General features: G+C 67.2%; 81 protein-coding genes and 1 tRNA gene (1 of these 82 only partly in view). 74 read left to right on the top strand and 8 right to left on the bottom strand.

The window, feature by feature from the left end; translation table 11 throughout:
• Nucleotides 1-216: hypothetical protein (locus YWW_RS36950; RefSeq protein WP_211228614.1), on the bottom strand; the 216-nt coding region annotated here is incomplete at its 3' end.
• A 320-nt stretch (nucleotides 217-536) separates the two neighbouring features.
• Entirely contained in the window at nucleotides 537-2,000 is a 1,464-nt protein-coding gene (obgE, locus tag YWW_RS0117810; protein WP_026931166.1) for a GTPase ObgE, read from the bottom strand.
• A 114-nt stretch (nucleotides 2,001-2,114) separates the two neighbouring features.
• On the opposite strand from obgE, the gene YWW_RS0117815 reads away from it, so the two are divergent.
• Nucleotides 2,115-2,187: transfer RNA gene (locus YWW_RS0117815), tRNA-Lys, on the top strand.
• 43 nt (nucleotides 2,188-2,230) lie between these two features.
• Here YWW_RS0117815 and YWW_RS34245 read toward each other — a convergent pair.
• From YWW_RS34245 to YWW_RS0117830, 3 genes are all read right to left on the bottom strand, one after another.
• Nucleotides 2,231-3,790, bottom strand: coding sequence for a tyrosine-type recombinase/integrase (locus YWW_RS34245; protein ID WP_026931167.1), 1,560 nt, complete (start codon nucleotides 3,788-3,790; stop codon nucleotides 2,231-2,233).
• A 43-nt stretch (nucleotides 3,791-3,833) separates the two neighbouring features.
• Nucleotides 3,834-4,142, bottom strand: a complete 309-nt coding sequence (locus YWW_RS0117825) for a hypothetical protein (RefSeq protein WP_155830235.1) — start codon at nucleotides 4,140-4,142, stop codon at nucleotides 3,834-3,836.
• A 124-nt stretch (nucleotides 4,143-4,266) separates the two neighbouring features.
• Nucleotides 4,267-4,752, bottom strand: a complete 486-nt coding sequence (locus YWW_RS0117830) for a helix-turn-helix domain-containing protein (protein WP_026931169.1) — start codon at nucleotides 4,750-4,752, stop codon at nucleotides 4,267-4,269.
• 251 nt (nucleotides 4,753-5,003) lie between these two features.
• Here YWW_RS0117830 and YWW_RS36060 point away from each other — a divergent pair, with 251 nt between their 5' ends.
• The 24 genes from YWW_RS36060 to YWW_RS31360 all read left to right on the top strand — a co-directional run bounded on the left by YWW_RS36060 (nucleotide 5,004) and on the right by YWW_RS31360 (nucleotide 14,377).
• A complete protein-coding gene (locus YWW_RS36060; RefSeq protein WP_155830237.1) occupies nucleotides 5,004-5,249 on the top strand; it encodes a helix-turn-helix domain-containing protein in 246 nt (81 codons plus the stop codon).
• Nucleotides 5,246-5,455, top strand: coding sequence for a helix-turn-helix domain-containing protein (locus YWW_RS36065; protein ID WP_026931171.1), 210 nt, complete (start codon nucleotides 5,246-5,248; stop codon nucleotides 5,453-5,455). The genes YWW_RS36060 and YWW_RS36065 overlap by 4 nt, the downstream gene beginning before the upstream one ends.
• 524 nt (nucleotides 5,456-5,979) lie before the next feature.
• The gene (locus tag YWW_RS0117845) at nucleotides 5,980-6,351 is read left to right on the top strand and encodes a hypothetical protein (RefSeq protein WP_026931172.1); all 372 of its coding nucleotides are present in this window, start codon (nucleotides 5,980-5,982) and stop codon (nucleotides 6,349-6,351) included.
• Complete coding sequence (locus YWW_RS0117850) at nucleotides 6,348-6,575, top strand: hypothetical protein (protein WP_026931173.1); 228 nt, start codon at nucleotides 6,348-6,350, stop codon at nucleotides 6,573-6,575. Before YWW_RS0117845 ends, YWW_RS0117850 begins: the two co-directional genes overlap by 4 nt.
• Nucleotides 6,572-6,793: a hypothetical protein gene (locus tag YWW_RS0117855; RefSeq protein WP_026931174.1), complete on the top strand. Its 222-nt coding sequence runs from the start codon at nucleotides 6,572-6,574 to the stop codon at nucleotides 6,791-6,793. The genes YWW_RS0117850 and YWW_RS0117855 overlap by 4 nt, the downstream gene beginning before the upstream one ends.
• Entirely contained in the window at nucleotides 6,790-7,095 is a 306-nt protein-coding gene (locus tag YWW_RS0117860) for a hypothetical protein (RefSeq protein ID WP_155830238.1), read from the top strand. The genes YWW_RS0117855 and YWW_RS0117860 overlap by 4 nt, the downstream gene beginning before the upstream one ends.
• Nucleotides 7,092-7,274: a hypothetical protein gene (locus tag YWW_RS0117865; RefSeq protein WP_026931176.1), complete on the top strand. Its 183-nt coding sequence runs from the start codon at nucleotides 7,092-7,094 to the stop codon at nucleotides 7,272-7,274. The genes YWW_RS0117860 and YWW_RS0117865 overlap by 4 nt, the downstream gene beginning before the upstream one ends.
• Nucleotides 7,274-7,414, top strand: a complete 141-nt coding sequence (locus YWW_RS36070; RefSeq protein WP_155830239.1) for a hypothetical protein — start codon at nucleotides 7,274-7,276, stop codon at nucleotides 7,412-7,414. Before YWW_RS0117865 ends, YWW_RS36070 begins: the two co-directional genes overlap by 1 nt.
• Nucleotides 7,411-7,668 (top strand): hypothetical protein, encoded by a 258-nt coding sequence (locus tag YWW_RS0117875; protein ID WP_026931177.1) that lies wholly within the window; start codon nucleotides 7,411-7,413, stop codon nucleotides 7,666-7,668. The genes YWW_RS36070 and YWW_RS0117875 overlap by 4 nt, the downstream gene beginning before the upstream one ends.
• 161 nt (nucleotides 7,669-7,829) lie before the next feature.
• Nucleotides 7,830-8,399: a hypothetical protein gene (locus YWW_RS34250; RefSeq protein ID WP_051325994.1), complete on the top strand. Its 570-nt coding sequence runs from the start codon at nucleotides 7,830-7,832 to the stop codon at nucleotides 8,397-8,399.
• A gap of 2 nt (nucleotides 8,400-8,401) precedes the next feature.
• The gene (locus tag YWW_RS0117885; protein WP_026931178.1) at nucleotides 8,402-8,839 is read left to right on the top strand and encodes a hypothetical protein; all 438 of its coding nucleotides are present in this window, start codon (nucleotides 8,402-8,404) and stop codon (nucleotides 8,837-8,839) included.
• Nucleotides 8,836-9,702: a PD-(D/E)XK nuclease-like domain-containing protein gene (locus YWW_RS31345; protein WP_035696901.1), complete on the top strand. Its 867-nt coding sequence runs from the start codon at nucleotides 8,836-8,838 to the stop codon at nucleotides 9,700-9,702. Before YWW_RS0117885 ends, YWW_RS31345 begins: the two co-directional genes overlap by 4 nt.
• A complete protein-coding gene (locus YWW_RS31350) occupies nucleotides 9,699-10,556 on the top strand; it encodes a hypothetical protein (RefSeq protein ID WP_051325995.1) in 858 nt (285 codons plus the stop codon). The genes YWW_RS31345 and YWW_RS31350 overlap by 4 nt, the downstream gene beginning before the upstream one ends.
• Nucleotides 10,553-10,858: a hypothetical protein gene (locus YWW_RS36490; protein ID WP_026931179.1), complete on the top strand. Its 306-nt coding sequence runs from the start codon at nucleotides 10,553-10,555 to the stop codon at nucleotides 10,856-10,858. The genes YWW_RS31350 and YWW_RS36490 overlap by 4 nt, the downstream gene beginning before the upstream one ends.
• On the top strand, nucleotides 10,848-11,285 hold the full coding sequence (locus YWW_RS36495) for a WhiB family transcriptional regulator (RefSeq protein WP_051325996.1): 438 nt from the start codon (nucleotides 10,848-10,850) through the stop codon (nucleotides 11,283-11,285). The genes YWW_RS36490 and YWW_RS36495 overlap by 11 nt, the downstream gene beginning before the upstream one ends.
• Entirely contained in the window at nucleotides 11,282-11,455 is a 174-nt protein-coding gene (locus YWW_RS36075) for a hypothetical protein (protein WP_155830240.1), read from the top strand. Before YWW_RS36495 ends, YWW_RS36075 begins: the two co-directional genes overlap by 4 nt.
• Entirely contained in the window at nucleotides 11,452-11,817 is a 366-nt protein-coding gene (locus tag YWW_RS0117915) for a hypothetical protein (protein WP_026931180.1), read from the top strand. The genes YWW_RS36075 and YWW_RS0117915 overlap by 4 nt, the downstream gene beginning before the upstream one ends.
• Entirely contained in the window at nucleotides 11,814-12,224 is a 411-nt protein-coding gene (locus YWW_RS0117920) for a hypothetical protein (RefSeq protein ID WP_026931181.1), read from the top strand. Before YWW_RS0117915 ends, YWW_RS0117920 begins: the two co-directional genes overlap by 4 nt.
• Nucleotides 12,221-12,535, top strand: a complete 315-nt coding sequence (locus YWW_RS36500) for a hypothetical protein (protein WP_026931182.1) — start codon at nucleotides 12,221-12,223, stop codon at nucleotides 12,533-12,535. Before YWW_RS0117920 ends, YWW_RS36500 begins: the two co-directional genes overlap by 4 nt.
• On the top strand, nucleotides 12,519-12,989 hold the full coding sequence (locus tag YWW_RS38285; protein ID WP_026931183.1) for an HNH endonuclease signature motif containing protein: 471 nt from the start codon (nucleotides 12,519-12,521) through the stop codon (nucleotides 12,987-12,989). Before YWW_RS36500 ends, YWW_RS38285 begins: the two co-directional genes overlap by 17 nt.
• Entirely contained in the window at nucleotides 12,980-13,351 is a 372-nt protein-coding gene (locus YWW_RS0117935) for a hypothetical protein (RefSeq protein WP_026931184.1), read from the top strand. The genes YWW_RS38285 and YWW_RS0117935 overlap by 10 nt, the downstream gene beginning before the upstream one ends.
• Before the next feature lie 16 nt (nucleotides 13,352-13,367).
• Nucleotides 13,368-13,763, top strand: coding sequence for a DUF4326 domain-containing protein (locus YWW_RS0117940; RefSeq protein ID WP_051325997.1), 396 nt, complete (start codon nucleotides 13,368-13,370; stop codon nucleotides 13,761-13,763).
• Nucleotides 13,753-13,989 carry a hypothetical protein gene (locus tag YWW_RS0117945; RefSeq protein ID WP_026931186.1) on the top strand — a complete coding sequence of 79 codons (237 nt, stop codon included), beginning with the start codon at nucleotides 13,753-13,755 and terminating at the stop codon, nucleotides 13,987-13,989. Before YWW_RS0117940 ends, YWW_RS0117945 begins: the two co-directional genes overlap by 11 nt.
• Nucleotides 13,982-14,377, top strand: a complete 396-nt coding sequence (locus YWW_RS31360) for a hypothetical protein (RefSeq protein WP_155830241.1) — start codon at nucleotides 13,982-13,984, stop codon at nucleotides 14,375-14,377. The genes YWW_RS0117945 and YWW_RS31360 overlap by 8 nt, the downstream gene beginning before the upstream one ends.
• Nucleotides 14,378-14,484: 107 nt before the next feature.
• Here the strand turns inward: YWW_RS31360 and YWW_RS0117955 are convergent, their stop codons facing one another.
• Nucleotides 14,485-14,664: a hypothetical protein gene (locus YWW_RS0117955; protein ID WP_026931187.1), complete on the bottom strand. Its 180-nt coding sequence runs from the start codon at nucleotides 14,662-14,664 to the stop codon at nucleotides 14,485-14,487.
• A gap of 146 nt (nucleotides 14,665-14,810) precedes the next feature.
• Here YWW_RS0117955 and YWW_RS0117960 point away from each other — a divergent pair, with 146 nt between their 5' ends.
• The 34 genes from YWW_RS0117960 (at nucleotide 14,811) to YWW_RS0118135 (ending at nucleotide 37,164) form a co-directional block, all read left to right on the top strand.
• On the top strand, nucleotides 14,811-15,404 hold the full coding sequence (locus tag YWW_RS0117960) for a PDDEXK family nuclease (RefSeq protein WP_026931188.1): 594 nt from the start codon (nucleotides 14,811-14,813) through the stop codon (nucleotides 15,402-15,404).
• Nucleotides 15,404-16,369: a hypothetical protein gene (locus tag YWW_RS0117965; RefSeq protein ID WP_155830242.1), complete on the top strand. Its 966-nt coding sequence runs from the start codon at nucleotides 15,404-15,406 to the stop codon at nucleotides 16,367-16,369. Before YWW_RS0117960 ends, YWW_RS0117965 begins: the two co-directional genes overlap by 1 nt.
• Nucleotides 16,360-17,985 (top strand): ATP-binding protein, encoded by a 1,626-nt coding sequence (locus YWW_RS34260; RefSeq protein ID WP_051325999.1) that lies wholly within the window; start codon nucleotides 16,360-16,362, stop codon nucleotides 17,983-17,985. The genes YWW_RS0117965 and YWW_RS34260 overlap by 10 nt, the downstream gene beginning before the upstream one ends.
• 63 nt (nucleotides 17,986-18,048) lie before the next feature.
• On the top strand, nucleotides 18,049-18,267 hold the full coding sequence (locus YWW_RS0117975; RefSeq protein ID WP_026931190.1) for a hypothetical protein: 219 nt from the start codon (nucleotides 18,049-18,051) through the stop codon (nucleotides 18,265-18,267).
• Nucleotides 18,268-18,330: 63 nt separating this feature from the next.
• Entirely contained in the window at nucleotides 18,331-18,549 is a 219-nt protein-coding gene (locus YWW_RS0117980; RefSeq protein WP_026931191.1) for a hypothetical protein, read from the top strand.
• The gene (locus YWW_RS0117985; protein ID WP_026931192.1) at nucleotides 18,546-18,752 is read left to right on the top strand and encodes a hypothetical protein; all 207 of its coding nucleotides are present in this window, start codon (nucleotides 18,546-18,548) and stop codon (nucleotides 18,750-18,752) included. The genes YWW_RS0117980 and YWW_RS0117985 overlap by 4 nt, the downstream gene beginning before the upstream one ends.
• Nucleotides 18,749-19,177, top strand: a complete 429-nt coding sequence (locus YWW_RS0117990; protein ID WP_026931193.1) for a DUF6011 domain-containing protein — start codon at nucleotides 18,749-18,751, stop codon at nucleotides 19,175-19,177. The genes YWW_RS0117985 and YWW_RS0117990 overlap by 4 nt, the downstream gene beginning before the upstream one ends.
• Nucleotides 19,174-19,737, top strand: a complete 564-nt coding sequence (locus tag YWW_RS0117995; RefSeq protein ID WP_026931194.1) for a hypothetical protein — start codon at nucleotides 19,174-19,176, stop codon at nucleotides 19,735-19,737. Before YWW_RS0117990 ends, YWW_RS0117995 begins: the two co-directional genes overlap by 4 nt.
• Nucleotides 19,734-20,048 (top strand): hypothetical protein, encoded by a 315-nt coding sequence (locus YWW_RS0118000; RefSeq protein ID WP_026931195.1) that lies wholly within the window; start codon nucleotides 19,734-19,736, stop codon nucleotides 20,046-20,048. The genes YWW_RS0117995 and YWW_RS0118000 overlap by 4 nt, the downstream gene beginning before the upstream one ends.
• Before the next feature lie 11 nt (nucleotides 20,049-20,059).
• Nucleotides 20,060-20,890, top strand: a complete 831-nt coding sequence (locus YWW_RS0118005) for a hypothetical protein (protein WP_026931196.1) — start codon at nucleotides 20,060-20,062, stop codon at nucleotides 20,888-20,890.
• Entirely contained in the window at nucleotides 20,880-21,236 is a 357-nt protein-coding gene (locus YWW_RS0118010) for a hypothetical protein (protein WP_026931197.1), read from the top strand. Before YWW_RS0118005 ends, YWW_RS0118010 begins: the two co-directional genes overlap by 11 nt.
• Nucleotides 21,226-21,567: a hypothetical protein gene (locus tag YWW_RS0118015; protein ID WP_026931198.1), complete on the top strand. Its 342-nt coding sequence runs from the start codon at nucleotides 21,226-21,228 to the stop codon at nucleotides 21,565-21,567. Before YWW_RS0118010 ends, YWW_RS0118015 begins: the two co-directional genes overlap by 11 nt.
• The gene (locus YWW_RS0118020) at nucleotides 21,564-21,827 is read left to right on the top strand and encodes a hypothetical protein (protein ID WP_026931199.1); all 264 of its coding nucleotides are present in this window, start codon (nucleotides 21,564-21,566) and stop codon (nucleotides 21,825-21,827) included. Before YWW_RS0118015 ends, YWW_RS0118020 begins: the two co-directional genes overlap by 4 nt.
• 99 nt (nucleotides 21,828-21,926) lie before the next feature.
• Complete coding sequence (locus YWW_RS0118030; RefSeq protein ID WP_026931200.1) at nucleotides 21,927-22,199, top strand: hypothetical protein; 273 nt, start codon at nucleotides 21,927-21,929, stop codon at nucleotides 22,197-22,199.
• Complete coding sequence (locus YWW_RS0118035; RefSeq protein WP_026931201.1) at nucleotides 22,196-22,591, top strand: hypothetical protein; 396 nt, start codon at nucleotides 22,196-22,198, stop codon at nucleotides 22,589-22,591. Before YWW_RS0118030 ends, YWW_RS0118035 begins: the two co-directional genes overlap by 4 nt.
• A complete protein-coding gene (locus YWW_RS0118040) occupies nucleotides 22,588-22,896 on the top strand; it encodes a hypothetical protein (RefSeq protein ID WP_155830243.1) in 309 nt (102 codons plus the stop codon). Before YWW_RS0118035 ends, YWW_RS0118040 begins: the two co-directional genes overlap by 4 nt.
• The gene (locus YWW_RS0118045; protein WP_035696907.1) at nucleotides 22,889-23,383 is read left to right on the top strand and encodes a DNA N-6-adenine-methyltransferase; all 495 of its coding nucleotides are present in this window, start codon (nucleotides 22,889-22,891) and stop codon (nucleotides 23,381-23,383) included. The genes YWW_RS0118040 and YWW_RS0118045 overlap by 8 nt, the downstream gene beginning before the upstream one ends.
• Nucleotides 23,380-23,712 carry a hypothetical protein gene (locus tag YWW_RS0118050; RefSeq protein WP_026931204.1) on the top strand — a complete coding sequence of 111 codons (333 nt, stop codon included), beginning with the start codon at nucleotides 23,380-23,382 and terminating at the stop codon, nucleotides 23,710-23,712. The genes YWW_RS0118045 and YWW_RS0118050 overlap by 4 nt, the downstream gene beginning before the upstream one ends.
• Entirely contained in the window at nucleotides 23,709-24,041 is a 333-nt protein-coding gene (locus tag YWW_RS0118055) for a hypothetical protein (RefSeq protein WP_026931205.1), read from the top strand. The genes YWW_RS0118050 and YWW_RS0118055 overlap by 4 nt, the downstream gene beginning before the upstream one ends.
• A gap of 175 nt (nucleotides 24,042-24,216) precedes the next feature.
• Nucleotides 24,217-24,969 (top strand): hypothetical protein, encoded by a 753-nt coding sequence (locus YWW_RS0118060; RefSeq protein ID WP_026931206.1) that lies wholly within the window; start codon nucleotides 24,217-24,219, stop codon nucleotides 24,967-24,969.
• Nucleotides 24,966-25,394 (top strand): hypothetical protein, encoded by a 429-nt coding sequence (locus YWW_RS0118065; RefSeq protein WP_026931207.1) that lies wholly within the window; start codon nucleotides 24,966-24,968, stop codon nucleotides 25,392-25,394. Before YWW_RS0118060 ends, YWW_RS0118065 begins: the two co-directional genes overlap by 4 nt.
• 219 nt (nucleotides 25,395-25,613) lie before the next feature.
• On the top strand, nucleotides 25,614-26,357 hold the full coding sequence (locus tag YWW_RS0118070) for a hypothetical protein (protein WP_035696909.1): 744 nt from the start codon (nucleotides 25,614-25,616) through the stop codon (nucleotides 26,355-26,357).
• Between the two features lie 57 nt (nucleotides 26,358-26,414).
• Entirely contained in the window at nucleotides 26,415-26,735 is a 321-nt protein-coding gene (locus YWW_RS0118075; RefSeq protein ID WP_026931209.1) for a hypothetical protein, read from the top strand.
• A gap of 3 nt (nucleotides 26,736-26,738) precedes the next feature.
• Entirely contained in the window at nucleotides 26,739-27,032 is a 294-nt protein-coding gene (locus tag YWW_RS0118080; protein WP_026931210.1) for a hypothetical protein, read from the top strand.
• A gap of 43 nt (nucleotides 27,033-27,075) precedes the next feature.
• On the top strand, nucleotides 27,076-27,699 hold the full coding sequence (locus YWW_RS0118085; protein WP_026931211.1) for a hypothetical protein: 624 nt from the start codon (nucleotides 27,076-27,078) through the stop codon (nucleotides 27,697-27,699).
• Nucleotides 27,700-27,706: 7 nt separating this feature from the next.
• Nucleotides 27,707-28,219, top strand: a complete 513-nt coding sequence (locus tag YWW_RS0118090) for a hypothetical protein (RefSeq protein WP_026931212.1) — start codon at nucleotides 27,707-27,709, stop codon at nucleotides 28,217-28,219.
• 229 nt (nucleotides 28,220-28,448) lie between these two features.
• Nucleotides 28,449-28,727 carry a hypothetical protein gene (locus YWW_RS0118100; RefSeq protein ID WP_026931213.1) on the top strand — a complete coding sequence of 93 codons (279 nt, stop codon included), beginning with the start codon at nucleotides 28,449-28,451 and terminating at the stop codon, nucleotides 28,725-28,727.
• 12 nt (nucleotides 28,728-28,739) lie between these two features.
• The gene (locus YWW_RS0118105; protein WP_026931214.1) at nucleotides 28,740-29,369 is read left to right on the top strand and encodes a hypothetical protein; all 630 of its coding nucleotides are present in this window, start codon (nucleotides 28,740-28,742) and stop codon (nucleotides 29,367-29,369) included.
• 17 nt (nucleotides 29,370-29,386) lie between these two features.
• The gene (gene terL, locus YWW_RS0118110) at nucleotides 29,387-30,877 is read left to right on the top strand and encodes a phage terminase large subunit (protein ID WP_026931215.1); all 1,491 of its coding nucleotides are present in this window, start codon (nucleotides 29,387-29,389) and stop codon (nucleotides 30,875-30,877) included.
• Nucleotides 30,878-30,895: 18 nt separating this feature from the next.
• Entirely contained in the window at nucleotides 30,896-32,614 is a 1,719-nt protein-coding gene (locus tag YWW_RS0118115; protein WP_026931216.1) for a hypothetical protein, read from the top strand.
• Nucleotides 32,615-33,799, top strand: a complete 1,185-nt coding sequence (locus YWW_RS0118120; RefSeq protein WP_026931217.1) for a minor capsid protein — start codon at nucleotides 32,615-32,617, stop codon at nucleotides 33,797-33,799. It abuts the gene before it with no gap.
• Nucleotides 33,789-35,606: a hypothetical protein gene (locus YWW_RS0118125; RefSeq protein WP_155830244.1), complete on the top strand. Its 1,818-nt coding sequence runs from the start codon at nucleotides 33,789-33,791 to the stop codon at nucleotides 35,604-35,606. The genes YWW_RS0118120 and YWW_RS0118125 overlap by 11 nt, the downstream gene beginning before the upstream one ends.
• Before the next feature lie 3 nt (nucleotides 35,607-35,609).
• A complete protein-coding gene (locus tag YWW_RS0118130) occupies nucleotides 35,610-35,972 on the top strand; it encodes a DUF2190 family protein (RefSeq protein ID WP_026931219.1) in 363 nt (120 codons plus the stop codon).
• 10 nt (nucleotides 35,973-35,982) lie between these two features.
• Entirely contained in the window at nucleotides 35,983-37,164 is a 1,182-nt protein-coding gene (locus tag YWW_RS0118135; RefSeq protein WP_026931220.1) for a phage major capsid protein, read from the top strand.
• Here YWW_RS0118135 and YWW_RS38290 read toward each other — a convergent pair.
• Nucleotides 37,121-37,732, bottom strand: a complete 612-nt coding sequence (locus YWW_RS38290) for an HNH endonuclease (protein WP_425402704.1) — start codon at nucleotides 37,730-37,732, stop codon at nucleotides 37,121-37,123. The two genes, YWW_RS0118135 and YWW_RS38290, sit on opposite strands and share 44 nt — an antisense overlap.
• Before the next feature lie 216 nt (nucleotides 37,733-37,948).
• On the opposite strand from YWW_RS38290, the gene YWW_RS37830 reads away from it, so the two are divergent.
• From YWW_RS37830 to YWW_RS0118175, 8 genes are read left to right on the top strand one after another with little or no spacing between them, the layout of a single operon-like run.
• Nucleotides 37,949-38,074 (top strand): hypothetical protein, encoded by a 126-nt coding sequence (locus YWW_RS37830; protein ID WP_281171014.1) that lies wholly within the window; start codon nucleotides 37,949-37,951, stop codon nucleotides 38,072-38,074.
• On the top strand, nucleotides 38,071-38,724 hold the full coding sequence (locus YWW_RS0118145; RefSeq protein WP_026931221.1) for a glycosyltransferase family 32 protein: 654 nt from the start codon (nucleotides 38,071-38,073) through the stop codon (nucleotides 38,722-38,724). Before YWW_RS37830 ends, YWW_RS0118145 begins: the two co-directional genes overlap by 4 nt.
• Complete coding sequence (locus YWW_RS0118150; protein ID WP_026931222.1) at nucleotides 38,721-39,422, top strand: FkbM family methyltransferase; 702 nt, start codon at nucleotides 38,721-38,723, stop codon at nucleotides 39,420-39,422. Before YWW_RS0118145 ends, YWW_RS0118150 begins: the two co-directional genes overlap by 4 nt.
• A complete protein-coding gene (locus YWW_RS34265; RefSeq protein WP_051326000.1) occupies nucleotides 39,419-40,507 on the top strand; it encodes a hypothetical protein in 1,089 nt (362 codons plus the stop codon). Before YWW_RS0118150 ends, YWW_RS34265 begins: the two co-directional genes overlap by 4 nt.
• A gap of 6 nt (nucleotides 40,508-40,513) precedes the next feature.
• Nucleotides 40,514-40,867, top strand: a complete 354-nt coding sequence (locus YWW_RS0118160; RefSeq protein ID WP_026931223.1) for a hypothetical protein — start codon at nucleotides 40,514-40,516, stop codon at nucleotides 40,865-40,867.
• Nucleotides 40,868-40,870: 3 nt separating this feature from the next.
• A complete protein-coding gene (locus YWW_RS0118165; RefSeq protein ID WP_026931224.1) occupies nucleotides 40,871-41,308 on the top strand; it encodes a DUF6093 family protein in 438 nt (145 codons plus the stop codon).
• A 9-nt stretch (nucleotides 41,309-41,317) separates the two neighbouring features.
• Complete coding sequence (locus YWW_RS31380; protein ID WP_051326001.1) at nucleotides 41,318-41,686, top strand: HK97-gp10 family putative phage morphogenesis protein; 369 nt, start codon at nucleotides 41,318-41,320, stop codon at nucleotides 41,684-41,686.
• Nucleotides 41,686-42,123, top strand: a complete 438-nt coding sequence (locus tag YWW_RS0118175) for a hypothetical protein (RefSeq protein ID WP_026931225.1) — start codon at nucleotides 41,686-41,688, stop codon at nucleotides 42,121-42,123. Before YWW_RS31380 ends, YWW_RS0118175 begins: the two co-directional genes overlap by 1 nt.
• Here YWW_RS0118175 and YWW_RS0118180 read toward each other — a convergent pair.
• On the bottom strand, nucleotides 42,110-42,316 hold the full coding sequence (locus YWW_RS0118180) for a hypothetical protein (protein ID WP_155830246.1): 207 nt from the start codon (nucleotides 42,314-42,316) through the stop codon (nucleotides 42,110-42,112). The two genes, YWW_RS0118175 and YWW_RS0118180, sit on opposite strands and share 14 nt — an antisense overlap.
• 245 nt (nucleotides 42,317-42,561) lie before the next feature.
• Here YWW_RS0118180 and YWW_RS0118185 point away from each other — a divergent pair, with 245 nt between their 5' ends.
• The 7 genes from YWW_RS0118185 to YWW_RS0118215 all read left to right on the top strand — a co-directional run.
• Entirely contained in the window at nucleotides 42,562-43,077 is a 516-nt protein-coding gene (locus YWW_RS0118185) for a phage tail tube protein (protein ID WP_026931227.1), read from the top strand.
• Between the two features lie 83 nt (nucleotides 43,078-43,160).
• A complete protein-coding gene (locus tag YWW_RS0118190) occupies nucleotides 43,161-43,769 on the top strand; it encodes a hypothetical protein (RefSeq protein ID WP_026931228.1) in 609 nt (202 codons plus the stop codon).
• Between the two features lie 131 nt (nucleotides 43,770-43,900).
• On the top strand, nucleotides 43,901-44,143 hold the full coding sequence (locus YWW_RS0118195) for a hypothetical protein (protein WP_026931229.1): 243 nt from the start codon (nucleotides 43,901-43,903) through the stop codon (nucleotides 44,141-44,143).
• A gap of 15 nt (nucleotides 44,144-44,158) precedes the next feature.
• Nucleotides 44,159-46,954, top strand: coding sequence for a phage tail tape measure protein (locus YWW_RS34270; protein WP_155830247.1), 2,796 nt, complete (start codon nucleotides 44,159-44,161; stop codon nucleotides 46,952-46,954).
• Nucleotides 46,954-50,790: a hypothetical protein gene (locus YWW_RS0118205; protein ID WP_026931230.1), complete on the top strand. Its 3,837-nt coding sequence runs from the start codon at nucleotides 46,954-46,956 to the stop codon at nucleotides 50,788-50,790. Before YWW_RS34270 ends, YWW_RS0118205 begins: the two co-directional genes overlap by 1 nt.
• Nucleotides 50,791-50,792: 2 nt before the next feature.
• Entirely contained in the window at nucleotides 50,793-51,242 is a 450-nt protein-coding gene (locus YWW_RS0118210) for a hypothetical protein (RefSeq protein ID WP_026931231.1), read from the top strand.
• Between the two features lie 11 nt (nucleotides 51,243-51,253).
• Nucleotides 51,254-51,312, top strand: the start of a protein-coding gene (locus YWW_RS0118215) for a hypothetical protein (protein ID WP_035696914.1). The gene runs 439 nt beyond the window's last position; only the first 59 of its 498 coding nucleotides appear in the window; its start codon is at nucleotides 51,254-51,256; its stop codon lies beyond the right edge, outside the window.

Consider the following 51,312-nt stretch of genomic DNA (forward strand, 5'->3'; position numbering starts at 1 on the left):
ACGCCGCCAGCGTTCGTCCTGAGCCAGGATCAAACTCTCCAACCAAAACCAAACACACCAACACCCGAAACCGAGCATCAGCGCGAAGCAATGTGCCGAAGCATGCCCTGACCGATCATCCGAGACCCACCAGTTCAGCAAACCAGTACGCCCCAAGGAAAAGACAGTCAAAAACAGTACCAACCATGAACCCCGAAAGATCCACAGCCAGCCCACACGCTGACCATCCAAACACCCTGTTGAGTTCTCAAACAACACGCCACAATCAGCCTGAAAACATCTTGGATGTCCCAGCTCCGATCGGAGCGGCTCCAGAAACTTACCAGATCGATTTTCGGCCGCTGTGGGCCCCGACCTGTTCGCTCGGAGTTTTGCCCTTTGCGGTTCGACCAGGGCCTTTCGGCTTTCCTGTCCGTTTCCCCCGCGGGCAAGAACTAATTTACGCGACCCGGAACAGAGGTTTACAAGGGGGGTGCGTGTTCGGCGCCACACCCTTGCAAACCTCGTGTTTCCGCAGTTCAATACCGGTGATGAGGCTAGCCGCGGCGTCGTTTGCCGCGGGCTTCCTCTTCCTTGGCGACACGTTCGAGCAACTCTGCCCGTCGTGCTTTGCGCTCGGCGAGCCGCTCGTCCGCACCCTTGCGGTCGCTCCGCTCGAACCTCGCGTCCGTGCCGCGCGGCCCGACCGTGGCGATGACCGTCGGGTCGGTCGGCTCCCACTCGAACTCGCTCTCGCCGATCCGGACCACCGAGCCCGGCACGGCCCCCTGCTTCGCGAGCTCCTCCTCGATGCCGAGGTTGGCCAAACGGTCGGCCAGGTATCCCACGGCCTCCTCGTTCTCGAAGTTCGTCTGGCCGACCCACCGCTCGGGTTTCTGCCCGCTGACGGCGAATTCGACATCGCCCTCGTAGGCGGGCGTCAGCTTGTGGACCTCGAAACCGGAGTCGTCGACGGCGGCCGGCCGGATGACGACTCGCGTCGCCTCGATCGGCGGCTGCTCGGCTCGGTAGTCCTCCACCGCTCGCGCGAAGGCGAAGGACAGTTCGCGCAGTCCCTCACGGCTGACGGCGCTGACCTCGTAGACCGGCCAGCCGTACTTCTCGAGGTCGGGGCGGACGAACGCGGCGAGCTCGCGGCCGTCGGGAATGTCGATCTTGTTGAGCGCGATGATGCGCGGCCGGTCGGCCAGGCCGCCGTACTCGGCGAGTTCGTGTTCGAGCGCGTCGATGTCGGATGCCGGATCGCGGTCGGTCTCGAGGTTGGCGCAGTCGACGACGTGCGCCAGTACCGCGCAGCGCTCGATGTGCCGGAGGAACTCCAGCCCGAGGCCCTTGCCTTGGGCGGCTCCGGGGATCAGGCCGGGGACGTCGGCGATCGTGTAGGTGGTCTCTCCGGCGGACACGACGCCGAGGTTCGGGGTCAGGGTCGTGAACGGGTAGTCGGCGATCTTCGGGCGCGCGGCCGACATCGCGGCGATGAGCGAGGACTTGCCCGCCGAAGGGAAGCCGACGAGTCCGACGTCGGCGACGCTCTTGAGTTCGAGGGTGATGTCGAACTCACCGCCGGGTTCGCCGAGTTCGGCGAAGCCGGGGACGCGCCGTTTGGAGCTGACGAGCGAGGCGTTGCCGCGGCCGCCGCGGCCGCCGCTCGCGACCGTCACCTCGGTGCCGGCGCCGGTGAGGTCGGCGAGTTGCTCGCCGTTCGCGTACACCACTGTGCCGTTGGGCACTGAGACGCGCAGGGTCTCGCCTGCGGCGCCGTCTCGGTTCGATCCCTTCCCGTGCTTGCCGTTGCCGGCCTGCAGGCGGCTTTGGAAGTGGAAGTCGAGCAGCGTGTGGACGTTCGGGTCGACGACGAACACGACATCACCGCCGTGTCCGCCATTGCCACCGTCGGGGCCGCCCAGCGGCTTGAACTTCTCACGGTGGACCGACACACAGCCGTTTCCACCTTTACCGGCAATGACCTGCAGGTTCACCCGGTCAACGAAACTTGTCACCGCTCAAGCGTAACCACCGGTCGGCCCCCTGGAGCGGGAGCCCGTAGGACGTGCTAAAGTTTCTCCTCGTGCGAGCGACACGGGCCGGACGGCCCACAGCAGCTCAATCATCAAGCGCCGCTAGCTCAACTGGCAGAGCAGCTGACTCTTAATCAGCGGGTTCGGGGTTCGAGTCCCTGGCGGCGCACATATAACCGCAGGTAGGGCCGGTCACGCACCGGCCTTTTTGCTTACTCGAAACCGGGCTCATGGACGCTCGTAGCACGGCCCGTAGCAGTACGCCGGAACGCGGCCTCCCCGAGCCGGTCGGCGGCGGCGATCAGGTGCGTGTCCGGCACATGCTGGTAGCGTTTCGCCATCTCCGGGGAGGCCCATCCGAGCATCGCCATCGCGATCACCGAGTCCACCCCGAGCCCGCCGAGGAACGTCGCCGCCGAATGCCTCGCTCCATGGAGGGGGAGGTATTCCACGCCGGCGGCGTCGAGGATCTCCTCCCAGTCCTCCCAGTCCTGCCTGGGATCGATCGGTGCCCCGAGCCGGGTGGTGAAGATCAGATCGTGCCCGGCCCACATCGACCCGGCTTCGGCCTGCTCCAGCTCCTGCCTGGCCTGGTGGATGCGGAGCTCGTCGCGGACGATCTGCGGCAGCGGGAGCCTGCGGTTCCCCGCCTGGGACTTGGGGCGCAGGTCGCGCCTGCTCTTGCGGCGCCCGCCCACGCGACCGGCCGACACCTCGGCGCTGCCGGTGGCGGCCTCGATCTCGGTGAAGACCAGACCGCCGATCTTCTCCGGGCAGTGACGAGCATGACCGGTGCAGTCGGGTGGGCAGGCGATGGCGTGGGACTTGATGGTGCACGCCGACCGTTGCCGGTCGGGACACGCCCGGCCGTGGCCCGTACAGCGGGGCGGGCACGATTTGCGTTTGGCGCCGCGGGCAGCGTCGCTGGGGTAGAGCGGCCGGAGGCAATGCGGGAGGGCGCACATCTCCGGGTCGTCGCACCCGTGCGCCCACTTCCGGCCCCGGCACGTCGCCTCGCAGCCCTCGGCGGTGGTGCAGTTCGCCTCCGCGCATTTATGCGGATCGTCGCACCCGTGCTCGTAGGTCTGGCGTTGCAGCTGCCGACGGATAGTAAGGATCCCGGTGTCCCAGTCGATGTCCGACCACCGCATACCGAGCACCTCGCCCTGGCGGGCGCCCATGAACGCCAGCCACCAGCGGGCATGGTTGCGTTCCTCGGCGACCGCTTCGGTGATGCGGGCGACCTCGTCGGCGTCGAGCGGGACGACCGACTCACTGCGGATCGGTGGCAGAGCGTTCCTGGCCGCGGCGGCGGGGTTCGCCCGGATGCCGACCTCCTCGAAATCGATGGCTCGGTTAAGCGCGACGGAGGCGGTTCGGTGCACGAGATGCACCGATGCCGGGGCGAGCCCTTCAGTCTGGAGGTCGCGGTAGAGCGTCGCGAAGTGCCGCTTGTTGAGTTCGGACAGCCGCCACTCCCCCAACCTGGGGGCGAGGTAGTTGCGGATCTGCGACTGGTAGCAGCGCAGGGTGGTGTGCCGGACCTGAAGCGGCGCATAGGTGCCGATCCATTCATCGAGCCACGCCGAGAACTTCTTGGAGCGTCCGACCTTCGGTGCGCCGTTCTCGTCGATCTCGTCTTCGAGGGCGAGGACTTTGGGGGCGAGTTCTTCTTCGGTGGCGGCTTCACGGTGGCGCCTGTCTGGGGAGCCGTCGGGTTTGCGGCCGGCGTCGACGAAGGCGTGCCAGCGTCCCTTGCGGTCTTCGAACATACGAGTGCGAGGTATGCGGTCTGGGGGTTTTCGGGGCATGTGGTTACTCCTCTTCGGGGTAGAGGGTGGTGATGTTGCCGTTAGGGCGCAGTCGGCTCTCGACGTCGTGGTAGTCGCGTTCGGCGCGGCGTTGGGTGGCGAGATGGGACAGCTCGTCCTCGATGCGGCGGAGCCGGTCGAGGACTGCGAGGGTGCTGATAGCGATCACGGCGAGGGTGGCGCCGGCGAGCAGCCAGGTGCGGAACGCGGGGACGATGGTGCCGTCGTACACAGCGGCGACAGATTCGGCGGTGGCGAGGATGATGCCGAGGACAACGCTGGTGGTAACAGCGATGAGACGGCAGGCGCGCATGACCATGACGGTGGTTCCGTTTCGGGGTCGTGTGGCATAGCAGCACCTGTCGTACAGATATGTAATCACAGTGCGTGCACGCACGGGCGCACTATGGGGTCATCCGTTCGTATGAATTTATGGCCTAGCTCGCTTTCCGCCTGCGGCGGACCGGCTTCATCTTCTTGCCGGACTCTTCCACGATCCGCTCGACGGTGCCGCGCGTCGTGGCGACCAGGATGCTGATGTGCGCCCGGAGTCGTTGTAGTTCATCACGCACCTGCGACAGTTCGTGGTCCTCGATGTCGTGGTCGAGCTGCACGAGGTCTTCGTACACCGGATCGACATGGCGTTGTCCAAGGTCTTCGCGGACCACAAGGCCTGCCTTGAGGAACAGGTGGATCGGGTCCACGCCGAGGACCTTCGCGATGGCGCGGAGGCTCTCGATGCCGGGATCGGTGGCACCCGTCTTCCACTTGGAGATGACCGAGGCGTTGAAGCGGGGACTGCCGACCTCGCGAACACGTTCGGCGAGTTCGGTGTTGGACCAGATGCCGGCGCGGTCGCGGAGTTCTTCGAGGTAGCTGACGAAGGCTTCCCCGGTTGTTTGACCACCACTTTCATTACGCACGTGTACGACTCTAGCGGACACGGGTGGGGCAGGGCTCCCGCCGCCGGGCCTGGTGCTCCTGTCGTGACCTGCGTCGGGACGGTTACGACTGTTCTTCCTGTGCGACGATTTGTGTCGTATATCTGATTGCATGCATGCAATGTTATCGACTAATCATTCTTTAGTGATCATCCGAACGTCCGACTAGACCACCCGAAAGTATGACCCCTACGCGCTTGTATTCTTCCTTCAGGAAGAACTAGGATCATTACATGAATCCCGGAAGGAAGAACAGAGGTCGACTTCTTCTCGACGACAACATCTTTATCCGCATGACCAGCGAAAAAGGATGGGACACCGACGTCAAGCGCGCCGAGGCCATCGGCACCACCCCCACGACCATCTACCGCCTCCGCACGGGCCGCAGCTCACCCTCAGCGGATCTCGTGTTCGACCTTCCGCAACTGCTCGACGTGGACCCCAAGGTCCTCTTCTACAGGCAAGGAGTGAGGGCATGAACGTCCGCTTCACCACCGCCGAGGTCGCCGAACGACTCCGCATCTCCACCGACGAGGTCCGCAAGCTCTGCAACACCGACGAGCTGGGCCATCTCCGCATCGGCTGCAAGTACGTGATCCCCGAGGAAGACCTCCAGGCGTTCGAGGCTCGCTCATACCGCCCGGCGGTCGCCGGAGGCGAGCAGCCGCGATTGCGGGCCGTATGAGCGCCGGTGGCGCGGGGACGCACCCGAAACCGACGCACCCGACACCGGGCCCGCGACCTCGATAACTCCACAGTCTCCCGGCCTCGTTTCTGAGGGGTGGCGCGGCCGGGACCGGGATCGAGCTACTCGCTCTCCCACTGGGGCTGGCCCTTCTGAGGGGTAGGGGCTGGCCCCACCTAAGACCACCGCCGGGAGGCGGCGGACCAACTGAATAGCTCTCGTCTCCGTCATCCACGGGGGCTGCACCAGGAGGCGGGAGCGGGGCGACGGAAAGCCACGGCTGGCCGTCACCGGGTTCAAGGCCCGGCGTCCCACGACAGATGAGAAAAGCCCCGGCCGGGATCAGCGGCCGAGGCGGTTCTCCAGGACCAAAGTCTCGAAAGGAAGTCCTGATGAACAGCGAACAGTCTACAGGCCGAGGGTGGCAGTCGCCTCCGCTCGTGACTCACGCGACGTATCCGCCTGGGCAGCACCCAGCGTCGCCGGCTCCGGTGCCGCCGCCGTTCTGGGCGTCGACGTCGGTGATGCCGGTCGCCTCTGCGCCCGAGCCGAAGCCGCGCAAGCCGCGCCGGTCGGTGTGGGACTGGCTGGCGCCGGTCTTGGCGATGCCGGTCGCGGTCGTGATCGGTGGTTTCGGGGTGCACCTGTACTACACGGAGGCCGCCCCGCCCGCCGCGTGCGCCGAGGCGCTCGACCTGGCCGACCAGCTCAACACCGAATCCGAGCAGTACGGACTCCTCGTCCAGGACATGTTCGACGCGGTCGCTGCGTTCGACCAGGCCGCGGCTGACGTAGTGGTCGCGGAGATGCAGGCGCTGTCGGAGGTCCACGACCAGACGTACGCCTCCTACGAGACCGCCGCCGCCGAGTGCCGCGCCGAGGGCGGTGCGCTGTGAGCCAGGTACAGGAGACCGAGCGCGAGGAGACCGTCCACGTCGTCTCGGCGCTCGGCACGCACTACAGCGCCGGTGTTGTCCAGTACTACCTGGAGGACGGCGCCTACGGCGACGGCAGGGCGGCGCAGGCGGTACGCGACCTGCTCGCGCAGTTCGGTGCCGAGGTGGGCGGGTCGCCGATGACGACCGCCCAGTGGCAGCACCGGACGGCGGTGGCCCGATGACCGCCATCAAGCCGGGCCCGCGCGCCGAGGTCGACCGGGTCGACGCCCTGGACTGCGAGGCGGGTGCGATGCACGACGTCGGCGGCCGGCGGGTCTGCGAGGCGCACTACCTGGAGGTGCTGCACGCCTACTGGGAGGCCATACCGGATCTGATCCTCCACCACTACGACTCACCGCGCGGGACGTGCGGGGACATCGACGGGGGGTCGTGGTCATGAGCGGCTATGTGCAGTCCGGTCAGGACTTGATGGATCTCGCTGAGTCGGTGGCGCGTCACGCGACGGCGTGGCAGGGCCGGGACACCAGCACCCGTGAGGGCGCGTCGGCGGCGTATGCGGAGTTGGCGCACGCGGTGGGTGCGATCGATCGGCTGGTGTCGTCCGCTGAGGCGCTGAAGGCGCCGCTGGCGGAGGCGCTGGTGGCCCACCAGACCGACCAGGCCGATGCGCTCGGGGAGTTCTTCTCCGAGGTCGTTGGTGACCGCGAGTACGGCATCAACCCCGAAGGGGGGCAGTCATGACCGGTCCGATGTTTGTCGCCGCTCTGGCGCTGGCCGCGGTGCTCGCTGTGGGGGTGTGCGTCCTGGTGACCGAGGTGGCGGCTCGGCGTCCGGTGGGCCGTCACCGTGCGGGCCGGGTGATCGAGGGGGAGCTGGTCGATGAGTCCACGCTCCCGATCCCGGTCGGGAGGTGGCGGTGATGGAGCAGTTCATGTCCCTGGTGTGGTCGCTGCCCGGCCTGGTCCTGTTCGCCTCGTTCGTCGCCGCTGTCGCGCTGGCCCTGTCGGGTCGCGGCACGGACGCGGACTGGACCGACTGGCCGAGGGAGGGACAGGAATGACGGTCCTGCTTGCGCTCCTGATCCTCGCCGCTGTCGGTGTGTCGCGGCTGGCCCAGTGGGTCAAGCGCCGCCGCCGCGCGGACAAGGCGATCGATGCCTTCCTTCGTGACCGGTTCCAGACCGGCTACGAGATCTACGGCATGACCGTCCCCGAGCTGCTCGACCTGACCGATATCGAGATCGAGCTGGAGTCCGACCGGCGGATGCGTCGCCGTGTCCGCGCCCTGAACGACCAGCTCAACCAACAGACGTAACTCCGGCGGGGCCCTCTGGCGCGGGCCCCGCCACCACCTGAGGAGACCTGATGCGCACACCGAAACGCACCCGCAGAGGCCGCCGCGGCGGACGACGACACACTCCCGCCCCGGCCCCGCAGCCCGTCGACGAACCCACCACCCCCGAAAGGACTAATCCGATGACTCTCTCCACCGACATGTACATCCAAGGCGAGGTCGACCTCGCTGAACTGCGCGACGTCGTCAAGGCCGCGCTGGCGAAGCACGACGACCAGGGTCGGACGCCCGATCAGCAGGTCTGGGAAACCGGCGGCGAGGTCTGGACGCACTCCGACCTCACCACGCCGGGACAGGGGCTCCCCGCCTGGACGTTCATCCACTACGGCGAGAACGGCGCCTGGCGCAACCCCGAACCCGAATACGAGGACCCCGAGTACGTCGACGAAGGCGAAGAGCCCCGCATCGTCACACCGCGGCACTTCGCCCGGATCGACTTCGATACCGCCTACGGCTACACCGGCCCGAACGGCGAGGGCTGCTCCGAGCTGCACACCGCCTTGATGATCCAGGTCGGGGCCTGGATCGACGCGCAAGGCGTGCCGTGGCAGTGGCGCAACGAGTACACCGGCGAGATCCACAACGCCTACGAAGGTTTCGAGGAGTTCGCCGGGAACGGCTATGAGGCGACGGCCTGGTTCAAGCGGGTCATGCCCGCGATCGCGGCCGCTGCCGCCGAGGAGGCCAAGTAGCCATGACGATCGACTACGAGTACCTGTCCGACGCGCAGTTGGACGCGATCGCGGCCATGGACGTGAACCTCGCCGACGACAAGAGCATTGCCGAGGCCGAAGGCCGCCGCGACGCCGACCGGATCACCCAGCTCGAGATGGACCTGGAGTGGACGCAGCGGCAGCGGGAGCACGCCGAGCAGTGCGAAGCCTTCGCCGATGCGGCCCGCCGCGCCGCCGCCGAGCGCGCCGACGCCGCCGAGACCGCACTCCACAAAGCCGCCGGGGCGCTCGCTGACGGCTGGGCCGCGCTCAACCTCCACGGAGGCGACTTCGACATCTACCACCGGGACCGGCACGCCATCGCCGACCTCGTCTATGAGGAGCTGCTGGGCGGCGCCGACCCCGACGACCTCGACTATGCCGCGCTCATCGCGGGGTACCTGGAGGCCGGCCGGTGAGCGGCGAGTTCACGGTGACGTCCCCGGGGGTGTACGACATCCCCGAGGACGTCTACCACGCCGACCCGGTCCCGGACGGGTCGCTGTCCTCGACCGGGGCGCGCGCGATCCTCCCGCCCGGCACGCCCGCGAAGTTCCACTGGGAACAGGCCCACCGGACCCACAAAACCGTGTGGGACATCGGGACCGCCGCGCACGCCCTCGTCCTCGGCACCGGCCCCGAGATCGTCATCATCGACGCCGACTCCTACCGCACCAAAGACGCCAAAGAGAAGCGCGACTCCGCCTACGGCGACGGGAAAGTCCCGCTGCTCATAGACGAGTACGAGGACGTCCTGTCGATGGTGCAGACGATCAACCGCCACCCCGTCGCCGGGCCGCTCCTCGCCGCGGGGACCGGTCTGCCCGAGCAGTCCCTGTTCTGGGTCGACGAAACCACCAGCGTGTGGTGCCGGGCCCGCCTCGACTGGATCAAACCCGCCCCCGATGGCGGCCGGCTCATCGTCGCCGACGTCAAGACGACGACCGCCGCCGACATCGCCTCGATCGAGAAAGCCATCGCGAACTTCGGCTACCACCAGCAACTCGCGTTCTACCTCGACGGCGTCCGCGCCCTCGGCCTCCACCCCGACCCCGCCGCCGTCCTCGTCTTCGTGGAGAAAGCCTCGCCGCACCTGGTGCACGTCGTCCAGCTCGACGGCTACACGCTCCGCCTCGGCGAGCTGAAGAACCGCCGCGCCCTGGAGACCTTCGCCGCCTGTGCCGAGTCCGGCACCTGGCCCGGCTACCCGACCGACATCACCACCGTCTCGCTCCCCGCCTGGGCCGAGCGCACCGAATCCGAGGAGTACCTGACCGCATGAACACCACCGACATCGCCACCACCGACCTCCAGGCGCAGCTCGCACCGTCGCGGATCGGGCAGGCCACCGTCGTCGAACAGTCCCGCGCGATCGCCGAAGTCCAGGCCGCGATCGTCGTCGCCCAGCAGTGCCCGCGCAACATCACCGCCGCGATCGCCGAGATGCGCGAGGTATGCGGGCAGATGAGCCTGGCGAAGAAGGCGTTCTTCCGGTTCCCCCGCGCCGGCCAGACCGTCTCCGGCCTGTCCATCCACCTCGCCCGCGAACTCGCCCGCATCTGGGGCAACACCGCCTACGGCGTCAACGAGATGCGCCGCGACGACACCGCCGCCGAGTCCGAGATGCAGGCGTACGCCTGGGACGTCCAGCGCAACACCCGCGTCGCCTCGACGTTCATCGTCCCCCACAAGCGCGACACGAAGCAGGGCGTCAAAGTCCTCGGCGACCTGCGGGACATCTACGAGAACAACGCGAACAACGGCGCCCGCCGCCTGCGTGAGGCGATCTTCTCGGTCCTGCCGAACTGGTTCATCGAAGAGGCCGAGGAACTGTGCCAGGCCACCCTCTCGGGGAAGGGATCAGGCAAGCCGCTGAAGCAGCGCGCCGCCGACGCCGTCGGCGCGTTCGAGAAGTTCGGCGTCACCGTCGACCAGCTCGAGGACAAGCTGGGCCGCGAATCGGGGAAGTGGACCGAGAAAGACCTGGGCGAGCTACTGGTCATCCACGGGTCGATCAAGAACGGCGAGGTGACCGTGGAGCAGGAGTTCCCGGCGAAGAAGGTCACCGCCGAGGAACTCACCGCCGCCGCTGGCGAGCCCACCGCGCCCCTGACAGAGCCGGAGCCAGCGTCATGATCACGCTCTTGCACGGGCGCCACTCTGACGGGGATGCGGCGCCAAGTCCCCGTGACGCGATCGCCCGCGACTGGCCGATTGCGACCACGACTCTGTTCGGTGGGGAGATCGTCGACCTGGTCGCGGTCGGGCGCCGCCTCGAAGGCGAGACGCTCCCGCTGCACCGCGCCGAAACCAGGTTCGCGGTCGTCTACGGCACCCACCGGCTGGGCATGTCCGCGCACGACCTGGCCGGGTTGCTCGGTCTCCACCAGCGGGTCGTCACCCGCATCCGCAGCGAGGAGGCCAGCAATGCCGACTAGCTTCGCCGTGGTCGAAGGGCTCTACATCGAGCTCGAGGGCGTCACCGGGCTCGACTGGCAAGAGCGCGCCTCGTGCCGCGACTCGGATACCGAGTCGTACTTCATGGAGGGGCGGCTTCCCGGTCGCCTGATAAAGCGGTGCGCGGCCTGCCCGGTCGCCGAGAAGTGCCGGGAGTACGCGATCGACCGGTCGTGGATCCAGGGCATGTGGGGCGGGACGACCGGGAAGCAGCGCGACCAGATCCGCCGCCGCCGCAAAGCCGGCCTGCCCGACACCCCCGAGGAGGAGACGCCGCTGTGCCGCAAGGGCCACCCGCTCGACGAGGTCAACGCCCACCGCCGCACTGATGGCGGCCTCCGGTGCCGACAGTGCACCCGGGACTACTGGCACGCCCAGCAGGCCAAGAAGCGGGAGGCCGCGGCATGAGCGTGATCGGTGACGCCCTGCTCGACGAGCTCGAACCGGAGTCGTTCGAGTCCCTGCTGGTGCGTGTGGCGGCGCTCCGGGATGAGCAGCGGCGGCTGTTGGAGGACCGGGAGTTCTACCGCGGCGAGTCGTACCGCCACCGCCGGACAGCGAAGAAGGAGGCGGCATGAGCATCCCCAGGACCGGTGTGGAGCTGGACATGGAGGCGACGGTCGCGTCGCTCGCGGCCCGCGTGACCGAGCTCGAGGGCGAGAACGCCGGCCTCGCGTTGGATCTCGCGCGCGCCCGCGACCGCATCACCCGGGTCACCCGTGAGCGCGACGCCCACCACCGTGCCTACACCGATGCCGACGCGCGTGCACTCCAGCTCCAGACCCAGCTCGACTCGGTCGGCGACCACCTCCGTGCCCAGCTCGCCGCCTGCCTGGCGGAGAGCCAGGACGAGCCCGGCCAGCGCCATTTGGCCGCCGCGGTCCGGCAGGTCCGCCACCTCCACGACCACTACACCACCATCACCGGGAGCACCCCATGAGCGACCAGCCGACCCTGTTCGACACCGCGCCCGTCGCCGAGCCCTGGTATGTGCGCCGCCCCGCCTCGGTGATGGACCGCAAGCGGGCGCTGATCTGGCGCGGCCAGCACCCCCTGTCGGGTGTCGCCTCCGCCGGGCACCTCGCCCTCCACCCCGACACCACGTTGACGTGCGGCGGCTGCCGGTTCTTCGAGCACCAGCCCGGCCAAGGGGAGGGCCCGTTCCCGGCCGCCCCGAAATGCGTTCTCGGCGCCACCCGCGACGCGGACGGCCGGGTGACCGCCGCGCCCCGCTACCTCGTCCCCGTCAAGGGCCACTCGTACCCGGCCGCGATGGAAGACCTCGACAGCGACCTGTGCGACTGGTTTCCCGCCTGCAAGTCCTACGAGCCGCGGGAGACGGCATGACCTCTCGTATCGAGGCGATCGCCGCCCGTCTGGCCGCCGCCACACCCGGCCCGTGGATCTACGAGAACGGTTCGGTGATCCACGGCTTCGACGACGCCGACACCCACTACGTGACCGACCAAGTCGGCGCTGCTGACGATGACCCGCCGATCGGGTCGTTCATGTTCCGCGCGGACGCCGAGCTCGCGGCTCACGCCCCCGATGACCTGGCCTGGCTCGTCCAGGAGCACCACCGTCTCCAGTCCAGGGTCGCCTACCTGGAGGGCTGGAAAACCCAAGCCGAGGAGGCCCGTGATGCCGATCCGACGTGACGTTCTCGCCTATGAAGGCAGATACGACGTGGCCGATACAGGCGAGGTGCGCTCCCTGCTCAGGCGGTCGCCTCGGACATTGCGACCGGGCAAGGACGCGTGCGGATATCCCCTCGTGGTCCTCACCGATGTAGACGGCCGGCGCCGCACTCGCCGGGTGCACACCCTCGTTGCAGAGGCATTCCATGGCCCACGGCCACACGGCATGCAGGTCCGCCATCTCAACGGCGTGCCTGCCGATTGCCGCGCGGAGAACCTCGCGTGGGGAACGGCTTCCGAAAACATTCATGACCAGGTCAGCCACAGCACACATCACCACGCTGCCAAGACGCACTGCCCGGCAGGCCATGCCTATACCCCAGCGAACACCTACGTGAACAAGCATGGCGGCCGCGAATGCCGTCGCTGCCACGCAGACCGGGAACGAAATCGGAGGGCCGCCCGATGCCCATAAAGAAGGAGAACCGCGACCGCTACCCGAAGGACTGGCCCGAGATCTCGCGCCGCATCCGGTTCGTCCGCGCCGCCGGGCACTGCGAATGCCTCGGCGAATGCGGCAGGGGCACGCACACCGGCCGCTGCCCGAACCGGCACGGCCACCCCGCCTACGGGACCGGGTCGAAGGTCGTGCTCACGGTCGCGCACCTGAACCACACGCCGGAGGACTGCCGCGACGAGAACCTCAAGGCGATGTGCCAGGGCTGTCACCTGCACTACGACAAGGACCACCATGCCGAGACCGCCAGCCACACCCGCGCGCTCGCGATGGCCGACGGCATGACGCCGCTGTTCGAACTGGGAGGCATCGATGCCTAAGAGGATTCAGCGCCGCATGGTAAAGGACTGGCGCGCCCCGCTCGACGACCAGGGCAGGCCGCCGGTGTACGTCGGGCGCCCCTCCAGGTGGGGCAACCCGTTCCGGATCCACAACGGCCACACCAGCGTCGGCCCTATGTGGCACGTCGCGGTCAACACCTGGAAGCACATCCCCGCCGACGAATGCGTCTACGGCTACGTCACCAGCAGCAGCCCGCTCGGGCCGGAAGCGGTGGTGTCGTTGTACCAGGACATGCTCGCTGTCCGCCGGCGGGATGAACCCGATCGGTTCTGGGAGTGGCTGGCGCCGCTGGCCGGCCGGGACCTCATGTGCTGGTGCAGCGTGGAGGATCCGTGCCACGGAGACGTCCTGCTCGAGCTGGCGAACGGCGGTGAGGGCAATGACCGTTGAGTCCTTCATCCACCAGGGCGTGGCCTTCCCCACGGTCGAGATCGAGCACTTCGCGTGCTCGTGCGACTTCCACACCGCGTTCTGCTGCATCGATATCACCGGGGCGGAGTGGACCGATGACTCCGATCACGAGTGGCGTCTCTGCGCCGTCTGCGTGGACCTGTACGAGCACTACCAGGAGGTCGGTGTCTGCTGCCCGAAGGATCCGGCGGTGCACCGTGGCTAAACGTTGGACGCTTCTCATCCCCGCACCCACCACCTGGTTGAACGCGAACCAGCGACACAACCACTGGTCCGCGCGGTCAGGGCCGACGAAGCTGTGGCGCGAAGCCGCCGAGATCCGCGCCCGCGCCGCCGGCATCCCGGCCATGAAGCGCGCGACGATCACCGCGATCGTCCACCGCGCCGACCTTCGGAAAGACTGCGACGCCCACAACCGGTACCCGACCGTGAAAGCCGCGATCGACGGCATCGTCGACGCCGGCGTTCTCGAAGACGACTGCGACCGGTTCCTGGTGTCGCTGACCATCCGCGCCGGCGACCGGGTCGACAAGAAGAAGCACCCGCTCGGGATGTTGGGGCTGCTCGTCACCGACCTCGGGGAGGAGCAATGAGGCTAGGACTTGTCATAAGTTGTCATAACCAAGAGACCGCTTTCCCATTGCGGCCCAACCAGACCGGGCGCAACTTTGGCCGGATGGACACGAACGAAAACGCGAGGCTAGGACTCGCGAGGGGGCCGCTCAGGGAGGATCGCGCCGCGCTCGCGGTTGTACCAGTCGACGAGCTGGCGGATGACCGTGGACCGGTCGGTGCCAGCGGCGTCGGCGTTCTCACCGAGCCGGTCCCACGATTCCTGGCTGATGCGGACGGTCTGCTGCGGCAGCGGTACACGGGGCATGGTCGTCTCTCCTCATGTCATGACGCCACCCAGCGTACCGCATCCCGATACCGTCTGCCTGATCGTCGATATTTCTGTCATGACAATCGTCATGACGGAGTGATAGGATTCCTACATCCCCAGGACACCCAGACGGAGGCGTCGCAATGATCAAGCCGATCCCCACCACCTACCGAGGGACCACATTCGCGTCCACACTCGAGGCCGACTGGGCATGCACGTTCGACCTGCTCGGCTGGGAATGGGAGCACGAACCCCACGGCATCCTCGTCGAGGACAACACCCGCTACCGGCCCGACTTCTACCTCCCCACCCAGCGCGTCTGGGCCGAAGTCAAGGGCCCTCACAACCAGCGCATCGACAAACCCTCCAAGCTCCAGGCCGCGCTCAGCCGCGACTCGTTCGACTGGAACGCCGACCTCGTCGTCATCCTGCGCCCGTCCCGATCCGGCAAGGGCGAAGGCGAACGCTCGTGGTGGGAGAACGCCATCAACGGCCAGGACATCGTCATCGTCCTGTGCCCCGAGTGCGGCCACCACGGCTTCATGGACCTCGCGGGCACCTGGTCATGCCGCAGGCACATGCGCGAGCAGCCTGAGCCGAACAAGTTCTGGACCGACCCCAACGGCGACTTGTTCCGGCCCGGGGAGCTGCCGTTCCAGCGGGCGCCGCGGCCCCGCAGGGGACCACAGCGGCTCGGCGACTTCTTCAACGACTTCGACCCGAAGGGGAGGCAGTAGTGGCGCGTACCGAAGCACGGCTCCGCACCAGGTTGTGGGGCGACCGGGATTTCCTGGCGTTGTCGTTCAAAGGCAAGGGCGGCTACGAGTCGATCCTGTGCCAGCCCGACGTCGAGTACACCGGCGTCCTGCCGCTCCGAGCCCGGCGGCTGGCCGGGTTGTTCGGCCTCGACCTCGAGGACTTCATCGAGATGCTCGAGGAGCTCGAGGACGCCCGGTTCGTCCTCATCGACTGGGACACCGAAGAGCTCCTCATCCGGACGTTCATCCGTAACGACGAGGTGTACCGGCAGCCGAACGTGATGAAGTCGGCGCAGCAGGCCCTCGACTCGGTGTCGTCGCTGCGGCTCCGCGCGGAGATCCTGACCGAACTGCACCGGATCGAGGACGAGCATGGCGATTCGATCCCGAAGGGTTCGCATGAGCCTCTGCGGGAGATGATCGCCGACCTTGAGAAGGACCCGCCTATCCACTCCCCGGTCACTGACATCTCAACCAAACGACCCAAGGCCGAACCCAAGCAGGAAGCCCTAACCGAACCCAACCGGGAACCCTTCGGGGAACCCTTCCCGGAAGGGGGTTCAGACGACTCGCTCGAGGGGTCCGGGGAGGGGGTAGGGGTAAGGGGAGTTAGTTCAAGGTCCGTTGTTTCTAACTCTCGGTCGGCCAAAGCCGACCGCACGAAAGACGACCCCGAATTCGCCCGCTGGTATGAGCGATACCCGCGGAAGGTCAAACCCGCTGCGGCGCGCACCGCGTGGAAGTCCGCTGTCAAGAAGACCGACGTCGCAACGCTCTTCGACGCGCTCGAGGCGTACATCGCGTACTGGGAACGCGAACGGACCGACACGAAGTTCATCCCGCACCCGTCCAGTTGGCTCAACGCCGAGTCCTGGGGCGACGACATCGCGACCAGGAAGACCGCCACGACCTTCGAAGGGGCGGCGAGCAGCATATGGGACTGAACGATGCGCTGCGTGAGCTCGTGCTCCCGAAGCTCGACCGCGTCCAGAAGACTGCTGATGGATTCATGGCTCGCTGCCCCGCGCACGAGGACCGCAACCCGTCCCTGTCGTTGGGGTACGGCACGAAGCACCCGGTGATCTTCAAGTGCCACGCCGGATGCGACGCCGAGGACATCCTCAAGGCGCTCGGCCTGACGTGGGAGGAGCTCTCCGCGCCACGCGAAGAACGCAAGGGTGCCTACCGCGGCAAGTCGACGATGATCGCCACCTACGACTACGTCGACGAGGACGGGAAGCTCCTGTACCAGGTGTGCCGGTTCGAACCGAAGAAGTTCTTGCAGCGGCGACCGCTCCCCGGCGGCGATTGGGAGTTCAAACTCGGCAACACCCGCCGGGTCCTGTATCGGCTCCCCGCGGTCATCGAAGCGGTCAAAGCTGGCCGGCAGGTGTGGGTCGTCGAGGGCGAGAAGGACGTTCACGCCGTCGAAGAGCGGCTCGGGCTCCCTGCCACGTGCAACTCCGGCGGGGCCGGCATGGGCTGGCCCGACTCAGCCTTCGAGATGTTCCGGGATGCCTCGGTGGCGATCTGGTCCGATGCGGACAAGGAGGGCCGGGCGCACGCCCGCAAGGTCATGGCATCGCTGGCGGCCGTCGGCGCCGAGGTCACCGTCTACGAGTCCCCGACCCACAAGGACGCCGCCGACCACCTCGGCGCCGGGTTCGGCCTCGAGGAACTGGTGGAGACCCGCGCGACCACCGAGGAGCCCACCCCGGTGCTGGCCCCGGATCTGTGGGAGTTCATCGCCGCCGGCGACGACGCCTATGACTGGCTCGTCCCCGATGTGCTGGAGCGCGGCGACCGGCTGATGATCACCGGCGCCGAAGGGCTCGGGAAGTCGGTGTGGTGCCGGCAGTTGTGCGTCCAGCTCGCCGCGGGGATCCACCCGTTCCAGCCCGGCACGGTCGACCCGGTGAAGGTCCTCGTCGTCGACTGCGAGAACTCCATGCGGCAGAACCGCCGCCACTACGGCACCCTCGCCGGGCTGTCGGTGTCGAAGGGCCGCCGTGTCCCTGATGGTGGGCTGCGGCTGATCCACCGCCCCGAGGGCATCGACCTCACGAAGGGCGACGACGCCGAATGGCTCCTCGAACGAGTCCGCGCGCACCGGCCGGACGTGCTGTACATCGGCCCGTTCTACCGGCTGCACGCCTCGGACATCAACGACGAGTCCGCGGCCCGCAAGACCGTCTCTGTTCTCGACGCTGCCCGTGTCGCCGGCGACGGGTGCGTGCTGCTGATGGAGGCGCACGCCGGGCACGGCCAGCACGGCTCCCAGCGGGCACTGCGCCCGGTCGGATCCAGCCTGCTGCTGCGGTGGCCGGAGTTCGGGTTCGGGTTGCGACGCGCGAAGGAGTGCCTGCCGAACGAGCAGCGCCCACGGCTGGTGGATCTCGAGGCGTGGCGCGGCGCCCGCGATGAACGCGATTGGCCGTCGTCGTTCCGGCACGGCAAGACCGGCGAATGGCCGTGGATGCCCGAGGCGGCCGTGAAGCCTGAGTGGTCGTCCGCGTCGCAGTGGTCGGCCGAGTCCCTGTCCGAGCGGGGGGTGGCGTGATTCCTCTGTCTCCTGCTTGTCCCCTGTCCGACCCGAAGTAACCCAACCCGAAAGGACCCCGAAATGGAATCCCTGGCCAAGTTCTTCATCGCTCTCGGCATCTTCGTCGCTTCGATCCCGCTGGTGGCGTGGCTGTTCATGCTCGGCGTCGGCGTGATCCACCACGAGTGGCTGCCGATGATGCCGACGATCGGCTACAAGTCCTCGCTGATCGTGTGCGCGATCGCGATGCCGCTGCTGCGCCTGTCGGTGCTGCCCGGCAGCAGTTCGAAGGACGACTGACCAGACGGGCGGCGCCCGAGCTGGGTGCCGCCCCCTGTCCGACACCAACCCCGAGGAGAACTGATGGACGACTACGACTTCGACGAACCGTTCGGCCCGGTCTACGCCGCGCCCCGCGGCGCCGACTGCCCCGACTGCAAGTGCTGCACGAAGGCCCTGTGCGACAAGGCCCGGTCGACGCCGTTCCTGTCCTGCCAGCAGCTTTCGAACGCTCCGAGCCTGGTCAAGGACTGCCCTTGCCCGGTCAAGCCCACCACAATCACCGAAAGGACCGAACGATGAACTACCGATACAGCACCGAGGACATCCATTCGATCGTCGATGGCGCCGATGGCAACTACGACGACGGCCTGGACGCGTACGTGTCCGTCCGACCCGTGGAGGGTGCCTCGATCATTGAGTTGACCTCGACCGAGGAAGACAAGGCCGATCGCGTGACCGAGCGGTTCCGCGTCACCGTGGAGCGGATCGAGGGCGACCAGTGAGCACCCTCCCCGATGGCTACTACGCCGTCCCTGACCCTGACGACCCGGACACCATGACCCGCTGGCGGGTCGACAGCGGTGGGATGCACCCGCACCCGGCGAAGACCTGGTACGGCCCCGCGAGGCCGCTCCGGAAAGACGCGCCCGGCAAGCCCGGCACCGACGAATACATCGCGTGGATGCGGGACTACTTCGACGAGTGGGGATCCTGGGCGCGGCGCGTCAAGGAAGCGATCGAGGCGAACCCGCTGATCGCCCGGTTCCACTTCACCGAGTCGACCGGGCACTGCCACAACTGCGGACGCGTTCTCACTGATGGGACGTCGCGGACGCTCGGGATCGGCCCTGACTGCCGCGAACGCATCCCTCACGACCTGTTCTCGGCGTACCTGGCTGAGGTCAAGCGCGCCCGGGAGGTCCGATGAGCGCCGAAACCCAGAAGCTGACCGGCGACGAGTACATGCAACTGCTGGAGCAGCGCCGTTCCGAGTGGGAGGCTGCGCACCCGGCCCGCGAGGCCGCTGAGGCGGAGATCGCGCGGATCAAGCGGGAGTTCCCGGGAGCCAACCCGACACTCAAGCCCGGGTGGGAGCCGCCGCGTCCCCTGCTGGAGTGGTTCATCCGGCCGGGTGACGAGGACCTGGTGGACCTGCCCGAGAAGCAGACCGCGCCGAAGCGGGCCCCGAAACCCCGCGTGTACCGGTCGGCGGCGTCGTTGATCGCCGAACGTGACGAGCTGGTGGAGCGTCGGGACGCGATCGTCGCCGACGATGGCGGGGACATGGCCGCCGTGAACCTGTCGCCGCACTCGCGGTCCCGTGCCGCTCGGAACGCGGGCCGCCGCCGGTTCGCGCAACTGGACCGCGACCTGGAGCGCGTGGCGAAGCTGAACCGCCGCATTCAGGCCCTGAACTTCCGTATCACCACTGCCCAAGCGCGCGAGAAGCGTGCCGCCAAAACCACTACCCGAGAGGACCAGAAATGACCGACCAGGCCACCACCCGGCCAGACCGGCGCATCGCCGAGCTGGAGGCCATCAACGACCAGCTGCGCTGGAACCTGCGCGACGCCGAAAAGGGCCACACGGCGCTGTGGGGCCTGATCGACGCCGCCCGCCGGGCGCTCATCGATAACGCCCGGTCGTACCCGCCGAGCAGCGAAGGGCATGGGGCGGCGCGGGCGGCGCTGTTCGATTTCCTGCACGCGGTCGAGGACAAGCACTACGGCGCGGCTCGGCGCCGCTCGATCAATGCGGCGTGGGCGTACGTCGACCGGCTGATCGGGGGTGTCCGGTGACCGCTGAACCGATGACCACCGAAGACCTGGACCGTCTCCGGCACAACGCCGAGAAGTACCAGACCTCCCGAACGCCGAGTGACCTGCTGTGGCTGTCGATTGCTGGTGACTTCGCTGCCCTTGTGGCCGAGGTCGACCGGCTCCGCGCCCGCAACGCCGACCTGTTCCGCCGTCTCGGTGGGCACATGGACGACCTGGGCGACATGACGACCGAGCGGGACCGGCTCCGTGCCGACCTGGCCGAGTCCGATGAGCTGCTGGCGTCCGCTGAACGCGACCGGGAGCAGTACCGGATCGAGCGGGACGCCCTGGCCGCGAAGCTCACCGCCTTCCGTGCGCTCCCGCCCGAGCCGCGATGCGATCACGAGGGCGACTGCTCGGTTTGGTCGCACGGCTGGGACTCCGGCCGGAACGCGACCCTGCGGGAGGTCGGGCGTGTCCTCGACGGACAGCTGCCGCTCCGGGACTACTCGGAGACGCCCCGTCCGCCCGTCCAGGAGCGCGTCTCCGGCCCGGAAGCCCCGGAAGGGTCCACCGATAGGGGTACACCCGTTCCAGAATCTCTCAGAAGCAATCAGGTGTCCGATAGCCACTGGCTGAAGTTCAACGCCGACTGTCAGGTCACCGGCTGCCAGTGCGGGTTCCGCGCGGACCTCGACTCCGATTGCGAATTCGGCGACTCGGTCGTGGCGCACCTCCTCGACGTCGGGCATATCGCACAGGCCGACGCATTGAAGGCCGCCATCCGCAAAGAACACCAAGAGCCTGAGTGGGTGGCGTACGAGAAGCCCTGCGACGACTGCAAGACCGCCGACCAGGAAGGACACGCCGATGAACGCTGAGCTGACCACCGAGGAACAGGCCGAACTGGAACGCATCGTCGCCAGCCTCCACGAACACGGCTACGTCGACCTCGACGAGTTCGTCTACCCGAAGTCGGGACTCAAGCTCCGCGTGGGAACCCGCATCAAGCACCGCAACGAGGAGTACTGGAAAGCGATCCGTCACGGCACCGCCAACGTCGTCGCGCTCACCGAGAAGCCGGACTCGCCGTGGTCGAAGACGTACCGCATGCGCGATATCGAGCTGGTCATGTTCCGGCAGGAGCGGGAGATCGGGTCGCGGTTGTCGCAGGTCGCTCAGTACCACATCGATGTGATCGAGGAGGGCCGGGCTGATGAGCGCTGACGCCCCGACGCTGTTCGACCACCTGCCGCCCGCCGAGGACTCGCCCGCCACCGAGCCGCACCAGGCATGGGAGGACATGAGTCCGGAAGAGCGCAAGCGCGCCGCTCGCGCAGGCGTGCTCGCCGCCCAAGAAATGATGGCGGAATGGTACGCCCTGCGGGCTGAACTGGCAGGCCAGGACGATGCGGGCACTGACACCACCGATCTGCGTGAGGGCCCGTCCGTGACCTCACCGCCGCTCGCCGCCGAGCGGCAGGCCCGAAAATCGGCCGACGACTGCACGAACTGGTGCGCACCCCGGCCTGAGGGCCAGTCCTGCTGGTGTACATGAAGGACCAACTCCGGACCGACGAGGGCACGCACGTCGACATGATCGCGCGGATCCTCGTCGGCTCCGACTGGGACGACGGCGTCCGGTACACCGACATCGGCACCCGCGAGACCGTCGAGCACCTCGCCAGGCAGATCATCGCCACGCTCCAGCCCGCCCACTACAGGGAAGCCGCGGGCTCCCTCGACCACATCCATCCCGAAGCGGCACGGCTGCTGCGGAGTGTCGCGAAAGACCTCGAAGAAGGAGAACCCGAATGAAGACCTGCGAGAACTGCTACGGCCAATACGACCCGGATATCGAGGGCGCTGACGGGCTCTGCGAGGAGTGCTACGGCGACCAGTTCGAGGAGGCCCCCGATGAGGACTGAGACCCGACCTCGCCGCCGGATCGCACGGAAGCGCCACTACTGCAACGGCTGCGGCACCACCGCGATCGCGCCCGGCCAGCCGTACCTGTCCGGGACCGTGTTCCCCGGCCACGACCTCATCCAGACCACCATCCCGCTGCGGCTAGCCGAATGCGGCGACTGCGCGACCCGGTACGGCCGCGCGCACCTGCTGGGAGACGCCTCCGAGACGATCGCCGCCGCGCTCGACCGGGCGCACAACGAAGGAGAGAGGTCACGATGATCCGCTCCGAGAAATTCCTCATCTCCCAACGCCCCTACGCCATCAACCTCGACAGCTTCACCGTCGAGGAACGCGACATGAACGACCGCATGTACTGGGTGGTCGATGTCGAATCCGTCTGGTTCCGACGCCGCCGCGGCGCTACCGTCGCCGCCATCGGACACATCCAGTCCTACAACTTCGACCACCGGCCCGCCGACGTCCACTCGTTCCTTACTGGGCTCGACGACAGCCGCGACAGCGGACGGTGCGAAGGCCGCTGGGACGGCACCCGCTACTGGGGCGCGCAGGAGCCCAACGTGATCGAGAAGCACCTGGCGTTGCTGCGGCCCATGCTCGACAACTATCCGGCCATCCCGGACGGCTTCGACGGCTGGTGGCGGTTCCGATGAGCAGCGAATTCAGGGAAATCCGCGAAGACCTGAATACCAGCGGAGATGTTCAGGGGAACCTGACACCAGCCGAGCAGGCCGCCGCCGACGCGCTCATGGACACGATCGGATCGAGCCTTACGGACACCGCCCGCGCCGTGGTAGCCGCCGTCCGGCCCGAGATCTACGACGAGATCGCAACCCAGCTCGAACAGCAGCAATTCCTCAAGGGCGAGCGGGCATGGCCGTTCGTGGACCTGCTCCGCCAGACCGCGAACGGCATACGCTACGCCGCCCGCCAGGCCGAGGAGAGCGACCGTGGCTAGCGCGATCGGCGCCCACCACTCCGCCAGGGCCAGATCCAACGTCTGGCTGACCCCGCCGGGGATCACCGAAGCGCTCGGCCCGTTCGATCTGGACCCGTGCGGGCACGAAGGATGGCCGACCGCGAAAGAGCTGATCTGCCCGCCCCGCGACGGCCTCACCGAACCCTGGCACGGCCGGGTGTGGTTGAACTGCCCGTATCGGGAAATCGGGGCGTGGCTGGCCAAGCTCGCCGACCACGGCGACGGGATCGCGTTGACGTTCGCCCGCACCGAGACCGCCTGGTTCATCGACCACATCTGGAAGAAGGCCACCGGAGTCAAGTTCCTGCACGGCAGGATCCGGTTCTGGCACCCCGAGGGCTACCAGGCCCGCGACAACGCCGGCGCCCCCTCCGTCCTGGCCGCCTACGGCCCCGAGTGCGCCCGGTCCCTCCGCGATGACACCCGCATCCGCGGCACCTACCTGCCCATCAGGAGCACGCCATGACGTTCCACTACGACCCGGGCCCGTGCCCCTGCTGCAATCTCGACGGCCCCACGCGCGCCGAGGCCGAGCGGGCGGCTGACTGGCCGACCGCTACGGCGGCGCCGTGGACGGCCCGCCGGGCCGCCAGGGCCCGAGCCGCTGTCGACGGCGCGGACGGCTACCCCGTGGACCCGGCCGCCCTCGACTGGCCCCCGCCGCCCCCGGTCTCAGTCCACCAGGAACTGATCCGGCAGGGCCCGCTCCTCGACGAGGACGCCCGCGACATCCAGACACAGAACCGACCGAGCATCATCCGCCGAATCCTCAACGCACGAAAGGCAAGCACATGACCACGAACGAACTCCAGGCCAGCGTCGTGCTGGGCGATATCGCCGCCGAGCAGGTCCGCCAAGACGCGAAGTTCGGCGAACAGAACCACATCGACGGCACCGGCGACTACGACGAGGCCGCCGACGCGGCTCGGAGGGCTTGCCAACGAGCGGCAAAGCACGGTTACCTCACCTGGCGGCATGTCCTGGCTGAGGAGGTGGCCGAGGCGTTCGCCGAGACCGACCCTGCCAAGCTCCGCGCCGAGCTCATTCAGGTCGCGGCTGTCGCGGCGACATGGGTCGAAGCGATCGACCGGCGCACTCCTGGCCTGGACGGAGCCGGATCATGAGGCCAGACCATCCCAACGTCGGCTGCTTCAACCGTTACGAAGACGCTCAGGAGCAGGCCCGCTTCCGCGCTGATATCACGGGGCTCCGCTACCGCGTGCACTTCGAACGAGAGAACCGGTGGTGGCAGATCGTAGAGACGACTCGCCCACTGGCCAGCCGAAACGGAGCTGGGTCATGAGCGACCGCATGGACGCCGTCCTCACCAGCATCGACCAGGCCCTCGACGGCTGCGACGACGACTGGGCCGTCTCCGGCGACGCCATGCGCTGGGCACCCCCCGGACAGGAAGCCAGCGAACCCCCTTGCGCCTGCACCATGTCCACCCTGTGCGACTACCACGGGCACGAACACCGAGCGCTGACCTCGCGCATGTTCGACATGGTCAACCTGAATTGCACCTGCGGGCACCTCGCAGTGTCGTTCCTCGGAGACGTGAACGACGAAGCGATCGAAGCGAAGTTCGCCGAGCACCTCGACGAGGCACGAGCACCCGCCGACGAAGACGAGTCGCTCGACCACACCATGCCCACCCAGAGCTGGGCCGTGACCGTCCCGGTCACCTGCACGTACGTGAACCACGAAGCCATGAACGACCTCTTCGACGAAGACGACCCGCGAAACACCATCCGCGACAACCTCAACCAGATGCAGGACGAAGCGTGGCGGGCCGCTCTCGAACACCTCCAGGCCGACACCGGAGCGTCCGCCAACGGCGAACCCGACGAGGGCCAAGAGGTGTTCATCGGGTTCGACGTCGTCGGCGACACCGTCACCTACGCGATGGTGTCCGGCGACTGCATCTGGCGGACCGGATCGTTCCCGGCCCCTGAAGGCATCGACGAGGAGTGGCGTGACCACATGGGCCAGATCGTCGTCAAGGGCACCTGGACCAGCCAGCCCACCACCGACCCTAGGAGCACACCGTGAGCAGCACCTACAAGGCCATCTGCCTCTCCCACAACCCCGCCATCGAAATCCACGGCGAAGACCACGACGACCTGACCTGGAACGACCGCGAAACCGGGCTCGGCGCCCTCGCCCGCCGCACAGGCGACCTCGCCGCACACAAGACGTGCGACCTCGTCCTCGGCGCCTACAGCTACCCGCTCTGGGAAATCACCTGCCCCGTGAGCTCCGGGAAGCGCGTCGAGGGCATCAAGGACGGGTCGATCTGCTGCCACAACTACGACAAGTCCATCCAGGTCGACTGGCTGCGCTTGATGATCGCCGCGCTCATCGAGCCCACGACGGCCACAAAGAGGGTCCTCGAACGCCGGCTGATCGACGGATGTTGGCCGCCTGACCGGGTCTTGCGGTTGCGGCCCCTCCTGCTTCCCGAGGAGGACCAGTGACCGACTCCCGGATCGGGACGCCAGCGGGCAAGCCGTCGACCACCTCCTCGAGCGCCACAACGCGGGCCTCGTCGGTGAGAAGGAGGCGATAAACCGGCTACTTCCCCGCCACCAGCGAAAACACTGGAATCAGTAGCCATGAAGTAACTCAACGCACACATAAACCCCGGGAAAACCGACACCACACCCCCTCCACCCACGATCCCGATGGAGGACCACATGGAAACCCGAGCACACACCGAGCGCGTCTGCGTCACCTGCCCCGCCCTCGGCCGCGATGGCGAGCACGACCGCCCACAGCCCAACCTGTACGACTACCGCCACTCATGCGGAGAATGCCGCGCCCAACTCCCCGGCATCCTGAAGCGGATCCCGCTCAACCACGCCGAGCTCGACCCCACACCCGGCTCCACCAAAGGCGAGCACGTCACCGGCACCATGGACGCCCCTCTCGGCGTCCGCGTCGCCGTCCTCGACGAACTCTCCACCGGCCCCGCCATCGCACTCGCCTCACCGCCCATCCCGATAGGGCCCGACCAAGAAGGCACCCTCCCCGCAGTCAGGGTCCTCGGGCACATCGCGCACGCCTGGCTCCCCGCCTGGCAAGAAGCCCACCCGGACGAACACCTCCCAGCCGCGACCGTGGAAGACCTCGCCGACTGGCTCGCCAAACGCGTCGACTGGGCACTCAACACCCTCCCCGCGCTCATGCCCGACCACGCCGCCTACCTCCGGGCACTCGACCACAGGCTCGACCGCCTCAATGGCAGTGGCACCAACAAACCCACCATCATCGATGGCGTCGCCTGCCGCGAATGCGACCGCTACTCCCTCATCCGCCAAGGCGACGACGTCATCTGCACCGCCAAAGGCTGCCGCTGCCGCATGTCCCCAGCCGAGTACGAGAGGTGGACGAAACTGTCTGCCGCCCACGCCCAACAAGACCACCAGAAGGCCGCGTAACCCATCAAGCAGCGGAAACACCCGCTACCCGTCAACACACCCATGAGAGGATGAAGCATGGACGACACGAACCACCTCCAAGCCACCGTCAGCGAACGCGGGCTCGTCTACCTCCCGCCCATCGAAAGCGGCCACCGGATCGCCGGCGGCCGAGCCAGGGCCGAAGTGCAAACCTCTTCGGCGGTGGAGCCGTCGGTCTGGCTGCGCGTCACCGACGAGATCGGCTACGACAACAACGGGGACGGGATCGGCCCGGTGCACACCGGTGACGTTGTCGAGCTCGCGCTGCACCTGTCGAACGGGGAGGCGGTGCGTCTCGCCGAGCAGATCATGGCGTTGACGGTCGGGACGCCGACGGTCGAGATCGGTGAGGGCTGAACCATGACCACTGTTGAGGACGCGATCGCCTGGCGCAACCGCCACGGCATCGCGCTCGCCGAAGCGTTCGGGCTCGACCCGGACAAGACCGCCGTCGACATCAGCGTCGAGCCGGACAGCGTCACCTTCAAACAGGTCGGCGCCGGCCACGACATACCCGCTCCGGCCGTCGTTCGGGGTGACGGCGTCAGCAGCGTTACGACCGTCGAGTTCCCTGCCGTGGCGTGGACTCCGGAGCAGCGGCGGGCGGTGAACGCCTACCTCGGTCAGTTCCCGGCGCGGGAGGACCAGCCGTGACCAAGCAGCAGTTCATCACCGAGTTCATCGGCTGGAGAGACTGATGGCCGATCTCATCACCGCAGGGATCGGTTTCGTCGGCGTACTTGCCGGTGGCTACCTCACCCACCGGACCCAGATGCGAGCGCTCCGGGACGCGCAAGCGAACGATCGACGCACCCGCGAAGCCGACATCGTCGGGGAACTCGCCTCCGCATCCATAACCTGGATATCCATGATCGGCAACAAGATCCTTGACGCCGAGAACCACGCCCGCGGCATCGGAAACATGGAGTACACCGCTCAAGCCATGGAACGATGGGAAGCCGATAGCCGCACTTTCACATCCGCGCTTGCGCGAGTCCGGTGCGGCACCCTCAACCCTGGGTTGCGGGACCCGCTCAAGAAGATCTGGGTGATCTGGCACGATGCCACCACCCTCGTCAACAGCGCGTACCTCGACGCAGACGAGATTCGCAACCACCGAAAAACCATGGACAGCTTCAAAGGAGCCACACGCTTCGAGACCATCAAGTCCTACCGCGCGGACATCGTGACCGCGATCGACGAACTCAGTGGCGCCAGCAGGGCATGGGGCGGCTATATCGAAGCCAAACGGCCATGGTCGAAGCGTGTTTTCGGGAGAGGTCGTGCGATGGAGGCAACCAGCAGCCAACACGGCGCGTGAACACCACATGGATCCCCTGACAATCACGTTCATCTCGATCGGCGTCTCCATCACCGTGTCCACCATCGTCACACTCGCCGTCGAATGGATAGCGAAACCACAACTCGAAGCCAGGAAAGAACACATCCTCGATCGACACCGCGCACTCCGAGCAATCTCCGCACTAGCGAAGACCGAAAAACGTCGTTCGATCGAGCTCGAACTGGACCGGATCGAACGTACCAGCCCTCTCCACGAATTCGATGAAGAGATCGAAGACCCTCCCAGCGAGGACAGTCCATACGGACAGTTCCGCCGCCTAAGGGCTGAGGTAGACCCACCTCAATACCACGTCGAAGAAATCATCCTCAGCTCGATCAGCAGCATGCTCTCCGTTTCGCCAGGGGTCGTAGAGGTACGAGACCGCGCCCACGTATTGGAAGCTGCCGCCAACGCGCTCACCGTGCCACGCTGGCGCCCCCGTACACGGAGACGCTTGTACAAGCAGTTCTTCGACACGCTCGGCGAAGCGGGGATGTGAGACATGGACTTCGCTTACAAACTCTTCGCCCTCGCCCACCTTCAGATCCGCGGCGAGTGGTTCGGGTACGCGGACGACATCAAGGAGCATATCGAACAACTCGGGTCTCAGCCGCCTCCCAGTTGACGAACTGGAAAACGGGTGTCACACTTGGGTGCATCTAGACGCTACCCAAATACTGAGAGCCTCACCCCCGCGGTGGGGCTTTTCGCATATCCGGGGGTGGAACATGGTTGACCCTGACGCGCTTGTCTCCGGCCCGGACGCCGCCGCGCACCTCACTGAGCACACGCCTTCCCGCGTCACCAACGACATGATCCGCAAGTGGGCGTCCCGAGGCTGGAAGGCCCGTGAAGGGGAGAAACGGAAGCTCGAAGCCGTCGACTATGAAGGCCCGCGCAACTCGGCCCGCTACCGGTGGTCTGATCTCCTCGACGCCGAACGCGACACCCGCCGCAACCCCAAGTCGCCCGGCCGCGCGAGAACCCCGCTCGCCGTCGCCGCCTAAACGGGAGGTGCCATGCCGTTCCCCAACACCTACCCCGAAGGCCACGAACGCCAATGCAAAGCCACCTCGAACCGCACCGGCAAACGCTGCGGGAAGTGGGCGCTGAAAGGCATGACCGTCTGCGGCACACACGGCGGACGCTCTCCCAGGGCCAAGGCCGGTGCCGAGCGCCGCCTCGCCGAACAGGAGGCACAGAAAGCTGTGAAAACGTTCGGCCTCCCCCGTGAAGTTGACCCCCGCGACGCGCTCCTCGAAGAGGTCTACCGCACCGCCGGCGCCATCGACTGGCTCACCTCCAAGGTCCGTGAACTCGAACCCGAAGCCGCCGTATGGGGCGTCACCGAGCAGGTCTCGAAGACCGCCACCGAATACGAAGGCGTCGACACCACCCATGCTGCCGCGGTGAACGTCTGGGTTGAGCTGTGGCAGAAAGAACGCAAGCACCTCGTCGACGTCTCCAAGGCCGCGATCTCCGCTGGTATCGAGGAACGGCGTGTGCGTCTCGCTGAGCAGCAGGGCGCGCTGCTCGCCTCGGTGATCAAGCAGATCCTCGGCGACCTTCAGCTCACCCCCAGGCAGGCCGCTGAGGCGCCCAGGATCGTCTCTGACCGGCTCCGTGCCGTCTCCATGTCTCTCAACTAGCCGGCCAGGAGAGGGTGATGGACACCCTCAACGCCTTCGAGGCCGCCGCCCGGCACTTCGAGCCACCCGAACCTCGCGATACCCCGTGGAATACGCCGCTGGATCTCGCCGTGGCACTCGACCCCCGCACTGTCCGCACACCAGCCCTGGACCTGATCGGCTCGGCTCTGGTCGATGTCGCTGAGGGCCGCTGCCAACGCCTCATGATCTCGATGAGCCCGCAGGAAGGAAAATCTGAGGCGTGTTCGCGCAGGTTTCCGACGTGGATGCTCGCGAAGTACCCGTGGCTGCGGATCGCGGTCGTGTCGTACGCGCACGGCATCGCCAGACGTTGGGGCCGGCGCATCCGGGACGACATCGGCGAGCACACCGACAAGCTCGGTATCAGCGTCGACCCGGCGACGTCGGCGGCCGATGAGTGGAAGCTCCTCGGCCACGACGGCTCAGTCTACTGTGTAGGAATAAAAGGCGCGTTGACCGGCAAACCGGTCGATCTGCTTATCATCGACGACCCCTACCGCGACGGCGAACAAGCCGACTCCGACGCCTGGCGCGAAACCGTCGAAGACTGGTGGACCGAAGTCGCCATCCCCCGCCTCGGCCCCGGTGTCGCTTGTGTAGTGATCCAGACCCGCTGGCGGCATGACGACCTCTCCGGTTGGCTCCAGGCCCGCGACGACGGCATCGACTGGCGCGTCATCAACATCCCCGCCAAGGCCGACCACGACCCGAACAAGGGTGAAACCGACGTCCTCGGGCGCGCGGTCGGCGAGTACATGATCTCCGCCAGGGGCCGCACCCGAGAGCAGTGGGAGCAGCGTCAACGCGAGGTCGGCTCCAGGGCATGGCTCGCGCTCTTCCAGGGCCGGCCAACCCCCGCCTCCGGCAACGTCTTCCAACGCACCTGGTTCACCGATCACGCCTACGAACAACCCCAATGGACCGAACACCCCAACGGGACACGGACCGCGCTCGGCTTCGACGAGATCATCGCCTCCTGGGACATGGCATTCAAAGGCACCGACGGCTCCGACTACGTGTGCGGACAAGTATGGGGCCGCCGCGGCGTCGAAGCATGGCTCCTCGACCAAACCCACGGACACCTCGATTTCGTCGACACCCTCGAAGCCGTCCGGACCCTCGCGGCCCGCTGGCCGCAGGCGACCGCGAAGTACGTCGAGGACAAAGCGAACGGCACCGCCGTGATCAACATGCTCCGCCGGACCGTCGCCGGGCTGATCCCGGTCGAACCGGAAGGCTCCAAGGTCGCCCGTGCTGCCGCGGTCTCCCCGTTTATCGAGGCCGGGAACGTCCACGTCCCAAATGTCGAACTCGCGCCGTGGGTCGGCGACCTCATCGAAGAGGCCGCTGGTTTCCCGCGTGCAGCGCATGACGACCAAGTGGACGCGATGACACAGGCACTGAACCGGCTCCTGCTCAACCCGCTCCTGATCGATAACGACGTGATCGAGGACGACGAAGCCGAGCAGTACATCAGCCCCTACTAACCCAGGGAGGGGGCCCCGTTGAGTCTCCTGCCCGCGCCGGTCCGCCGCGTCGTCGAGTCCGTCCGCAGCCGCATCACCGCCCCAGTACGGGAAGAGCTGACCGCGGAGCGGAACAACAACGAGCTCCTCTCTGAGGCCGTCGCCGATCTCGAGCGGCACCTGTACGAGCCGGAGTGGATCCGTCTCGCCGCGCTCACCGAGGTCGAGTTCTCCGTCGACGGGATGCGGCAACTCCGCGCGATCTGCCGGCTCATGACGCTGAAGAACCCGATGATCAAACGCGGCGCTGCCCTCCGGGCCGCGTACGTGTGGGGTCAGGGTGTGGAGATCACCGCCCGCGCCAACGGCAAGAACGGGCAGCAGGACGTCCAGGCTGTTGTGACGGCGTTCCTCGACGATCCGGGGAACCAGAGGACGATCACCTCCGCGCAAGCCCAGTCCGAGCACGAGCACGCGCTCTACACCGATGGTGAGCAGTACCTTGCCTGTTTCACCAACCCGCGCACGGGGTTCGTGCAGGTCCGGAAGCTCCCCGCCGACGAGATCACCGAGATCATCACCAACCCCGAGGACACTACTGAGCCGTGGTTCTACCGGCGGCAGTGGACACAGGTCGGCTACGACGCGCAAGGCACCCGCACCACCCAGACCCGTGAACGCCTGTACCCGTGCATCGACTACAAACCCCGCTTCCGCCCCAGGGTGTTCGCTGGTGTCGAGGTCGCGTGGGACGCCCCGGTGATCCACCAGGCCGTGAACCGGCCCTCCGGGTGGCAGCACGGCGTCCCCGACTCATACGCCTCGATCGATTGGGCGAGAGCCTACAAGGTGTTCCTGGAGGACTGGGCGACCGTCGTCAAAGCCCTATCGCGGTTCGCGTTCCGGATGACATCGAAAGGGTCGGCGCGGGCGCAGGCCAGGGCCGCGCTTTCTGCTGCTCCTCCTCGTGACCCGGTCACCGGGAAAGCCCAAGACGCCGGCGCTACTGCGGTCACCCCGATGGATGCGATCCTCGAAGCCATCCCCAAGTCCGGTGCGACGATCGACTCCGACTCCGGCCGCCCCATCGCCTCCATGGCCGCCGCCGGCGTCGGCCTGCCCGTCACCATGCTCCTCGGCGACCCCGGCACCACCGGCGCCAGGGCGACCGCCGAAACCCTCGACCAGCCCACCGAGCTCGAAATGGGGCAACGCCGCCAGCTCCACACCGCGCTGCTGCGCCGCCTCCTCGCCTACGTCATCACCGCCGCCGTCCGGGCGCCCTCCGGGCCGCTCAAGGGCACGATCACCCGCGACCCCTACTCGGGGGCGGACACGGTCACGCTCGACGGCGACACCTCCACGGTGGTCGACATCGACTGGCCCGACCTCGACGACACCGACGTCACCGACCTCGTGCAGGCGATCGTGCAGGCGAACGGGACCGGGACGATTCCGCCTGAGCATGTGCTGCGGCTGCTGCTGACCGCGCTGGGTGTGCGGCATGTGGACGAGCTCGTCGAGGAGATGCTCGACGACGCTGGCGAGTTCCAGTGGCCGAAGAAGCCGCCCCTCGGTCCTGGTGGGGATGCGGCGGCGCTCATGCGCTCGGGCCGTGACCCGACCGGTGCTGGGCCTGGACCGATGGATGAACCCAACGACCCTCCTGACAACGACTCCGGTGAAGACGGCACCGAGGAAGATCCGGCCTCGGATGAGGAGGACGACGAGGACGAGGAGACCGGCGGGGGGCCGTAGATGGCTCTCACCCGCTCCACCATCGCGTTGACGCGGAGACTCCGGCGCGACATCGGCACCGAAACCGATGACGCGGACCGGCACCTCACCCGGCAGTGGGTCGAAGCGTGGGACCGGCTCGCACCCACCTGGAGTAGGGCAGTCACCGAGCTCGCCGCGGCGGCCGTCGCCGCAGGCTCGTGGCCGACGGTGCATCAGATCGCCCGCTCGACGGCGATGGATGCGCTCGTGGCGTCCCGCGTGGAGCTGGACAAGCTCTCCACAGAGACGGACACGACTGCTTCGGCGGGCGCTGAGCGGGTCGTGGAGATCGATACCGAGCTCGAACCCAGGATCATCGCCTCGCAGGCTCCGGAGACGCAGCAGGAAGCCCTCACCAGGTACATCCTCCGGCGAGAGCAGGACGAGCCGGACGTCACCGATGGCGGCATGGTCCCCCCACCATCTGCTACTGACGTCCTCGGCCAGGTCACGATCGCTGGTCTTATCGCCGGAAGGTTCGAGCCCAGTGCGCTCGCGGCGATCATCGCCAGAGCGCAGGGGCAGATCCACGCCGACACCTTCCCCCTGTCTCCCGCAGCGGAGCAGGCGATGAAGGACGCGCTGATCGAGGGCGTGATCGTCGGCGACCATCCCGAACCCATCGCGAGGGACATGCTCGCCCGGGTCGAGCAGGCGTTCAACGGTGGGCTCACGCGGGCCATGAACATCGCCCGTACCGAGATGCTCGACGCCTACCGTGCGTCCTCCGCATATACGCACCGAGCGAACTCCGACCTGGTCAAGGCGTGGGTCTGGTACGCCTCCACCGACCGTTTGACATGTCCTGGATGTTTTTCCCGACATGGGACGGTCCACCCGATTACCGAACCGGGCCCGGACGACCATCCCCGTGGCCGGTGCACTCGCCTGCCGAAACTCGCCACCTGGGAAGAGCTCGGCATCCGCGCGAAAGAACCACCCCCGATCGTCCTCGACGGCGAGCAATCCTTCCGCCGCCTCTCCCGCGCTGACCAGCTCGACGTCATGGGCCCCACACGTCTCGCGCTCCTCGACTCCGGCGACATCACCTGGGACCAGCTCGCCACCTGGCGCGACAACCCCCAGTGGCGCCGCTCCAACCAGCCCACAACCGTCCGCGACCTGCAACGCATCGCTGATCAGGAGGTCTCTCGTGTCTCGTAAGCGCAAGCCCATGCACCCGCAGCGGCGGCGCGCCGTAGCGGAGTCGGTGGCCGCGCCCGTCCGAGAAGCGGTGTGCGAAGCCGGTATCGCCGAAGCCATCTCGAAGCCGGGCCGGATGCTCATCCGCCTCATCTCGGCGGGCTGGAGTCTGAACAGCAACTTCTATCCCGCCGAGGTGCTCAAGCGCGACGGTGCGAGGGCGTGGCCGGCGGGGACGCAGGCGTTCATCGACCACCAGTCCGAAGACGAGGAATACGAACGCCCTGTGGGGTCGGTGGAGAAGCTCGCCGCGGTCCTCACCGAAGACGCCCGCTGGGACGAAGCCTCCAAGTCGTTGGTTGCTGAGGCCCGCCTGTTCGAGCCGTGGAAGACCCCGCTCATGGACATGGCCCGCGCTGAAGCCGAAGACGGCATCCCCGTCATCGGCATGTCCATCCGGGCATGGGCATCCGGCGCCCCCGGCGAAGCCGAAGGCCGCTCGGGCACGGTCATCGACCGGATCGACCAAGGCCGAAGCGTCGACTTCGTGACCAAGCCTGCCGCGGGCGGGCGCATCCTCGCCGTCCTCGAATCGATCCAGAACCACCAGGTCGTCGAAGCCCGCACGATCGGCACCTGGCTCGAGAGCCGACTCCACCTTGCCTTGACGCAGTTCGCGGACGACATGTACGGCGACGGCCGCCTCACCCGCGCCGAGCGCATCGCGCTCTCCAGTGCGATCGGTGACGGCCTCCAGGCGTGGACCGCGCGAGTCGAAGCCGACGCGCCGCAGTTGTTCAAGCGCGGCCCGTGGGACGACGCGCCTGAAGAGGATCGGGTCGACGAGGCGCTCGCCGACGACACCCGCGCCCGGCTCCAGCGGGCCGTGTCCGCCGCGTACGGCGACGACAACGACGAATACGACGACACGTGGGTCAACGATTTCGATCCCGACGAGGGCTTCGTGATCTTCCACGCCGGGGACAAGACCTGGCGCCAGGCCTACACCACCGACGGCGGTATCGCGCTCGACGGCGACCGCGTCGAGGTCACCCGCCGCACCACCTACGAGCCCATCACCGCCCCCGCTGACGAAGCGGTGACCGCTTCGGCCCGGCTCTCCCCCATCGAGGTCGCCGAAGACCTCGCCCGCGCCGACCAGGCGCTCACGAACTCACCGACCAGCTCGGTGACGGCCAACGCGCCAGGCTCCCCGCCTGCCGCAACCCAACCATCCGAAGGAGATTCCGCGATGAGTGGAACCACCACCGAGGCCCCCAAGGGCCCCGAGGCGGGGAACCAGAACGGCACCCCCGTCGCCGAAGAGGTCGCGGTCGTCGCCGCTGAGCGCGACCAGTACCGCGACCGCTGCAACTCCATGACCGCCGCGCTCACCGAGGCCCAGGCCGAGGCGCGCACCGCCCGCGCCGAACGCGACCAGGCCGTAGCCCGGTCCCTGCTCCTGGAGGGCAACGAGGCCGGACGGATCGCCGTCGACGCCGCGCTCGCCGCCGAGGAGTCCGGTGTCCCGGAGTCGATGTACGCCTCGATCGCGCCCCGCGTCCACGCCGCCGTCCGCGGCAACGTCCCCATGGAGGACGGGAAGGTCAACACCGCAGCGCTCGAAGCGCTCGTCGCCTCCGCGATCAAAGCGGAGCGGACCTACGTCGCCTCGGTCCTCGAATCCCAGGGGATCGGGCAGCCCGCCGGGCTCGGCGGCGACCCGAACACCATGACCGACGCCGACTTCGAAGCGCAGAACATCGCCGCGTTCGAAGCGCTCGGCATGGACACCGAAACCGCCAAGCTCGCTGCGAAGGGGCGATAAGCCATGGCTACCAACCAGGTTCTGAACCACGGCGACCAGTTCTCCGTCGCCGCCGCCGACGTCAACGCCCCCGCCTCCCCCGAATCCGGGGACGCGGTCGTGATCGACCAGCTTCCGGCCGTGGCGCTGACGAACGTCTACACCGACACCGACGGCACGAACCGGATCACGGTCAAAACCAACGGGGTCTACGAATTCGCGGTCAACGCCAACAACGGCGCGATCGAAGTGGGCCACGTCGTCCACATCCACTCCACCACGGGGGCCGTGACCAACACGGCCACAGGCGGGGTCCGGTTCGGCTACGCGCTCGGCGCGGTCGCCAGCTCCGCCACCACCGTCATCCCCGTCAAGATCGGCTACTAGGAGGCCCACCATGGGACGAAATGACCTGCTCGAGGTGGGCACGTTCAACCGAGCGAACGCCTCCGAGTCGAAGATCTACGCCGGCGACGGTGCTCCCGTCGCCGCCCGCGCCCGCAAGGCTGCGGCGAACCCGAACTACCAGAAGCAGTTCTCCGAGGCTATGGGCCTGTACATGAAGGTCATCAAGGGCGACCGCCGTGCCGCCCTCGATTTCCAGGAGGCGATGACCACCTCGGACTTCAGCTTCCTGTTCGGCGACATCATCGATCGGCAAATGCTCGCGAATTACCAGCAGATGCCCGTCCAGTGGACGTCTCTGGCTCGCGCTGGCCGCGTCCGCGACTTCCGCACCGTCAAGCGGTTCACCCTTGACGGCGGCGAGTCCACACTTCAGGAGGTCGGTGAGCAGTCCGAGTACCCTGCCGCTGACCTGGCGGACGGCGAGTACGAGTACCGGGTCCGCAAGTTCGGCCGGCGCATCCCGCTGTCGTGGGAGACGCTGATCAACGACGACCTGGACGCGTTCGCGGACATCCCCCGCCGGCTCGGCAACGCCGCCCGCCGCTCGGAGGAGCGGTTCGCCACGTCGCTGTACGCCACCTCGGCGGGCCCGGATTCGACGTTCTTCTCTGCGGGGAACGCGAACTTGACCGACGAGCAGCTCACCGTCGCGGGCCTCCAGGAGGCCATGCGGATGCTCGGCGAGCAGACCGACGCCGACGGCGACCCGATCTACATCGAGGCCGCTACCCTGGTCGTCCCGCCCGCGCTCGAGGTCGCCGCGAGGAACATCCTCAACGCGACCGAGATCCTCGCGGGCACGGGCGGCGGGGACGGTGTCTCGAACGACCAGCTGCGGGTGACGAACTGGATGCGCAACCGCGTGTCCCTGATCGTCAACCCGTGGCTGCCGATCATCGACACCACCACCGGCTCGACCGCCTGGTACCTGTTCGCGAACCCGAACGACGGCCGCCCGGCGATGGAGATCGGCCGCCTCATCGGGCATGAGAGCCCGGAGCTGTTCCAGAAGTCCCCCAACGCGACTCGTGTCGGGGGCGGCCTGGTCGACCCGACCGACGGTGATTTCGACACCGACTCGGTCGAGTGGAAGGTCCGCCACGTGCTGGGCGGGACTCTGATGGACGCTAAGAGCGCGCTGGCCTCGACTGGTACGGGGTCTGGAAGCTAATAGCACCTGGCTTCCCGTGATGGTGAAGCCGCGCGTGGCATCCACGACAGAGAGTCATGAGGTTGCTGGGGTCATGATTGGTCTTCCCCCAGTCGATGTGGTGAATCACCAGTTCCCCAGCAACCTCTGGCTCGGGCGCGAAACCGCAGATCCGGCAGGTGTTGCCGTCACGTTCACGGATTGATTCCCGGAGTCGTGGTGTCCATCCGGGAGCGTACGGCAAGAACGAGATACCACCACGCCAACGGAAGTGTTTCGGGCCTTGCATATTCGGCTTCTCCCGAGCCCGCATATCGGGGTCCTTGTTTGCGCACTGGCGTGAGCAGTAGGTGTATCGCTGGAGGGTGGCGCTGGTCCGCCACACGGGCTTGTCGCACATCTTGCACGGCAGCCATTGGCCCTGCCTCAGCTTGAGATTGGGCCCAACAATGCCGACAGCCCGGCAAGCTCGGCTGCAATAGTTCGACTCGTACTTCTCCAGTTGCGACGGTTTACGGGTGAATTCTTTCCCGCAGGTGGCACACTCGGCAACTCGTCGTTCGCCACTACCCCAATGGGCAAGTTGCATTTGCCTTCGGGACTCGGAAAGGCATTCGGGTGAGCAGGAGAACTTGCCGCTTTTGTTCTGCTTGAGCCTGCTGGGTTTGACGGTGAATTCGGTTCCGCACACGTTGCAGGACACGATGACTCGTTGAGGTTTTCCCACCTTAATAGACTACCACCAAGGACGTGACGATCAATCATGAGTACCCGGCCAGGGGGAGAGCAGCCACAGGAACCATCGGTGACTGGGCTGCTCTCCGACATCCTCGACGAACTCCGGGATCTGAACCGGAAGACCGCCCGGCGCGAACCCCGTGACGGGCGCATCTACCTCGAAGAACCCGCACCGATCCGGGAGCGGCCGTGACCATTCCGCACACGCTGCACCAGATCTGGATCGGCCCCGACCCGCTCCCCGCGGAATACGCCGCCTATACGGAAGGCTGGCGGCAGCTACACCCGGACTGGGAGTACCGGCTGTGGACCGAGGACGCGCTCCCGGTCATGCGCAACCGGGACCTCTACGACAGGGCCGAGGAGCTCGTCCCTGAGCATTCGGTGTGGCAGTTCCGGTCTGATGTCCTCCGCTACGAGGTCCTGTGGTCCTACGGCGGCCTGTATGTGGACGTCGACTTCGAGTGCCTCCAGAACGTCGAACACCTCCTGGGTGAGGCTGAGGCGGTCGCGGCGTGGGAAGCGCAGGACCGGTGGGTCAACAACGCCATCCTCGGTGCAGAGCCAGGCCATCCGTTCATCGACCGGCTGATCACCGGACTTCCTGCGTCGGTCGAGCACCACCGTGGCCTGCGCCCGAACATCTCGACCGGCCCGCAGTACCTGACTGGGCTGTGGCGCCGCCACCGCGACGAGCTCACCGTGCTCCCACAGGCCCTGTTCTACCCGTACTCGTACGCCGACGTCGGCACACCGAAAGAACACGGGCCGTGGCCTGGCGCTGTGGCAGTCCACCATTGGGCGAACCGGCGCCGCACCATCGCCAGGGGAGGCCAGCGGTGAAGACCGTCACCCTCCCCGCCGGCGCCGACTGGCGCGGCCGATCGCTCATGCCCTTCGTCACGATCGAGGTCGACGAGACCGACCACATCGGCCGGATCATCAACCGCGGCACCTGGTACGAGAAAGACCTCCTCGACGACGCCTTCGCGCGCGTCCAGGGACCGGGGACCGCGATCGACGTCGGCGCCCACATCGGCAACCACGCCTTGTGGTTCGCGCGGGCGATGGGCCTCAGCGTGGTCGCGCTCGAACCCAACCCGACGACCCACGAGCAACTCCTACGCAACGTCGCAGCGAACGACCTCAGCTTCCCTTACCCAAACATGCCTTCGGTGCGGTGCCTCAACGCCGCCGCCGGGGCCCGCCACGGTTGGGGCCGCATGACCGAGCCCGCGATCGCGCACAACTCCGGGACGTGCGCCGTCGTCCGCGAACCCGACGACGTCGAAGCCGGACCGGACCACATCTCCATCCTCCCGCTCGACCAGCTCATCCTCGCCGCCCCCGTGAAGCTCATCAAGGTCGACGTCGAGGGAGCCGCGGGCGCTGTGCTCGTCGGGGCCGTTGAGCTCATCGACGAGCACTCCCCGGTGATCTACGCCGAGGGCGACCGGGACGCGATCCAGGACGCACTCCCTGACGGCTACCACTGTTTCGGCAGGTTCGCGAAGACCCCGACCTACGGATTTTCCCGATGACCGTGTCTGTCGCGATCATGGCCCACCCGAAGCGGTCCGAGTTCATCCCCGAACTCGAGGCCCAGTTGGATCGGCCCGCGACGGTGGCGTGGGACGACGGCTCCAACTCCCGCTGGGGCACCGGCCGGAGGGCACTGCTCGCCTACGAACCCGCCGCGACGCATCACCTCGTCATCCAGGACGACGCTGTCATCCCCCGCGACCTCGTCGCCGGCGTCGAAGCTGCACTCCAGTACACGCCAGGGGACGTCCCGGTGTGCCTCTATGTCGGCAAGACAAGGCCCTACCGGGAGATGGTCCGCGAGTACGTCAAACGTGCTGAGCAGGGCGCGTCGTGGCTGGTCATGGACCAGATCAACTGGGGTGTCGCAATCGTATTCCCCACGAACATCATCGACGACATGGTCGCGTGGTGCGACACGCAGCGGATCCCGAACTACGACTCCCGCATGTCGCTGTGGTTCGAGCACCAGGGGATCCCGACCTGGTATCCGTGGCCGTCACTCGTCGACCACCGCGAATCCCCCTCACTCGTACCCGGGCGCGGCCACTCGGGCAGGGTCGCTCACCGCTTCATCGGCGCCGATGTCTCGGCGCTAGACATCGACTACTCCGGTGACGTGCTGCGTCTCCCGAGCGTTTCTGACTACCGGCCAGGAGGTCAACCCATGCTGTTCTACTGCACCAAGCACGACAATCTCTCCGTCCCGACCATCGGGGTGCGGTTCAAGGACCACTTCGCGGAGGCGACGACGAGGGGCGCGATCGCGTATCTCCAGTCGCCGTTCATGCGCCGCCGCGGCGTCCGCCCCGCGACCGAAGAGGAGGAGGCCGCGTGGCGCGGCGAGACCACCGGTGGACCTGTGCTCGTCCAGGAGCCCGCACCGGTCAACCCGCCCGCCACGCAAAACCCGGCCCCTGACGGGCAGCACGAGGCCGTTCCCGACGGGAAGGCCGAAGAGGTGCTGGCGTGGGTCGGCGACGACCCCAGCCGCGCTCAGGGCGCCATTGACGCCGAGCAGCAGCGGGAGAAGCCTCGCAAGACCCTGCTCGCCAAGCTCGAGACCATCGCCAGGGCGGAGTAGTCAGCGATGGCGATCGACTACGACACCGACCTGGGCCGGGTCCGGCTGCTGATCGCCGACACCGACGAGCCGAGCAACCTGCTGCTCACTGATGAGCAGATCACCACGTTCCTGTCCATGGAGGGCAGTGTCAAGCGGGCCGCGGCGCAGGCGCTGGACACGATCGCCTCGTCCGAGGTGCTGGTGTCGAAGAAGATCCGCACCCTCGATCTTCAGACGGATGGTCCCGCGGTCGCTGCGGAGCTGCGGGCCCGCGCGAAAGAACTGCGGGACCAGGACGACGCGGACAACGACGACCCATGGGCGATCGACGTGATCAACTTCGACCCGTGGGCCGCCTACCGGACCGAGGGAATCTAGGCCATGCCGCTCCCCAACACTCGGGTGTTCTCTCCCGGATGGGACGCCCACCATCGGCCGGTCGCTGAGGGCGGCCAGACGTCGCTGGGGATCATCCGCCGCCAAGACGCCGAGGGCGTCTTCGATCCAGACACGATGCAGACGACCTGGCCGCCGCCGACCACGATCTATGGCGTCGACGAGCCAGCCCAGATGCGGATCGTCCGCGACGGCGTCGAAACCACCCGCCAGGTCGGGGAGCGGACGGTGGTGATCCGGTCCTACATCGTTGCGATCCCCGCCGGTGCACCCGAGATCCGCATCAACGACGAGGTCGTGCCCTCCACCGCTTCAGACCCTCGCCTGCCGGACAAATCCTTGTGGGTGCATGACGTCCGGTACGGCTCCCAGGTGTGGGAGCGGGACCTGGTCTGCCAGAACACCCCACCCACCACGAGATAGGGGTGTGCTGTGGCTGAGTTCGAGTTCGAGACCGTCGAGATCCGCTCGCTCGAGCGGGACATCGAAGTCGCCACACCTACGGCGAGGAAGTTCGTCCGAGACACGGTCCGCAAGGGCATCTTCGAGATCGAAGCCCGCGGCAAGGTCAACTCCCCGTACCGGACCGGGAACCTCCGCAACTCGATCACCTCAGATTTCATCGGCTCCAACCGCGATGTCGCCCAAGGCGAGACGGGCCCAGAGGCGGGCTACGGCTGGTTCGTCGAAGGCGGCACCGAGAGGATGGCGCCGCAGCCGTACATGGGGCCCGCGTTCGACGCCGTCGAACCGAGCATCATCGAAGCCCTGGAGAGTATCGACCCGTTCGAGGGCACCTGATGGACGCATCCCGGCCGTTCCAACTCGCCGTCAAGGCCATGGTCACCACGGCGCTCCCGTCCATCCAATACCACTACGGGGGCGTGAAGGTCACCGACGAAGAGCTGGTCTACCCGTATCTGGTGCAGTGGCCGACGCCCGCGACCGGACGGATCGTGAACCTTGCGGGGAATCTGATCCCGGTCATGAACTACGCGAAGTTCGTCGCCGTCGGACTCTCCATCGATGAGGTCATGACCATGCTCGACCGGGTCGGGCAGGCACTCCGCGGGAAGAAGCCCGTCATCGAGGGCTGGCAGGCGGGGTTTCTCCGGGAGCTCCCGAACGAGCAGCCCATCAGCGAGAACACCGAGACCATGGTTGACGGCCAGCCCACCTACCGGGGCTGGGCCGACTACCAGATGAGCGCCGAACGCGCACGCGTCACTGGTTCTTGAACCCCTCGAGGATCCCACGGACCACCGCCGACAGTACGGCGATCGCAACACCGGTCCAGAACAGCGGGAACAGCCACCCCGGCATCTCCGCAGGGTAGGTGTCGTCCATCGCGTAGCTGATGGCCGCCGCAATGACGGTGACGACGGTGAACGCGATACCACCCCAGATGAGCAGTCTCCACATGCGATTCATCCGCTCACCGTAGCGGCCCTGTGGCGTGCCCACATCCACCAGTCGGGGGAGGCGTGCGTGTACGTCCGGCTCCGCTCCCTCACCACAGGACACCAGTGGGACTCGTGTGAAACCGCCGCGGAGGCGTACCTCGCGTCCGGCGGTGTCGAGATCGTCCGTCCCCGGCCGCGCCGGGGCCGCATGAAGCCCCGGCGGGACCTCGCCGGCGGCAAACCCCGGCCACAACCAATGAAGGAGAGAACGCCATGAGCGACCAAGTGCCGCTTTCGGTCTCGGCGGACGGCAACCTCAAGGTGCTGTGGGTGCCCGCGATCGCCGACACCACCGCGCCCACCATCGACGAAGTCACCGCTCTCGAAGTGGTGGAGCTGTCGTGCTATCTCACCGCGGACGGGTGGACCCCGGCCACCGATGAGCAGGTCTCGAACGACGACCGGCTGTGCTCGAAGCAGACGTTCGAGAAGCGCGGACGCTACACCGACACCCTCAGTGTCACCTACGTCTACCAGGGCCAAGAGCTCACCGCCGAGGACAACAAAGCCCAAGCCACGATGCAGGAGGGCGAGGCCGGGTTCGTGGTCGCGAGGTGGGGCGCGGACTATGCCGTGCCGATGGCCGTCGCCGATGTCGTCGACGTCTACACCGTCGAGTGCGGCATCCCCGTCAAGCAGGCTCCCGAAGCGAACGCGCGCCTGCGGATCATGCAGAAGCTGTTCGTCACCAACACCACCCAGCGCGACAAGGCGATCGTCGCCTCATAGACGGGGGCTCGCGCATCAACCTGGCCGGGGTGCGCGAGTCCCTCCACCATGTTCGGCCAGGATCTACGGCCAGGAGAAGGACGATGACCACCAAGAAGAAGGTCAAGACCGCAGCGGAGAAGCTCGCCGCCGCCCGTCGCGCGCAGGACGCGTTCACGATCTACATGCCGGGGCCGCTGAAAGCCGAATGGAACCGCGTGTCGGAGGAGTTCGACCGGGAGAACCGGAAGGTCGCCACGGGGATGCTCAACGAAGGCGCGCTCAAGCAGAAGCTCGCCGCCCAGATGGCGAAGCTCGAAGACCAGATGCGCGAAGATGCCATCGAGGTCACCCTGGAGGCGCTCCGCCGCCAGCGGACCCCGTCCACACCGAAAGACGCCACGACGTGGAACGAGCTGGTCAAAGCCCATCCCCCCAGGAAGGGCAAGGACTCGAAGCCCCTCCCCGAGGATTCCCCTGGGGTGAACATGGAGACGTTCCCCGAGGCGCTCATCAAGGCCTCCGTCGTCGACCCCGAGTTCACCGACGAGGAGTGGGAGCAGCTCCTCGGTGAGGTCATGAACGACGCCCAGTACGACCAGCTGTTCGCGATGTGCTGGCGGCTCAACAAGTCCGGGATCGACGTCCCTTTCTCGTCAGCCGCCTCGAGGACCCTGAACTCCGGCGGCGAGTCGAACAGGCAGAACGACTAGGGGTCTCACTCAAACGGTTCGAGGGCTGGGAGCCGGAGACCGTCACCGAGTACCGCTACGACGAGCACGGGCGCCTCACCGAGTCGGTCACCCGCTCCGATCCGGAGTGGGACGAGGAGCAGCAGGCGATCATGGTCGCCCTCGCGGTGTGGCGGGACAACCGCTGCAACCAGTGCGGTGGGGACCTCGAAGAGACCACGTCCGAGGAGAACGACGGCACCCCCGGTCACGGTGCCTATTTGCCGTTGCTGCCGATCCGCTGCCACCGGTGCACCGCCCTCGCCAAATCGGAGGCGCACTACCGGGATTTGAAGGCCGAGCATCCGCATGCGCTGATCCACCGAGTCGAGCTCCACCCGCCCCGCATCGCCTAACCGGAGGGGGTGGCCGTGTCCATCCGCTCCGTCTCGGTCAACGTCAAGGCGAACATTCGGCAGTACACGGCCGCGATGACGGACATGGCCCGGACGACCAGGTCGTTCCGGGAGGAGCTCGCCGCGACCGCCGCGAAAGGCCAGGGCGACTTGGATGCGGTCGCGAACGGGGCGATCGCGTTCGGTGCCGCGCTCGGCGGCGCTCTGGCGATCGGTGTGGCGCAGGCCGTCGAGTTCGATCATGCGATGGCGCAGGTCAACGCCGTCAGTGGTGCGACGGCAGCCGAGTTCCAAGACCTTCGTCAAAGCGCGATCGACATGGGCGCCTCCACAGCGTTCTCTGCGACGGAGGCCGCGAACGCCACCGAAGAATTGGCCAAGGCTGGCCTCTCAGCCGCGCAGATCACCGGCGGTGCGCTCGCTGGCGCCCTGAACCTCGCCGCGGCGGGCGGCGTCGGGCTCGCCGAAGCCGCCACGATCGCCGCGAACACGCTGAACCAGTTCAACCTCGAAGCCTCCCAGATGACCTCGGTGGCCGATACGCTCGCGGGTTCGGCGAACGCCTCCTCCACGGACGTCACCGGGCTCGGCGAGTCGTTGAAAAACGTCGGCACCGTCGCCGCACAAGCAGGGTTCACCGTCGAAGAGACCGTCGGCATCCTCTCCGCGTTCGGCGACAACGCCCTCGTCGGCGCCGAGGCCGGCACTGCCTTGCGGACGGTACTGCTGCGGCTCATGGCCCCCACCGGAGCCGCGAAAGAAGAGATGGACCGGCTCGGCATTTCCATTTTCGACGCCAACGGTGAGACGCTGTCGGCAGTAGAGATCGTCCAGCAGCTCGAGCATGGCCTCTCGGGGCTGTCGGTCGAGCAGCGTACCGCCGCACTGAACACGATTTTCGGTGCCGAGGCGATCGCGGGCGCGAACATCATCCTCGCCGAGGGCTCGGCTTCGATCAACAACTACATCGGGAAAGTCTCCGAGCAGGGCGTCGCCGCGGACACTGCTGCGAAACGCATGGACTCCCTCAAGGGCGACGTCGACATGCTCACCTCCGCACTGGAGGGCCTCGCGATCGAGTCGTCCGGTGGCGTCTCCTCCGCGCTCCGCGTCCTCGTCCAAGCCGGCACCGACCTGATCGACACGTTCAACTCCATTCCCGCGCCCGTCACCTCCACCGTTGCCGTGATCGGGATGCTCGTGGCCGGCGGCCTGCTCTTGTCCGGGATGGCGGTCCGCGCCCGCGACAAGCTCGCCGAAATGAATGCGCAGCTCACCGCCATGGGCCCCGCCGGGGCCAGGGCCGCGACCGTCCTTGGAAAGGTCACTCGGGCCGGCATCGTTGTCGGCACTACGTTCGCCGGGCTCCAGCTTGCCTCCGCCGCGCTGTCGGCCATGATGCAGAACAACCTGAACCCTCAGATCGACGCGTTCGCCGTCGGTATCGAACGGTGGGCAACCGAGGGGAAAGCCGCTGGTGAGGTCGCCCGCATCATGGGTGACGACATGTCGATGCTCGGCGATTCACTGCTGTGGGCATCGGAGTCGGAGCAGGGCTCGATAGCAGGCGGCGTCGGCAAGTTCAAAGAGGCCGTGCTCCCGTTCCTGAAAGAGTTCGACGGGTCGGTCGCTAAGAGCACGGAGCGGATCCAGGCAATGGACTCCGCGCTGGCGACGCTGCACGGCGAGAACCCTGAGGCCGCGGCCGATGCGTTCTCCATGATCGCCGCCGAGGCCGAGAAGCAGGGCCTGTCGATGGAGCAGCTTCAGGCGATTTTTCCCGAATATCAAGCGGCCCTTGAGACCACGACAGCGAAAACCGAGGAAGCCACTGAGGCGGTCAACCCCTATGCTGACCAGCTGCAAATCCTCGCCGACCACTTCGATTTGACTGGGGAGTCCGCAGAGCAGGCCGTCGCGGACATGATCGCCGCCTGGACCGAGGGCGCGACCGCGTTCATCGACATGCTGAGCGTCTATAACGAAGCGCTCGCCGAGCTCGATGAGGGCCAGAAAGTCACCGCCGAGAGCTTCATCCAGGGCCTTCGTGACCAGGTTGCGGCACAGCAGGAGTGGGCCGACAACATGACGTACCTGGCCGGTGAGGTTCCCGCTGCCATGCTCGACGAGCTCGCCCGGATGGGACCCGAGGGCGCCGAGATGGTTGCGCTCATGGCCTCCATGACCGACGCCGAACTCCAGGAAGTGGTGGAGCTGTGGGGGCAGCGCGGTGACGCCGCGGGCCAGGAGATCGTCGACGGGATCCTGGAAGGCACCGAGGGGTCGATCCAGGGCGCCAACGATCTACAGAACGTGATCGATTCCCTGCACGGCACGACGATCACGATCACGACCCGGCAGGTGCAGCAGTTCATCTACCAGGAGCACGGGCTGGGCGCGTCGGAGCTGGTGAACCGGTGGGGCGGGGTGTACCACGCCCGGGAGGGCCTACTGCGGAACGCACAAGTGTTCTCGGCGATGTCGCCTGCACGGTACGCGTTCGCGGAGCCCGGCACGGGCGGCGAAGCGTTCATCCCTAAGCGCGGCAAGCACGCGCGGTCGATGGCGATCCTCTCTGAGGCCGCGTCGTGGTACGGGGCTGAGGTGGTCCCGGCTGGGCAGCAGTGGCGCAGCGCCCGCCCGATCCCCATCTCCTCGTCGGCGAGCGGCGGATCCTCAGGTTCGCCGTACGAGGCCGCGAGGGTCGTGATCGATTTCGCGAACGCCGACGGCGAGTTCAACCGCTGGTTTAGGAAGCTCGTCCGCGTCGAGGGCGGCGGGTCCGTTGAGAAAGCGTTCGGGAGGGGCTGATGGTCTTCCCCCAGGATGTGCTGGATTTGACGGTGGAGTTGGCGCTCGACGCCGACCTCACCGCCGACCCCTCCACCTGGGTGTGGACGGACATCACCGATTTCGTCGAGCCGCGCATCAACATCACCGGGGTCGGCAAGTCCGATGAGCAGACGAAAGCGTCCTCAGCGAAAGCGACACTCTCAGTCGACAACACCGACGGCAGATTCGTCCGCCGGAACCCGCTCTCTCCGTACTACGGTCAGCTGCGGAAAGGCACCCCGATCAGGGTCACCGCCTCTGATGGCGTCATCGATCCCTCGGTCAGGTTCCGCGGGTTCATCGCGGAACTCCCACCCAACTGGGAGGGCGGGTACGGGGACCAGTGGGTCGAGATCACCGCCAGCGGGGTCCTCCGCAGACTGGACCAGATCGACATCACCGACTCCGCGCTGAAGCGGTTCGTGCTGGGCACCACGAAACTCCGCGCCTACTGGCCGCTGGAGGACAGCTCTGGTGCTACCTCCGGCGCCTCGGCTATACCGGGGCAAAACCCGACATGGGCGAACGGGTCAACCGAGGACGTGTCGTGGGCGTCGGCCTCCGACCTGCCCGGGTCCGGGTCATTGCCGTCGCTCGGGGAGGGCGCGCAGATCGGCGCCCGCATCAACGGCGGCACCGCCGCCGCATGGATCGTTGCCCTCGCCGCGAAGGGCGAGCTCGACTCCGACTCCTCCGATGGCGAATGGCTGTACGCGCGCATCGAATTGACGGGGACGGGCGTCTACTACGTCGTCATCGGCACCGACGACAGCGTCCGGGTCCGCATGATCGATTCGGACACGGGCGCGACGGTGACCGAGGTCGACACTGCGACGCTGCTGGGGACGCTCAACCTCATCGGCAACTGGCACACCGTCGCCGTCGCCGCAAGCGGCGGCACCGGCAACGTGACATTCTCGGTGTTCATCGATGGGCGGCTCGGCGCCACCCTCGGCGTCACCGGGACCGGCCGAAGCGTCGGCCGCGTCGACCGGATCTACTACCCCCACATCTTCGACTCCGCAGACATCCAGTCGATGCAGGTCGGGCACATCACCGTATGGACCAACGTCGGCCTCGTGCTCAGCACCGACGACATCTGGAGAGTCGCTTCCTATCACGACGCGGCCATGGGCTACGCCGGTGAGACCGCCGGCGACAGGATCCGGAGAGTCTGCGCCGAGGAAAGCATCCCCTGCGAGGTCATCGAAGGTGTCGTGGTGGGGAATCTCCCCGCCTCCACAAAAATGGGCCCGCAGGAGCCCGCATCGATCGGGGCGCTCCTCGAAGCCGCCGCCAGCGCCGACGAGGGCCTCCTATATGAGGACCCCGCTACTGGCGGGATCGCGTATCTCGCGAGATCAGCGCTGTACGAGCGGGCCGTCGACACCCCCGCGATGATCCTCGACATCGACGAAGGCGACATCACCTCGGACTTCGAGGTGGAGGACGGGGACCAGTTCACGGTCACCGACATGACCGTCTCCCGCTCGGGCGGGTCGTCGTCCCGGTACACCGCGGTCCCCGAAGGGGAAGTCCCCTACCCCAGATCAATAACTTTGGATCTCGCCTCGGATGGGGCGACGTGGCATCACGCGTCCTGGGGCGTCCACATGGGCACCGTCGACGAGTACCGGTACCCCGTCATCGAACTCGACCTCGGGTCCCGCCCTGAACTCATCCCCGCGTGGGTGGCGTGCGGCGTCGGATCCAGGATCACCATCGACCATCCGCCGCCAGGGCATCCACCGGATGAGCTGGACCTGATCATCATCGGCTACAGCGAGATCCTCGACGGAGTGGACTGGAAAGTCCGCCTGAACTGTGCGCCGGCCCGGCCGTACCAGATGGGTCAGCTCCCCGGGACGCTGACCACCGTCTCAGAGGGTTTCGAGGATTCGACGTTGGCGTTCACCGTCACCGATGGCGGGAATGCGGCGTGGACCCGCACCCAGGATGATGCGCATCGGGGGTCGTGGTCGTGGCGGTCGGGTGTGATCGCGGACTCCGAGTCCTCGGACGCGATCGTCACTGTCCCAGCGGGATGCACCAGGGTCAAGTTCTGGTACAGGGTGAGCTGTGATGGCGGGTTCGACTTCTTCCGGGTGATCGTCGGCGGCGTCACGCGGCTCGAGGACTCCGGGGTGTCGGGCTGGATCCAATCCGGCTACATCGACGTCACCCCTGGTGGGACGGTCACGTTCCGGTACATCAAGAACTCCTCCAGGGCCCTGTTCGGCGACAGAGTCTATGTGGACGATATCCAGTTCGAGGGCGGCACCGGCACTATCGACAACGGCCGGTCCCGGCTGGACACGGCCGGATCCGAGCTCGCCTCCTCCGTCGACGCCGACGGCACCACCATGGTCGTAGCGACCACGCAGGGGCCGATCTGGGTGTCGGACCTGTCCGGGCTGGTCCTGCCAGGTACCGCCGGGTCCTACGCCTCCACCCCGCACACCGTGGCATCGGACATCACCGCCGCCGCCGGCTTCGACGCGGCCGGATCAGACCCTGCCGTCGCCCCCTCGGTCACCGCCACCGTCCCCGGGCTCCTGGTGTGCGCGTGGACCGGCTCGGTCACCGACGGCACCTACACCATCCCCGGTTCGATGACCCAGGTAGCGGAGCAGCAGGGCACGTTCTACGGGCCCTCCACGGTCGCCATCGAGGCTGTGACAGCCGGGGCGACCGGCACCCGGTCGGCCACCGCGGGCGGGGCGCACGACTGGTCGGCCGCATCGGTCGTCCTCCCCGGCGCCACCGTGGAGGACACGGTCTGGGACACCGCGGTCAACGCCGGCATCTCGGTGGGCACGGCCGCGGCCGAGACCGGCTGGTGGGTGATCGCGGTGCACGCTGCGGGGTGGGACGGCCCCGATGCGATGGGCCCGCCCGACGGGTCCTGGGACCTCATCGCTGACTCGACCGCGCAGGCCTCCTCGACACGGACCGCAGTGTGGGCCCGGCAGGTGACCACACCTGGGGTGCAGACGGTCACGGTCGACGCGGTAACGGCCAACATCGACCACTTCCTCACCGTCTTGGTGGTGTCGGGTGTCGTGATCGACTCTGGCCTGGACATCACCGGAAACTTCACCCTCGAAGCCGACCTCGATGTCACCGACTGGTCTTCTGGTGCGACGCAGGCGATCGTCTCCAAATACCTCGGGACCGGGAACAACCGGTCCTACGGGATGTGGATCTCCGGGGCCGGGGCGCTTCAGGCGGTGTGGTCGACGGACGGCACCAGCGCTGGCCGGTCCATCATCTCCTCGGCGACGCCGGTCCCGGCCCGCGCGGCGGGTGTGCGGGTCAGTCTCGACGTCGACTCCGGATCAGACCATACGGTCGTGTTCTCGTACCGGGAAAGCGACGCCGACGACTGGACCGTATTCGATACGCAGGTGATCGCCGGAGTCACCTCCGTGGATGCCGGGACGGCAGCGCTGGAGATCGGCGCCCACTCCGGCGGTACCGCGGACCCGCTCGCCGGGACCGTGCGGGCCGTCCGGGTTTACTCGGACGGCACGTTGATCGCGGATGTCCGACCCAACGCGCAAGCCATCGGCGCGACGTCGTTCACCGATGAGGACGGGCGGGTGTGGACGGTGCACGGGTCCGCCGCGATCGCATCCCTGGAGACGATCGACCTCGCTATCGGCGGTGAGGTCGTCACCGCCACATCGATCTCCGGTGCTTCGTCCCCGCAGACGTTCACCGTGACCAGGTCCGTCAACGGCATCGCCAAGAGCCATCCGTCCGGGACTGCGGTCGCGTTGGCGCACCCGATGATCCTCGCGATGGGAGATTGACCATGCCGCACCTCGCCGGGCAGAAACTCTACGCCGAAGACCTCAATCTGGTGCCGATGGAAGCGGTCCGGACCGTCGACATCGACACCGCCTCCACCACCTACCAGTTCGGGTCCACGACCTGCGGGCAGACGTTCACCGCCCCACCGTCCGGGCGGGTGAAAGTGCAGGTGTACGCGCACCAGCAGAACACCTCCGGCGCCGGGATCACGTTGTGCTCGTTCCAGGTCCGGCAGGGCACCACCACGGGCGGGACGCTCGTGTACGACGATCTCGACCTCACCGCCTACCGGACGGTCGGCACCACCGGCATCCAGGGCGGCGCGGGGCGGATGACGCTCGTCTCGGGTCTGACCTCGGGGAGCACGTACACGGCGTGGGCCGTCGTCCGGGTCACCTCCGGCACCGGCACCTGGCACACCACCACCATTTTCGTTGAACCCACGCTCTGAGGGGATTCACCATGTCCACCAACACCACTGGGGTGCGCCGCGCCCAAGTAATCGGCGCGACCCTTCTCGT

The sequence above is a fragment of the Glycomyces tenuis DSM 44171 genome, from assembly GCF_000427885.1.
Taxonomy (GTDB): Bacteria; Actinomycetota; Actinomycetes; order Mycobacteriales; family Micromonosporaceae; genus Glycomyces; species Glycomyces tenuis.

Bases quoted from the DNA above. Each gene is read 5' to 3' on its own strand.
- YWW_RS34245 (WP_026931167.1), bottom strand. From the start codon at position 3,790: ATGTTCGAAGACCGCAAGGGACGCTGGCACGCCTTCGTCGACGCCGGC.
- YWW_RS0117825 (WP_155830235.1), bottom strand. From the start codon at position 4,142: ATGCGCGCCTGCCGTCTCATCGCTGTTACCACCAGCGTTGTCCTCGGC.
- YWW_RS36060 (WP_155830237.1), top strand. From the start codon at position 5,004: ATGAATCCCGGAAGGAAGAACAGAGGTCGACTTCTTCTCGACGACAAC.
- YWW_RS36065 (WP_026931171.1), top strand. From the start codon at position 5,246: ATGAACGTCCGCTTCACCACCGCCGAGGTCGCCGAACGACTCCGCATC.
- YWW_RS0117845 (WP_026931172.1), top strand. From the start codon at position 5,980: ATGCCGGTCGCCTCTGCGCCCGAGCCGAAGCCGCGCAAGCCGCGCCGG.
- YWW_RS0117855 (WP_026931174.1), top strand. From the start codon at position 6,572: ATGACCGCCATCAAGCCGGGCCCGCGCGCCGAGGTCGACCGGGTCGAC.
- YWW_RS0117860 (WP_155830238.1), top strand. From the start codon at position 6,790: ATGAGCGGCTATGTGCAGTCCGGTCAGGACTTGATGGATCTCGCTGAG.
- YWW_RS0117865 (WP_026931176.1), top strand. From the start codon at position 7,092: ATGACCGGTCCGATGTTTGTCGCCGCTCTGGCGCTGGCCGCGGTGCTC.
- YWW_RS36070 (WP_155830239.1), top strand. From the start codon at position 7,274: ATGGAGCAGTTCATGTCCCTGGTGTGGTCGCTGCCCGGCCTGGTCCTG.
- YWW_RS0117875 (WP_026931177.1), top strand. From the start codon at position 7,411: ATGACGGTCCTGCTTGCGCTCCTGATCCTCGCCGCTGTCGGTGTGTCG.
- YWW_RS34250 (WP_051325994.1), top strand. From the start codon at position 7,830: ATGACTCTCTCCACCGACATGTACATCCAAGGCGAGGTCGACCTCGCT.
- YWW_RS0117885 (WP_026931178.1), top strand. From the start codon at position 8,402: ATGACGATCGACTACGAGTACCTGTCCGACGCGCAGTTGGACGCGATC.
- YWW_RS31350 (WP_051325995.1), top strand. From the start codon at position 9,699: ATGAACACCACCGACATCGCCACCACCGACCTCCAGGCGCAGCTCGCA.
- YWW_RS36490 (WP_026931179.1), top strand. From the start codon at position 10,553: ATGATCACGCTCTTGCACGGGCGCCACTCTGACGGGGATGCGGCGCCA.
- YWW_RS36495 (WP_051325996.1), top strand. From the start codon at position 10,848: ATGCCGACTAGCTTCGCCGTGGTCGAAGGGCTCTACATCGAGCTCGAG.
- YWW_RS36075 (WP_155830240.1), top strand. From the start codon at position 11,282: ATGAGCGTGATCGGTGACGCCCTGCTCGACGAGCTCGAACCGGAGTCG.
- YWW_RS0117915 (WP_026931180.1), top strand. From the start codon at position 11,452: ATGAGCATCCCCAGGACCGGTGTGGAGCTGGACATGGAGGCGACGGTC.
- YWW_RS0117920 (WP_026931181.1), top strand. From the start codon at position 11,814: ATGAGCGACCAGCCGACCCTGTTCGACACCGCGCCCGTCGCCGAGCCC.
- YWW_RS36500 (WP_026931182.1), top strand. From the start codon at position 12,221: ATGACCTCTCGTATCGAGGCGATCGCCGCCCGTCTGGCCGCCGCCACA.
- YWW_RS38285 (WP_026931183.1), top strand. From the start codon at position 12,519: ATGCCGATCCGACGTGACGTTCTCGCCTATGAAGGCAGATACGACGTG.
- YWW_RS0117935 (WP_026931184.1), top strand. From the start codon at position 12,980: ATGCCCATAAAGAAGGAGAACCGCGACCGCTACCCGAAGGACTGGCCC.
- YWW_RS0117940 (WP_051325997.1), top strand. From the start codon at position 13,368: ATGGTAAAGGACTGGCGCGCCCCGCTCGACGACCAGGGCAGGCCGCCG.
- YWW_RS0117945 (WP_026931186.1), top strand. From the start codon at position 13,753: ATGACCGTTGAGTCCTTCATCCACCAGGGCGTGGCCTTCCCCACGGTC.
- YWW_RS0117955 (WP_026931187.1), bottom strand. From the start codon at position 14,664: ATGCCCCGTGTACCGCTGCCGCAGCAGACCGTCCGCATCAGCCAGGAA.
- YWW_RS0117960 (WP_026931188.1), top strand. From the start codon at position 14,811: ATGATCAAGCCGATCCCCACCACCTACCGAGGGACCACATTCGCGTCC.
- YWW_RS34260 (WP_051325999.1), top strand. From the start codon at position 16,360: ATGGGACTGAACGATGCGCTGCGTGAGCTCGTGCTCCCGAAGCTCGAC.
- YWW_RS0117975 (WP_026931190.1), top strand. From the start codon at position 18,049: ATGGAATCCCTGGCCAAGTTCTTCATCGCTCTCGGCATCTTCGTCGCT.
- YWW_RS0117980 (WP_026931191.1), top strand. From the start codon at position 18,331: ATGGACGACTACGACTTCGACGAACCGTTCGGCCCGGTCTACGCCGCG.
- YWW_RS0117985 (WP_026931192.1), top strand. From the start codon at position 18,546: ATGAACTACCGATACAGCACCGAGGACATCCATTCGATCGTCGATGGC.
- YWW_RS0117995 (WP_026931194.1), top strand. From the start codon at position 19,174: ATGAGCGCCGAAACCCAGAAGCTGACCGGCGACGAGTACATGCAACTG.
- YWW_RS0118000 (WP_026931195.1), top strand. From the start codon at position 19,734: ATGACCGACCAGGCCACCACCCGGCCAGACCGGCGCATCGCCGAGCTG.
- YWW_RS0118005 (WP_026931196.1), top strand. From the start codon at position 20,060: ATGACCACCGAAGACCTGGACCGTCTCCGGCACAACGCCGAGAAGTAC.
- YWW_RS0118010 (WP_026931197.1), top strand. From the start codon at position 20,880: ATGAACGCTGAGCTGACCACCGAGGAACAGGCCGAACTGGAACGCATC.
- YWW_RS0118015 (WP_026931198.1), top strand. From the start codon at position 21,226: ATGAGCGCTGACGCCCCGACGCTGTTCGACCACCTGCCGCCCGCCGAG.
- YWW_RS0118020 (WP_026931199.1), top strand. From the start codon at position 21,564: ATGAAGGACCAACTCCGGACCGACGAGGGCACGCACGTCGACATGATC.
- YWW_RS0118030 (WP_026931200.1), top strand. From the start codon at position 21,927: ATGAGGACTGAGACCCGACCTCGCCGCCGGATCGCACGGAAGCGCCAC.
- YWW_RS0118035 (WP_026931201.1), top strand. From the start codon at position 22,196: ATGATCCGCTCCGAGAAATTCCTCATCTCCCAACGCCCCTACGCCATC.
- YWW_RS0118040 (WP_155830243.1), top strand. From the start codon at position 22,588: ATGAGCAGCGAATTCAGGGAAATCCGCGAAGACCTGAATACCAGCGGA.
- YWW_RS0118050 (WP_026931204.1), top strand. From the start codon at position 23,380: ATGACGTTCCACTACGACCCGGGCCCGTGCCCCTGCTGCAATCTCGAC.
- YWW_RS0118055 (WP_026931205.1), top strand. From the start codon at position 23,709: ATGACCACGAACGAACTCCAGGCCAGCGTCGTGCTGGGCGATATCGCC.
- YWW_RS0118060 (WP_026931206.1), top strand. From the start codon at position 24,217: ATGAGCGACCGCATGGACGCCGTCCTCACCAGCATCGACCAGGCCCTC.
- YWW_RS0118070 (WP_035696909.1), top strand. From the start codon at position 25,614: ATGGAAACCCGAGCACACACCGAGCGCGTCTGCGTCACCTGCCCCGCC.
- YWW_RS0118075 (WP_026931209.1), top strand. From the start codon at position 26,415: ATGGACGACACGAACCACCTCCAAGCCACCGTCAGCGAACGCGGGCTC.
- YWW_RS0118080 (WP_026931210.1), top strand. From the start codon at position 26,739: ATGACCACTGTTGAGGACGCGATCGCCTGGCGCAACCGCCACGGCATC.
- YWW_RS0118085 (WP_026931211.1), top strand. From the start codon at position 27,076: ATGGCCGATCTCATCACCGCAGGGATCGGTTTCGTCGGCGTACTTGCC.
- YWW_RS0118090 (WP_026931212.1), top strand. From the start codon at position 27,707: ATGGATCCCCTGACAATCACGTTCATCTCGATCGGCGTCTCCATCACC.
- YWW_RS0118100 (WP_026931213.1), top strand. From the start codon at position 28,449: ATGGTTGACCCTGACGCGCTTGTCTCCGGCCCGGACGCCGCCGCGCAC.
- YWW_RS0118105 (WP_026931214.1), top strand. From the start codon at position 28,740: ATGCCGTTCCCCAACACCTACCCCGAAGGCCACGAACGCCAATGCAAA.
- terL (WP_026931215.1), top strand. From the start codon at position 29,387: ATGGACACCCTCAACGCCTTCGAGGCCGCCGCCCGGCACTTCGAGCCA.
- YWW_RS0118120 (WP_026931217.1), top strand. From the start codon at position 32,615: ATGGCTCTCACCCGCTCCACCATCGCGTTGACGCGGAGACTCCGGCGC.
- YWW_RS0118130 (WP_026931219.1), top strand. From the start codon at position 35,610: ATGGCTACCAACCAGGTTCTGAACCACGGCGACCAGTTCTCCGTCGCC.
- YWW_RS0118135 (WP_026931220.1), top strand. From the start codon at position 35,983: ATGGGACGAAATGACCTGCTCGAGGTGGGCACGTTCAACCGAGCGAAC.
- YWW_RS38290 (WP_425402704.1), bottom strand. From the start codon at position 37,732: ATGCAACTTGCCCATTGGGGTAGTGGCGAACGACGAGTTGCCGAGTGT.
- YWW_RS34265 (WP_051326000.1), top strand. From the start codon at position 39,419: ATGACCGTGTCTGTCGCGATCATGGCCCACCCGAAGCGGTCCGAGTTC.
- YWW_RS0118160 (WP_026931223.1), top strand. From the start codon at position 40,514: ATGGCGATCGACTACGACACCGACCTGGGCCGGGTCCGGCTGCTGATC.
- YWW_RS0118165 (WP_026931224.1), top strand. From the start codon at position 40,871: ATGCCGCTCCCCAACACTCGGGTGTTCTCTCCCGGATGGGACGCCCAC.
- YWW_RS0118175 (WP_026931225.1), top strand. From the start codon at position 41,686: ATGGACGCATCCCGGCCGTTCCAACTCGCCGTCAAGGCCATGGTCACC.
- YWW_RS0118180 (WP_155830246.1), bottom strand. From the start codon at position 42,316: ATGAATCGCATGTGGAGACTGCTCATCTGGGGTGGTATCGCGTTCACC.
- YWW_RS0118185 (WP_026931227.1), top strand. From the start codon at position 42,562: ATGAGCGACCAAGTGCCGCTTTCGGTCTCGGCGGACGGCAACCTCAAG.
- YWW_RS0118190 (WP_026931228.1), top strand. From the start codon at position 43,161: ATGACCACCAAGAAGAAGGTCAAGACCGCAGCGGAGAAGCTCGCCGCC.
- YWW_RS0118195 (WP_026931229.1), top strand. From the start codon at position 43,901: ATGGTCGCCCTCGCGGTGTGGCGGGACAACCGCTGCAACCAGTGCGGT.
- YWW_RS0118205 (WP_026931230.1), top strand. From the start codon at position 46,954: ATGGTCTTCCCCCAGGATGTGCTGGATTTGACGGTGGAGTTGGCGCTC.
- YWW_RS0118210 (WP_026931231.1), top strand. From the start codon at position 50,793: ATGCCGCACCTCGCCGGGCAGAAACTCTACGCCGAAGACCTCAATCTG.